At 71.2% G+C, this 56,865-nt stretch carries 53 protein-coding genes (1 of these 53 cut by a window edge); 29 read left to right on the forward strand and 24 right to left on the reverse strand.

Translation table 11 applies throughout. The features are described 5' to 3' along the window. Nucleotides 1–138 precede the first annotated feature (138 nt). The gene (locus tag ACZ6QQ_RS00595) at nt 139–732 is read right to left on the reverse strand and encodes a bacterial proteasome activator family protein (RefSeq protein ID WP_465873153.1); all 594 of its coding nucleotides are present in this window, start codon (nt 730–732) and stop codon (nt 139–141) included. A 139-nt stretch (nt 733–871) separates the two neighbouring features. On the opposite strand from ACZ6QQ_RS00595, the gene ACZ6QQ_RS00600 reads away from it, so the two are divergent. Together ACZ6QQ_RS00600 and ACZ6QQ_RS00605 are read left to right on the forward strand one after the other, a co-directional pair. Further along, the gene (locus ACZ6QQ_RS00600) at nt 872–1,666 is read left to right on the forward strand and encodes an alpha/beta hydrolase family protein (protein ID WP_465873154.1); all 795 of its coding nucleotides are present in this window, start codon (nt 872–874) and stop codon (nt 1,664–1,666) included. A gap of 108 nt (nt 1,667–1,774) precedes the next feature. Then, nucleotides 1,775–2,977, forward strand: coding sequence for an ABC transporter substrate-binding protein (locus tag ACZ6QQ_RS00605; RefSeq protein WP_465873155.1), 1,203 nt, complete (start codon nt 1,775–1,777; stop codon nt 2,975–2,977). Between the two features lie 78 nt (nt 2,978–3,055). Here ACZ6QQ_RS00605 and ddaH read toward each other — a convergent pair whose 3' ends face one another. After that, on the reverse strand, nt 3,056–3,889 hold the full coding sequence (gene ddaH, locus ACZ6QQ_RS00610) for a dimethylargininase (protein ID WP_465873156.1): 834 nt from the start codon (nt 3,887–3,889) through the stop codon (nt 3,056–3,058). A 59-nt stretch (nt 3,890–3,948) separates the two neighbouring features. On the opposite strand from ddaH, the gene ACZ6QQ_RS00615 reads away from it, so the two are divergent. Further along, entirely contained in the window at nt 3,949–4,425 is a 477-nt protein-coding gene (locus ACZ6QQ_RS00615) for an Lrp/AsnC family transcriptional regulator (protein ID WP_465873157.1), read from the forward strand. Nucleotides 4,426–4,479: 54 nt separating this feature from the next. On the opposite strand, the gene ACZ6QQ_RS00620 is transcribed toward ACZ6QQ_RS00615, so the two are convergent. Then, nucleotides 4,480–4,962, reverse strand: coding sequence for a hypothetical protein (locus ACZ6QQ_RS00620; protein WP_465873158.1), 483 nt, complete (start codon nt 4,960–4,962; stop codon nt 4,480–4,482). A 208-nt stretch (nt 4,963–5,170) separates the two neighbouring features. Here ACZ6QQ_RS00620 and ACZ6QQ_RS00625 point away from each other — a divergent pair, with 208 nt between their 5' ends. After that, nucleotides 5,171–7,207 (forward strand): beta-propeller domain-containing protein, encoded by a 2,037-nt coding sequence (locus ACZ6QQ_RS00625; protein WP_465873159.1) that lies wholly within the window; start codon nt 5,171–5,173, stop codon nt 7,205–7,207. A 10-nt stretch (nt 7,208–7,217) separates the two neighbouring features. Here ACZ6QQ_RS00625 and ACZ6QQ_RS00630 read toward each other — a convergent pair whose 3' ends face one another. The 4 genes from ACZ6QQ_RS00630 to ACZ6QQ_RS00645 all read right to left on the reverse strand — a co-directional run bounded on the left by ACZ6QQ_RS00630 (nt 7,218) and on the right by ACZ6QQ_RS00645 (nt 10,652). Next, nucleotides 7,218–8,381 carry a T3SS (YopN, CesT) and YbjN peptide-binding chaperone 1 gene (locus ACZ6QQ_RS00630; RefSeq protein WP_465873160.1) on the reverse strand — a complete coding sequence of 388 codons (1,164 nt, stop codon included), beginning with the start codon at nt 8,379–8,381 and terminating at the stop codon, nt 7,218–7,220. 173 nt (nt 8,382–8,554) lie between these two features. Continuing rightward, nucleotides 8,555–8,818 carry a DUF6457 domain-containing protein gene (locus ACZ6QQ_RS00635; RefSeq protein ID WP_465873161.1) on the reverse strand — a complete coding sequence of 88 codons (264 nt, stop codon included), beginning with the start codon at nt 8,816–8,818 and terminating at the stop codon, nt 8,555–8,557. Nucleotides 8,819–8,867: 49 nt separating this feature from the next. After that, nucleotides 8,868–9,473, reverse strand: coding sequence for a molybdenum cofactor guanylyltransferase (mobA, locus tag ACZ6QQ_RS00640; protein ID WP_465873162.1), 606 nt, complete (start codon nt 9,471–9,473; stop codon nt 8,868–8,870). Nucleotides 9,474–9,512: 39 nt separating this feature from the next. After that, nucleotides 9,513–10,652, reverse strand: a complete 1,140-nt coding sequence (locus ACZ6QQ_RS00645) for a DUF4192 domain-containing protein (RefSeq protein ID WP_465873164.1) — start codon at nt 10,650–10,652, stop codon at nt 9,513–9,515. A gap of 157 nt (nt 10,653–10,809) precedes the next feature. Here ACZ6QQ_RS00645 and ACZ6QQ_RS00650 point away from each other — a divergent pair, with 157 nt between their 5' ends. The 5 genes from ACZ6QQ_RS00650 (at nt 10,810) to ACZ6QQ_RS00670 (ending at nt 16,772) form a co-directional block, all read left to right on the forward strand. Further along, nucleotides 10,810–11,700, forward strand: coding sequence for a fructosamine kinase family protein (locus ACZ6QQ_RS00650; protein WP_465873166.1), 891 nt, complete (start codon nt 10,810–10,812; stop codon nt 11,698–11,700). Nucleotides 11,701–11,717: 17 nt separating this feature from the next. Then, complete coding sequence (gene moaA / locus ACZ6QQ_RS00655) at nt 11,718–12,791, forward strand: GTP 3',8-cyclase MoaA (RefSeq protein WP_465873168.1); 1,074 nt, start codon at nt 11,718–11,720, stop codon at nt 12,789–12,791. A 2-nt stretch (nt 12,792–12,793) separates the two neighbouring features. After that, nucleotides 12,794–13,060, forward strand: a complete 267-nt coding sequence (locus tag ACZ6QQ_RS00660) for a MoaD/ThiS family protein (RefSeq protein ID WP_465873169.1) — start codon at nt 12,794–12,796, stop codon at nt 13,058–13,060. A gap of 203 nt (nt 13,061–13,263) precedes the next feature. After that, nucleotides 13,264–13,416, forward strand: coding sequence for a hypothetical protein (locus ACZ6QQ_RS00665; RefSeq protein ID WP_465873171.1), 153 nt, complete (start codon nt 13,264–13,266; stop codon nt 13,414–13,416). A 134-nt stretch (nt 13,417–13,550) separates the two neighbouring features. Further along, nucleotides 13,551–16,772, forward strand: coding sequence for a UvrD-helicase domain-containing protein (locus tag ACZ6QQ_RS00670; RefSeq protein ID WP_465873172.1), 3,222 nt, complete (start codon nt 13,551–13,553; stop codon nt 16,770–16,772). A 55-nt stretch (nt 16,773–16,827) separates the two neighbouring features. On the opposite strand, the gene ACZ6QQ_RS00675 is transcribed toward ACZ6QQ_RS00670, so the two are convergent. Then, complete coding sequence (locus ACZ6QQ_RS00675) at nt 16,828–17,565, reverse strand: prepilin peptidase (RefSeq protein ID WP_465873173.1); 738 nt, start codon at nt 17,563–17,565, stop codon at nt 16,828–16,830. A gap of 234 nt (nt 17,566–17,799) precedes the next feature. On the opposite strand from ACZ6QQ_RS00675, the gene ACZ6QQ_RS00680 reads away from it, so the two are divergent. Together ACZ6QQ_RS00680 and ACZ6QQ_RS00685 are read left to right on the forward strand one after the other, a co-directional pair. Continuing rightward, nucleotides 17,800–18,840 (forward strand): LppU/SCO3897 family protein, encoded by a 1,041-nt coding sequence (locus ACZ6QQ_RS00680; protein WP_465873175.1) that lies wholly within the window; start codon nt 17,800–17,802, stop codon nt 18,838–18,840. A 748-nt stretch (nt 18,841–19,588) separates the two neighbouring features. After that, nucleotides 19,589–20,839 (forward strand): AAA family ATPase, encoded by a 1,251-nt coding sequence (locus ACZ6QQ_RS00685; RefSeq protein WP_465873176.1) that lies wholly within the window; start codon nt 19,589–19,591, stop codon nt 20,837–20,839. Nucleotides 20,840–20,857: 18 nt separating this feature from the next. On the opposite strand, the gene ACZ6QQ_RS00690 is transcribed toward ACZ6QQ_RS00685, so the two are convergent. Continuing rightward, nucleotides 20,858–21,397: a GNAT family N-acetyltransferase gene (locus tag ACZ6QQ_RS00690; protein ID WP_465873177.1), complete on the reverse strand. Its 540-nt coding sequence runs from the start codon at nt 21,395–21,397 to the stop codon at nt 20,858–20,860. A gap of 219 nt (nt 21,398–21,616) precedes the next feature. On the opposite strand from ACZ6QQ_RS00690, the gene ACZ6QQ_RS00695 reads away from it, so the two are divergent. Continuing rightward, a complete protein-coding gene (locus ACZ6QQ_RS00695; RefSeq protein ID WP_465873178.1) occupies nt 21,617–22,162 on the forward strand; it encodes a DoxX family protein in 546 nt (181 codons plus the stop codon). A 244-nt stretch (nt 22,163–22,406) separates the two neighbouring features. After that, a complete protein-coding gene (locus tag ACZ6QQ_RS00700; protein ID WP_465873180.1) occupies nt 22,407–23,858 on the forward strand; it encodes a glycosyltransferase 87 family protein in 1,452 nt (483 codons plus the stop codon). Nucleotides 23,859–23,886: 28 nt separating this feature from the next. Here ACZ6QQ_RS00700 and ACZ6QQ_RS00705 read toward each other — a convergent pair whose 3' ends face one another. The 4 genes from ACZ6QQ_RS00705 to moaC form a co-directional block, all read right to left on the reverse strand. Beyond that, nucleotides 23,887–24,324, reverse strand: a complete 438-nt coding sequence (locus ACZ6QQ_RS00705) for a molybdenum cofactor biosynthesis protein MoaE (RefSeq protein WP_465873181.1) — start codon at nt 24,322–24,324, stop codon at nt 23,887–23,889. A 37-nt stretch (nt 24,325–24,361) separates the two neighbouring features. Then, on the reverse strand, nt 24,362–25,618 hold the full coding sequence (locus tag ACZ6QQ_RS00710) for a molybdopterin molybdotransferase MoeA (RefSeq protein WP_465873182.1): 1,257 nt from the start codon (nt 25,616–25,618) through the stop codon (nt 24,362–24,364). Nucleotides 25,619–25,758: 140 nt separating this feature from the next. Further along, a complete protein-coding gene (locus ACZ6QQ_RS00715) occupies nt 25,759–26,241 on the reverse strand; it encodes a MogA/MoaB family molybdenum cofactor biosynthesis protein (protein ID WP_465873183.1) in 483 nt (160 codons plus the stop codon). After that, on the reverse strand, nt 26,238–26,729 hold the full coding sequence (moaC, locus tag ACZ6QQ_RS00720; protein ID WP_465873184.1) for a cyclic pyranopterin monophosphate synthase MoaC: 492 nt from the start codon (nt 26,727–26,729) through the stop codon (nt 26,238–26,240). Before moaC ends, ACZ6QQ_RS00715 begins: the two co-directional genes overlap by 4 nt. Before the next feature lie 638 nt (nt 26,730–27,367). Between moaC and ACZ6QQ_RS00725 the strand changes: the two genes are divergently transcribed. The 6 genes from ACZ6QQ_RS00725 to ACZ6QQ_RS00750 are packed head-to-tail and all read left to right on the forward strand — an operon-like array spanning nt 27,368 to nt 33,265. Next, complete coding sequence (locus tag ACZ6QQ_RS00725; RefSeq protein WP_465873186.1) at nt 27,368–29,893, forward strand: putative bifunctional diguanylate cyclase/phosphodiesterase; 2,526 nt, start codon at nt 27,368–27,370, stop codon at nt 29,891–29,893. Continuing rightward, entirely contained in the window at nt 29,890–31,257 is a 1,368-nt protein-coding gene (locus tag ACZ6QQ_RS00730) for a glycosyltransferase 87 family protein (protein ID WP_465873187.1), read from the forward strand. Before ACZ6QQ_RS00725 ends, ACZ6QQ_RS00730 begins: the two co-directional genes overlap by 4 nt. A 25-nt stretch (nt 31,258–31,282) precedes the next feature. Continuing rightward, entirely contained in the window at nt 31,283–31,762 is a 480-nt protein-coding gene (gene crcB / locus ACZ6QQ_RS00735; protein WP_465873188.1) for a fluoride efflux transporter CrcB, read from the forward strand. Beyond that, complete coding sequence (crcB, locus tag ACZ6QQ_RS00740; protein ID WP_465873190.1) at nt 31,759–32,127, forward strand: fluoride efflux transporter CrcB; 369 nt, start codon at nt 31,759–31,761, stop codon at nt 32,125–32,127. The genes crcB (ACZ6QQ_RS00735) and crcB (ACZ6QQ_RS00740) overlap by 4 nt, the downstream gene beginning before the upstream one ends. 57 nt (nt 32,128–32,184) lie before the next feature. Then, on the forward strand, nt 32,185–32,811 hold the full coding sequence (locus ACZ6QQ_RS00745; protein WP_465873191.1) for a phosphoribosyltransferase: 627 nt from the start codon (nt 32,185–32,187) through the stop codon (nt 32,809–32,811). A gap of 25 nt (nt 32,812–32,836) precedes the next feature. Further along, the gene (locus ACZ6QQ_RS00750; protein ID WP_465873193.1) at nt 32,837–33,265 is read left to right on the forward strand and encodes a TFIIB-type zinc ribbon-containing protein; all 429 of its coding nucleotides are present in this window, start codon (nt 32,837–32,839) and stop codon (nt 33,263–33,265) included. Between the two features lie 106 nt (nt 33,266–33,371). On the opposite strand, the gene dnaB is transcribed toward ACZ6QQ_RS00750, so the two are convergent. Further along, nucleotides 33,372–34,784, reverse strand: a complete 1,413-nt coding sequence (gene dnaB, locus ACZ6QQ_RS00755) for a replicative DNA helicase (protein ID WP_465873194.1) — start codon at nt 34,782–34,784, stop codon at nt 33,372–33,374. A gap of 412 nt (nt 34,785–35,196) precedes the next feature. Between dnaB and ACZ6QQ_RS00760 the strand changes: the two genes are divergently transcribed. After that, entirely contained in the window at nt 35,197–37,377 is a 2,181-nt protein-coding gene (locus ACZ6QQ_RS00760; protein WP_465873195.1) for a hypothetical protein, read from the forward strand. Between the two features lie 105 nt (nt 37,378–37,482). On the opposite strand, the gene rplI is transcribed toward ACZ6QQ_RS00760, so the two are convergent. From rplI to rpsF, 4 genes are all read right to left on the reverse strand, one after another. Beyond that, a complete protein-coding gene (rplI, locus tag ACZ6QQ_RS00765; protein ID WP_465873197.1) occupies nt 37,483–37,932 on the reverse strand; it encodes a 50S ribosomal protein L9 in 450 nt (149 codons plus the stop codon). 14 nt (nt 37,933–37,946) lie between these two features. Beyond that, a complete protein-coding gene (gene rpsR, locus ACZ6QQ_RS00770; RefSeq protein WP_007073789.1) occupies nt 37,947–38,186 on the reverse strand; it encodes a 30S ribosomal protein S18 in 240 nt (79 codons plus the stop codon). A 44-nt stretch (nt 38,187–38,230) separates the two neighbouring features. Continuing rightward, nucleotides 38,231–38,779 carry a single-stranded DNA-binding protein gene (locus ACZ6QQ_RS00775; protein WP_211349271.1) on the reverse strand — a complete coding sequence of 183 codons (549 nt, stop codon included), beginning with the start codon at nt 38,777–38,779 and terminating at the stop codon, nt 38,231–38,233. Between the two features lie 81 nt (nt 38,780–38,860). Further along, nucleotides 38,861–39,151 carry a 30S ribosomal protein S6 gene (rpsF, locus tag ACZ6QQ_RS00780; RefSeq protein WP_121157770.1) on the reverse strand — a complete coding sequence of 97 codons (291 nt, stop codon included), beginning with the start codon at nt 39,149–39,151 and terminating at the stop codon, nt 38,861–38,863. Between the two features lie 402 nt (nt 39,152–39,553). On the opposite strand from rpsF, the gene ACZ6QQ_RS00785 reads away from it, so the two are divergent. The 3 genes from ACZ6QQ_RS00785 (at nt 39,554) to ACZ6QQ_RS00795 (ending at nt 43,144) form a co-directional block, all read left to right on the forward strand. Beyond that, a complete protein-coding gene (locus tag ACZ6QQ_RS00785) occupies nt 39,554–39,934 on the forward strand; it encodes a hypothetical protein (RefSeq protein ID WP_465873198.1) in 381 nt (126 codons plus the stop codon). A gap of 85 nt (nt 39,935–40,019) precedes the next feature. Next, nucleotides 40,020–40,796, forward strand: coding sequence for a deoxyribonuclease IV (locus ACZ6QQ_RS00790; protein WP_465873200.1), 777 nt, complete (start codon nt 40,020–40,022; stop codon nt 40,794–40,796). A 14-nt stretch (nt 40,797–40,810) separates the two neighbouring features. Further along, a complete protein-coding gene (locus ACZ6QQ_RS00795; protein ID WP_465873201.1) occupies nt 40,811–43,144 on the forward strand; it encodes a hypothetical protein in 2,334 nt (777 codons plus the stop codon). Nucleotides 43,145–43,223: 79 nt separating this feature from the next. Here ACZ6QQ_RS00795 and ACZ6QQ_RS00800 read toward each other — a convergent pair whose 3' ends face one another. Beyond that, nucleotides 43,224–44,768: a glycosyltransferase family 87 protein gene (locus ACZ6QQ_RS00800; protein WP_465873202.1), complete on the reverse strand. Its 1,545-nt coding sequence runs from the start codon at nt 44,766–44,768 to the stop codon at nt 43,224–43,226. Between the two features lie 273 nt (nt 44,769–45,041). After that, nucleotides 45,042–47,309: a transglycosylase domain-containing protein gene (locus ACZ6QQ_RS00805; protein ID WP_465873204.1), complete on the reverse strand. Its 2,268-nt coding sequence runs from the start codon at nt 47,307–47,309 to the stop codon at nt 45,042–45,044. A 1-nt stretch (nt 47,310) separates the two neighbouring features. On the opposite strand from ACZ6QQ_RS00805, the gene ACZ6QQ_RS00810 reads away from it, so the two are divergent. After that, nucleotides 47,311–47,883 carry a hypothetical protein gene (locus ACZ6QQ_RS00810; RefSeq protein ID WP_465873205.1) on the forward strand — a complete coding sequence of 191 codons (573 nt, stop codon included), beginning with the start codon at nt 47,311–47,313 and terminating at the stop codon, nt 47,881–47,883. A 319-nt stretch (nt 47,884–48,202) separates the two neighbouring features. Here the strand turns inward: ACZ6QQ_RS00810 and ACZ6QQ_RS00815 are convergent, their stop codons facing one another. Continuing rightward, complete coding sequence (locus tag ACZ6QQ_RS00815) at nt 48,203–48,664, reverse strand: DUF5318 domain-containing protein (protein ID WP_465873207.1); 462 nt, start codon at nt 48,662–48,664, stop codon at nt 48,203–48,205. Nucleotides 48,665–48,840: 176 nt separating this feature from the next. Between ACZ6QQ_RS00815 and ACZ6QQ_RS00820 the strand changes: the two genes are divergently transcribed. Beyond that, a complete protein-coding gene (locus ACZ6QQ_RS00820) occupies nt 48,841–49,488 on the forward strand; it encodes a PadR family transcriptional regulator (RefSeq protein ID WP_465873208.1) in 648 nt (215 codons plus the stop codon). A 20-nt stretch (nt 49,489–49,508) separates the two neighbouring features. Then, nucleotides 49,509–50,588 carry an inositol-3-phosphate synthase gene (locus ACZ6QQ_RS00825; RefSeq protein ID WP_396807687.1) on the forward strand — a complete coding sequence of 360 codons (1,080 nt, stop codon included), beginning with the start codon at nt 49,509–49,511 and terminating at the stop codon, nt 50,586–50,588. Between the two features lie 87 nt (nt 50,589–50,675). Here the strand turns inward: ACZ6QQ_RS00825 and ACZ6QQ_RS00830 are convergent, their stop codons facing one another. Both ACZ6QQ_RS00830 and ACZ6QQ_RS00835 read right to left on the reverse strand, forming a co-directional pair. After that, nucleotides 50,676–51,206 (reverse strand): methylated-DNA--[protein]-cysteine S-methyltransferase, encoded by a 531-nt coding sequence (locus ACZ6QQ_RS00830; protein WP_465873210.1) that lies wholly within the window; start codon nt 51,204–51,206, stop codon nt 50,676–50,678. Nucleotides 51,207–51,229: 23 nt separating this feature from the next. Beyond that, nucleotides 51,230–51,898, reverse strand: a complete 669-nt coding sequence (locus ACZ6QQ_RS00835; RefSeq protein WP_465873211.1) for a hypothetical protein — start codon at nt 51,896–51,898, stop codon at nt 51,230–51,232. 351 nt (nt 51,899–52,249) lie between these two features. Between ACZ6QQ_RS00835 and ACZ6QQ_RS00840 the strand changes: the two genes are divergently transcribed. Further along, nucleotides 52,250–52,807: an NADPH-dependent FMN reductase gene (locus ACZ6QQ_RS00840; RefSeq protein ID WP_465873212.1), complete on the forward strand. Its 558-nt coding sequence runs from the start codon at nt 52,250–52,252 to the stop codon at nt 52,805–52,807. A 73-nt stretch (nt 52,808–52,880) separates the two neighbouring features. Here ACZ6QQ_RS00840 and ACZ6QQ_RS00845 read toward each other — a convergent pair whose 3' ends face one another. After that, a complete protein-coding gene (locus ACZ6QQ_RS00845) occupies nt 52,881–54,386 on the reverse strand; it encodes a CCA tRNA nucleotidyltransferase (RefSeq protein WP_465873214.1) in 1,506 nt (501 codons plus the stop codon). A gap of 153 nt (nt 54,387–54,539) precedes the next feature. On the opposite strand from ACZ6QQ_RS00845, the gene murJ reads away from it, so the two are divergent. Next, complete coding sequence (murJ, locus tag ACZ6QQ_RS00850; RefSeq protein WP_465873216.1) at nt 54,540–56,285, forward strand: murein biosynthesis integral membrane protein MurJ; 1,746 nt, start codon at nt 54,540–54,542, stop codon at nt 56,283–56,285. A gap of 375 nt (nt 56,286–56,660) precedes the next feature. Beyond that, nucleotides 56,661–56,865: the 5' portion of a protein kinase family protein gene (locus tag ACZ6QQ_RS00855; protein WP_465873218.1), read on the forward strand. 1,394 nt of this gene lie beyond the right edge of the window; 205 of the gene's 1,599 nt are visible here — the first part of the coding sequence; its start codon is at nt 56,661–56,663; its stop codon lies beyond the right edge, outside the window.

A 56,865-nucleotide genomic window follows, 5' to 3' on the forward strand; every position in this document is an offset into this window, starting at 1 on the left:
GCTGGGTGGTGTGCGGGGTCGGCGCCCCCTGGCCGTCCCCCCCCCCCCCCCCCCCCCCCCCCCCCCCCCCCCCCCAAATCCCTTCGCAGCTTGCGGTGGTCGCGTTGGTAGCGGTGTCGGCGCAAGCGGGCGGCTGGGTTAGAGGTACTGACCGGTGTTGGGGTTGTCGAGGGTTTGGCCGGGGGTGCCGGGGATGAGGTTGGCGCCCTGGGGGCCGCTGGGCAGGGCGGGGCGGCCGCCGCGCATCTGTTCCAGTTGCAGTCGGGCGGCCATCTGCTGGGCGACCAGGGCGGCCTGGATGCCGTGGAACAGCCCTTCGAGCCAGCCGACGAGTTGGGCCTGGGCGACGCGGAGTTCACCCTCGCTGGGGGTGACGCCCTCCTCGAACGGGAGGGAGAGGCGCTCCAGTTCCTCGCGGAGCTCCGGGGCGAGGCCGTCCTCCAGCTCGACGATCGAGCGCTGGTGGATCTCGCGTAGGCGCTGCCGGCTCGCCTCGTCCAGCGGGGCGGACTTGACCTCCTCCAGCAGCTGCTTGATCATGCTGCCGATCCGCATGACCTTGGCCGGTTGCTCGATCAGGCTGCCCGGATCCTCGCCCTGCGCGTCCGCGCCGACCGGCACGGCGCCAACCGGCTGGCCGTCCGGGCCGACCACCACCACGGTGCCGGGACGGCCGGCTCCCGGGCGACTCGACTCGTCATTCTCGTTCGCGGAGCGCGCGGCATCGGTCATGCCCCCATTTTCACGCAGCCGGCGGGCCGGCCGCTCGCCGGGACCGGTTTCGCGCACTCCGGGGAACGGTCGTCCGCGGGAGCCGGTTCTGTGCACTCCGGGGGATGGTCGTCCGCGGGGACCGGGATACCGTCTGGCCGTGCCCTCCGATCCCCGCGCGGTGCTCACCCGTGTCGCACCCGTACCGGATGCCACCGTTTCCTACGGCGACGGGCCGGACCAGGTGGCCGACGTACGCCTGCCCGCCGCCCTCGGTGGTCCGGCCCGGCCGCTGGTGGTGGTGATCCACGGCGGGTTCTGGCGGGCCGAGTACGACCGTGGGCACACCTCGCCGTTGGCCGCCGATCTGGCCGCTCGGGGGTATCCGGTGGCGCAGTTGGAGTACCGGCGGCTCGGGCAGGCCGGTGGCGGGTGGCCGGGGACGCTGGAGGATGTGCTGGCGGGGCTTGTCGCGCTGCCGGGGCTGGTGGCCGGGGTGCTGGCGGCGGCCGGGAGCGAGCCGGCGGTGGGGCCGCCGGTGCTGGTGGGGCACTCGGCCGGTGGGCAGCTCGCGTTGTACTGCGCGCGGACGGTACCGGAGCGGGTCGGCGGGGTGCTGGCGCTGGCGCCGGTGAGCGACCTGGCGGAGGCGTACCGGCTCGATCTCGACGCGGGCGCGGTGGTGGGGCTGTTGGGCGGGGGCCCGGAGGAGTTTCCGGAGCGGTACGCGATCGCGGATCCGTCTCGGCACGTACCGCTCGGGTTACGTACGGTGATTGTTCACGGTGGGCTCGACCAGCAGGTACCGGCGGCGATGAGCCGGTCGTACGCGGCCGCCGCCGGGCCGAATTGCCGGTTGATCGAGCTGCCTGATTGCGAGCATTTCGGTCTCATCGATCCCGAATCGGCCGCATGGACGACCGTGACCGACGCACTGCGCTCGCTCCACCGGTGACATCCCATTCCCTGAACAGATGATCGAGCGCCATTGACGCAGCGTCGTCGAGCCGGTAGAACGCGGAGGGGCTGTGGGCCGCCCATTCACGTTCGGGAGGAACGATCTGTGTCGCAAATGGACCGCAGGCAGGCACTCAAGCTCTTCGCCGCACTCGGCGGAACCGGGCTGGCCGCCGCGTGCAGTACCGACACCGGAACGGAGACGGCCGACGGCCCGGTGAGCGACCAACCGGTCAAGATCGGCCTCATCGCCCCACAGACCGGCGGCTACAAGCCCATCGGTGACGAGATCGTCAAGGGTTTCCGGCTCTTCCTCGAACTCAACGAGGGACGGCTCGGCGGGCACCCGGTGGAACTGGTCCAAGCCGACGAGGGCGAGTCCGCGCAGACCGGCAAGGCGGCCCTGGACGGCCTGCTCAAGCAGAACGTGCTCGCCCTGACCGGGGTGGTGAACTCGTCGGTCATGCTCGGCATCCGGGACGCGGTCGAGCAGGCGAAGGTGCCCCTGGTCGGCTCGAACGCCTCCCCGGCGACGCTCCAGAGCGTCGTCTACATCTGGCGCACCTCGTACGTGAACGACGAGCCCGGACGCGCACTGGCCCCGTACGTGGCGGAGCAGGTGCCGCGCGGGAAGAGGATCACCATCATCGCGCCGGACGGGCAGAGTGGCCGGGATGCGGTGGCCGGTTTCCAACAGGGATTCGGTGCCGCCGACCCGCGGATCGCCGGTGCGGTGCTCTGGACGGAGTTCTCCACCAATCCCGGTAAGGGCGCCTTTTCGGCCAAGATCGAACAACTGCGGGACCGGAACCCGGACGCGATCTTCTGCTTCTATGCCGGTGCCGCCGCAGTCGAGTTCCTCCGGCAGTTGCGCGGCTCCGGCTACCGGAAAACGATCTACGCGCCGGGCTTTCTCACCGAGGGTTCGGTGCTCAGTGAGCTGAAGCCGGAGGAGGCGGAGGGGATCGTCACCGCCCTGAACTACTCGGCGGACCTGAACAACGCGGCCAACCGCCGGTTCGCGTCCGCGTTCCGCAAGGCGCACGGCGCCTCGCCGACCACGTACGCGATGGCCTCGTACGACGCGGCGCAGGTGTTGAACAAGGCGATCCGGATCGCCGGGGTGAAACCGACGCCGCAGCAGGTCAACCTCGCGCTCGGCAACGTGGGTCAGATCGACAGCCCGCGCGGGCCGTGGCAGTTCAACCAGCCCCGTACGCCGCAGCAGAAGTGGTACCTGCGCAAGGTCCAGCGGGACGGGCAACTGCTCTCGAACGTGCTGATCAACGAGTTGGCGACCCTGGGCTAGGAGCCGGCGACGGTGGGCCGGGGATGACCGGTGGTCGGCCGTGGGCATCGGGAGCGGGTGCCCACGGCCGAGGCCGGGTCAGGGGCGCAGTTCGGCGACGCAGCACTTGACGCTGCCGCCGCCCTTCTTCAGCTCACCCAGCTCGACCGGGACCGGAAGGTAGCCGGCCGCCTCGATCTTGGCGGCCAGGCCGGTCGCCTCGCTGTTGAGCAGTACGTGCCGGCCGTCGCTGACCAGGTTCAGCCCGAAGGCCAGGGCGTCGGTCTCGGCGGCGAGCACCGCGTCCGGGAAGAGCTGGGCGAGCACCTGCTGGGCGGCGGTCGAGAACGCGCCGGGGAAGTAGGCGATGTTCCGGTCGTCGAGCGCGGCCAGCGCGGTGTCCAGGTGGTAGAACCGGGGATCGACCAGGCGCAGCGAGATCGCCGGGCGGCCCAGCACCTCCTGCGCCTGCGCGTGCGCGGCCACCTCGGTACGGAAGCCGTACCCGGCGAGGATGGTGCCGCCGTACGCCTCGGGCAGGTAGGCGAAGTCGCCCTCGCCCTCGTTCGTGACGGTCGGCGCCACGTACCGCCAGCCCCGGGCCTCGTAGAACGCCCGGTGGGCGGCGGCCTCGGCGGTCCGCTGCGGGTACCGGAAACGGGCCCCGTAGGCGGTGCCGTCGACCACGAAGGCGCCGTTGGCCGCGAAGACCATGTCCGGCAGGCCGGGCTCGGGGTCGAGCACGTGCACCGTGTGCCCCAGGCCGACCAGGGTCTCCCGTAGGCGGTCCCACTGCTTGACCGCCAACTCGACGTCGACCGGCGCGGTGGGATCCATCCACGGGTTGATCACGTACTGCACCGCGAAGTGCTCCGGTGCACACAAGAGAAATGTCCGCTTTCGCGGGATCCGCCGCTGGTTCACGGATACCAAGAGTAGGTACGCTGGAGCGACGTAAACAGCCGGATCTGTTGCTTCTCAGAGGCGGAACGTTGCAGATAGACGAGATAGATCAGCGAATCATTGCGTCCCTGGTGGCGGATGCGCGTCAGTCGTACGCGGAGATCGGTAGCCGGGTGTCACTCTCCGCACCGGCGGTCAAGCGCCGGGTGGACCGACTACGGGCCGGCGGGGTGATCCGGGCATTCACCACCGTCGTCGACCCGGCCGCAGTCGGCTGGACCACCGAGGCCTTCGTCGAGCTGTTCTGCACCGGCCGGACCACCCCGGCACAGCTCACCGTCGCCACCCGCCGGCACCCGGAGGTGGTCGGCGCGTACACCGTCTCCGGGGAGGCGGACGCGCTGGTGCACCTGCGCGCCGCCGACATCACGCACCTGGAGCAGGCGCTCGAACGGTTGCGGGCGGAACCGTTCGTGACCTCGACCCGGAGCATGATCGTGCTGTCCCGGCTGGTCGACTCGCCGACCGTGGTCCCGGCGCCGGCACCGACACCGGTGGTCGGCTGAGCGGACGCTGCGGGGCCTGCTCAGGCGCGATCGGTCAGGGCGGCGGGCCGGGGGTCAGCGTAGGCCGGGGTTGGCGTCGCTGCCGCCCCAGCTCAGACCCCCGAGGCCGGCCGCCCGGTGGAAGCCGGGATGTTCGCGTACGTCCGCGCAGACCTCCTCGTCCGGGCCGATCGCGCCACAGAAGAGCGGTTCGATGTGGTTCCAGGTGTCGGCCCGGGAGAGCAGCGGTGCGTGTACGCCCACCTCGGGCCGGAGCACGCTGAGCCCCTCGGCGTAGCTGACCGCGTGTGCACGCGCCTCGTCCAGGGTGGCCGCCGGGAAGGTGAGGTGCAGCGTGTAGCGGGTGTGCGCGGCCTGCTCGGGCCAGGTGGGGCCGGACTGCCGGGGAAACTGCGGCGGGCGCTTGAGCGCGTGCGCCACCGCCGCCCGCACGGGCTCGGAGACGTCCGCCCCGTCAAGTACGGCAAACAAGTCCGCCTCGCGCTCCGGTTGGGCATAGTGGGGCTTGTGCCAGTGTGGCGAGCGGTTGTCGATCACCAATACCTCCCGGTACGCGCGCGTTAGCGTCCTTTGTCGATATTCTTCGTGAAACACAGTGACGAAGCAGTCACGAAGAGCATGCATGGGATTTCTCTCGGATGCAACGCCGCAAATCGGGATGGACCGCTGACCCCTCGCCGACCCGGCGGCGGGTAAACGTCGGGCAGGGCGGAACGCGAGAGCCGTTCGGTGCGTCGTACCGGCCATGACCCGCAGGCGTTTCGCTCGTCCCGTCACCGTCATCGCCGGCTGCGCACTGGTCGGCACGCTCGCACTGGTCGCCGCGAGCAGTCCCACGCCCACCGCCCGTCCCGTCGTCCGGGACTCCGGAGTGCCGGCCGCCGGCTGGCAACTCGTCGCCTTCGACTCCTGCGCGGACGCGCTGGGCCGGCTCAAGACGGCCGCGAAGGCGTACGTCGGGCCGTGGGGTTTCGGGAGCGGTTACCGCTCCCTCGGCGACGCGTCGATGACCGGCGGACGGCGGGCGATAGCAGCCGACGCGGCGCTGCCGCCGGTCGCCGCCGCCGGAGCGCCCGGCATGGACTCCGCCGAGACCGCGTCCGGCTACTCCGGCACCAACACGCACGAGGTCGGTGTGGACGAACCCGATCTGGTCAAGACCGACGGCCGACGGATCGTCACGGTCTCCGGCGGGGTGCTGCACGTGATCGACCCGGCGACGCGGCAGCGGACCGGGCGGCTGGAGCTGTTCGGGGCCGACGACCCCGGTCGGTGGAACGAGAGCGACCTGCTGCTGCACGGCGACCGGGCGCTGGTGCTGGTTCGCGACGGTTGGGGCGGCGGGATACCGGCGGCGGAGATCCGGCGGCCCGGCATCGTGCCCGGCCCCGACGGCATGCCGCCGGCCTCGGACGCGATCAGCGGGCCACGGCTGATCCTGGTCGACCTGGCCGGTGCACCCCGGATCCTCACCGAGTACCGGACCGACGGCAGCCTGGTCGACGCCCGGCAGGTTGGCGCGACGGTCCGGATCGTGGTGCGGTCCGCGCCCCGGCTGGCCTTCCCGCACAAGGAATCCGGCAGCGACGCGGACCGCGTCGAGGCCAACCGCGACATCATCGACGCGGCGCCCGCGCAGTCCTGGCTACCCCGCTACGAGGTGACCACCGGCGGCACCACCCGCGCCGGACAGGTCGGCTGCGACCGGCTGGTCCGACCGGCCAGCTACTCCGGTACGTCGATGGTGAGCCTGCTCAGCTTCGACCTCGGCGCGAGCACCCTGGACGAGGGCGACCCGCTGACCGTGGTCGCCGACGGCGACACCGTCTACAGCACCGGCGACCGGCTCTACCTGACCAACGACCAGCGCTGGCAGTTCCCGATCGGACCGGCGGTCGACGGCTTCGCCCCGCAGCCCCGCGACGAGAAAACCGAGATCTACCAGTTCGACACCAGTGGTACGGGAGCACCCCGGTACCTCGCCGCCACCACCGTTCCCGGCTGGCTGATCAATCAGTACGCGCTGTCCGAGTGGGACGGTCACCTCCGCGTCGCCACCACCACCGGCCAGGCCAGGGGTGCCGACTCGCCGTCCAGTTCGGCCGTGTACGTGCTCCGCGCGGACGGCACGGAGCTGACCGAGACCGGCCGGGTGACCGGGCTGGGCAAGGGCGAACGGATCTACGCCGTACGGTTCGTCGCCGGCACCGGGTACGTCGTCACCTTCCGTCAGACCGATCCGCTGTACACGGTGGACCTGACCCGTCCGGCCGCTCCCCGGGTGGTCGGCGAGCTGAAGATCAGCGGGTATTCGGCGTACCTGCACCCGGTCGACGGGAACCGGCTGCTCGGCATCGGCCAGGAGGCCACCGAGCAGGGCCGGGTCCAGGGCACCCAGGTTTCCCTCTTCGACGTCTCCGACCTGGCCCGACCGAACCGGCTCGCCCAGCACCACATCCGGCAGAGCAACTCGGAGGCCGAGCACGACCCGCACGCCTTCCTCTACTGGCCGGCGGAACACCTGGTCGTGGTGCCGCTGAGCACGTACGAGCCGGCGACCGGGAAGATGCCGACCCGGGGCGCCCTGGCGCTGCGGGTCAGCGGGGACCGGTTCACCCCGCTCGGCGTGGTCGAACACGACCAGAAGGTCGGCTCGGAGAAGACCGGGATGATCCGGCGATCGTTGGTGGTGAACGGCCTGCTCTGGACCGTCTCGGACACCGGGCTCAAGGCCAGCCAACTGTCCACGATGGATACGGTGGGCTGGGTCGAGCTGTCGTGACCGGCATCGCTCAGAGGTACATCCCGGTACGGTGCTCGCCCGTCGCCCGGTTCGTCGGCTTGTCGCCCTCGCCGAAGAACCGCTTGCCGCCGAACTCGCCGTGCAGCCGGTCGTCGAGTTCGTCGGCGAGCCCGGTCATCACCTGTACGGCGAGCATCAGGTGGGTCGCCTGGAAGTTCCGACCGAACACCGGGATCGACGCCCACACCGTCTCGTTGGCGCAGTAGAGCCGACCGATCGGCATCCGGTTGGTCAACTCGGAGAGCTTCACGTAGAGCTGCTCGGTCGGCTCGATCTCGGTCAGGATCGGGGAGAAGACGTCGACCAGCGGCGGATTGTCCCGTACCCGAACGAAAACCATGGCCGAGCCGGCCCGGATGTTGATGTCACCGTCGGAGTCGACCTGGAGCTGTTCCGTGTTCGCCTTCATCATCGCCGAGACGACGGTACGGACCCGCTCCTCCAGCGGGATGACCTCCTCGCCGACCGCCTGGGCGGCCCGCGCGGCGGCGAGCGCCTCGTCCAGGTCCGCCTCGACATCACCGGTGGAACCGGTCTCCTCGTCGAGATCCGGGCCGATCGCGGAACGGGCCGTACCGAGCGGCTCGATCGCGATCGGCTCGTCGTCGGTGTTCTGGGCCAGGTAGACCAGGAATGCCGGGTGCGGGGCACCGTAGACGTCCCGCAGCGTACGGACCACGGTGGTGGCCAGCCGGCTCGCCTCCGCCGTACCGCTGCGCAGGCCGAAATGCGGCCCGGAGCCCTCGATCACGCCGGGCGGCGACCAGCCGAGCGCGACCATTTCCGCAACCGCGCCCCGGTTGAGCCGGAAACCCTCCGGCAGGGCCGCGTTGCCGACCGCGCGGGCACCGATCCGACCCTCGGCCCCGGCCTCGATGCTGACCGAGTAGATGGCGTCACCGGTGCCGGAGGCGGTGGGGTCGAGGGTGACCTCCACCCGGGAGCCGGCCGGCAACTCACGCAGGGCCACCGCCAGCGCGCGGGCGAACTCCTGCCAGGCCTCGGTCACCTTCGCCTGCAGGTCGGCGGTGCTGGGCTCGTCGAGCAGGATCGAGTCGTGGTGGGCCGGCCAGGCGTCACCGGCCAGGGCAGGCTCGGCCGCAGCAGGCTCGGTCGCTTCGGACCCGGTCGCCGAGGGGTGCTCCGCGTTCATGATCGCCTCCGTCCGTCAAGCCCACACCCTACCCAGCGCGACGGTTGGTGGGCATAGCGCCGACCCGGATCGGACACTCGCCGGAGCCGAGCGGGAACCACGCCGCCGGGGACCATGCTGCTTTCGTCATCCGACGGCGTCGTCGGCGGCGGCGAGGCCGGGAGCCTTCGTCCTCAGACGGCGTCGTCGGCGGCGGCCGGGCCGTCCGGCAGCGGCCACGAACGGGCCAGCACGGACAGCCGGTCGGCCGCCTCCGCCGGGTCCGCGCCGCGCCCGACCGCGATCCCCAGCAGGTACGCGGTGACCGGCGCACCCGGACGCAGCACCTGATGGGCGACATCCCGGGCCAGGTCAAGCACTACCGGAACGTCCGCCACCGTCGGCTCCAGCCCCAGTTCGGCGCAGGCCGCCCCCACCCAGTCGTCGAGCGTCCCCATCAGTTCCGCACCGCGATCCGGTCCGGCGACAGGAACTGGTCGAGCACCGTCATCGTGTCCACTCCTCGGCCCGGCGTACGTCGTCGTCAGTGTCGCAGTCGAACCACGGTGGCGGCCCCGATCCGACCCAGGAGACCTCGATCACGCTCAGTTCGGCCACCAGCCGCCGGATCGAGGCACCGGCCAGGCTCCCGCCCCGCTGCTCGGCGAGCCGGTCGAGGGCGCCGGCCAGGGCTGCCGTACGCCACACCCCGCAGAGCAGTTGCCGCCGGCCGTCGCCGTCCCGGTAGAGCACCCCGTCGGCGGTCGACCCGGCGAGTTGGTCGGCCAGCAGGGTGACCGCGTCGGCGGTGAGCAGTGGAAGGTCGGCGGCGAGCAGGGCGACGTACTCCGGAGGTGTGCCGTCGGCGAGCGCGGCGAGGCCGGCGGCGGTCGCGGCGACCGGGCCACCGCCGGGCGGATCCTCGCGGGTGAGCAGCACTCCGGGTGGCAGATCGGCGGCCGGGCCGACCATGATCCGGGGCGTCGCCGTGGCGACCGCGGCGAGCACCCGCTCACGCATCGACCGGCCGTTGACCGGCACCGCCGGTTTGTCCACCCCGCCCATCCGACGGGCCGCACCACCGGTGAGCACCACCGCCGCCAGTCCAACCATCGGCCAACGTTAACCGGCATCCGCCCGGCGACGCACCGCTCAGTCGGCGTGGCGGCGGGACGGGTGCCAGTCGCGGCGGCGGACCCTGGACCGGCGGGGGCGCACGGCTCGTTCGGCGAGCCCACCCGTGCCGGGCCGGCGAGGACCTCTGCCCCGGCGGCCGCGTCGGTCGCGGCGGGACGGCGAGGCCCAGCTTTCGTCCAGCGCGGACGGTGGCAGGCCGCCGTTGAGTACGTCGGCCATGAGCTGTGCCATCGAATAGCCCGGATCGTCGGTCAGCGCCCGCTCCACCGCCACCGAGGCGAGCGCGCCGTTGCCGAGCCGCCAGGCGGCGAAGGCGAGCAGCCCGCCCGGTGCCGCCGCCAGGCCGGGCTCGGCTCGACGCAGCACGTCGGTCCAGAGCGCCACCTGCCAGTCCTGCGCCCCGATCCGCTCCCAGGCATGGTCGCGTACCTCCAGGTGGGTGAGGAGCACGGTGAGCCAGGCCAGGTCGTCGTCCGGCAACGTGCCGCCGGCGCGGTAACGGTCCTCGGCCAGCCGCACGATCGCCGTACCGGCGGCCCGTACGGCTGCCATGCCCGTGGGGTCGGTGTCCGGGGCGGTGGCGAGCAGGTCGAGCAGCCGCTGCCGGGCGCGTACGGTGGCGCGGCTCATCGCCTCGCGGGCCGGACCCTCGACGGCGGCCAGGCGGCCGGTCAGCGCGGCGCGGTCGGGCAGGGCCACGTGGCCGGCGAAGGTGGCAGCGGCGGCGACGGCACTGGTGGTCGGGTCGAACGGGGTGCCCTCCGGCGGGCAGCACCGGGGTTCGTCGCACCGGTACGACCAGTAGCGGCCGTCGGTGACCCGGAGTGCGTCGAAGACCATCAGGCCGGCCCGCCCGACGGCGGCCTCCAACTCGTCCACGGCCGGAGTGACCCGCTGCGCCGGCCCGTACCCGATGATGGTGACCGCGTGGGCGCCCTGCCGGTGGATGACGGCGGTCAGGTAGTCGGCGGCCTGACGCAGCTCGGGGCTGCCCGGCTCGGGCAGGTCGCCTCGGGCGACGAAGACGATCCGGGTGCCACGCATGGCGAGCAGCACCAGGCTGTCGGCGGGGTGGAACCCGAGCAGGTAGGGAACCGCCGAGATCAGGTCGGCGGTCGAACGTACGGTCAACTGTGGCGGATCGGTCGAGGTCATGCCGGCAGCCTGGCCCGCGCGTCGTACTGATCGGAAGACCCCGCCGCCGGCTGTGGACGACACGCGGGTTATCCACAGGTACGCACCGTAGTCGTCCTGCTCAGCCGAATCTTCGACCCGTAGCGGTCGACCGACGGGCGGGCGGTACGTTGCGCGGATGGACCTGGCGTACCTCCGGGCGCACCCGAAGCACCTGCCCACCTTCCTGACCCACCAGCGGATCAGGGAGACGCCGGTCGCCGGAGGCGACATCTGCGACGCCCGTCGGCTCACCCTCGACGACGGTAACTCCGTCTTCGCCAAGAGTTGGCCCGAGGGCGGTGCTACGCCCGTACCGGAAGGGTTCTTCGCCGCCGAGGCGGCGGGGCTGCGCTGGTTGCGGGAGGCCGGTGCGGTGCCGATGCCGGAGGTGATCGCGGAGCTGCCGGAACTGCTCGCGCTGGAGTGGGTCGAACCCGGTCCGCCGACCCCGGCGGCAGCGACCCGGTTCGGCCGGGAGCTGGCCGCGCTACACCGGGCCGGAGCACCCGCCTTCGGTGCCGGGTGGGCCGGGTTCATCGGCGCGCTGCCGCAGTCGAACACCCCCTCGGCCGGGCCGTGGCCGGCCTGGTTCGCCGAGCACCGGCTGGCGCCGTACCTGCGCCTGTCGGTCGACAACGGGGCCCTGGGGCCGGCGGAGGTCGCGCTGGTCGAGCGGGTGATGGAAAACATCGACGGGTACGGCGGGGCCGAACCGCCCGCCCGGATCCATGGTGACCTGTGGCCGGGCAACCTGCTCTGGGGCGCGGACGGACGGGCCTGGCTGGTCGACCCGGCCGCCCACGGCGGGCACCGGGAAACCGACCTGGCCCAGCTCGCGCTCTTCGGCGGTGCCGCCGAACTGCCCCGGATCCTCGACGGTTACCAGGAGATCTGGCCGTTGGCCGACGGGTGGCGGCAACGGGTGCCGGTGCACCAACTGCACCTGCTGCTGGTGCACACCGCGCTGTTCGGTGCGAGTTACCGTACGGCGGTAAGCGCGGCGGCTGGCTCCGCACTACATGGTTGACGGTATACCGTCGAACGATGGGCATCCCGGTTATCCAATCGACCGCCACCGGGCCGGCGACCGTGTCCGTACGGCCGCCGCTCGGCACCCTCGTCGACCGGTACCAGCGGGTCGCCACCGACCTGCGTGTCTCCCTGACCGACAAGTGCAACCTGCGGTGCACCTACTGCATGCCGGAGGAAGGGCTGCCCTGGCTGCCACAGAGCCGGCTGCTGACCGATGCCGAGATCAACCGACTGGTCCGGGTCGCGGTGCAGCTGCTCGGCGTGACCGAGGTCCGGTTCACCGGCGGCGAGCCGTTGATCCGCCCCGGACTGCCGGCCATCGTCGCCGCCGCCGCCGGTCTGACGCCTCGGCCGACGCTGTCACTGACCACGAACGGCATCGGGCTGGAACGGCTCGCCGGCCCGCTGCGGGCGGCCGGGCTGGACCGGGTGAACGTGTCCCTGGACACCATCGACCCGGACCGGTTCACCACCCTGACCCGGCGTAACCGGCTGTCGGACGTACTGGCCGGGCTGGCCGCCGCGGCGACTGCCGGTCTGACGCCGGTGAAAATCAACTCGGTGCTGATGCGCGGCGTCAACGACCGGGACGCACCGGCACTGCTCCGCTTCGCCCTCGACCACGGCTACGAACTGCGGTTCATCGAACAGATGCCGCTGGACGCGCAGCACGGCTGGGACCGCTCGGAGATGGTCACCGCCGACGAGATCCTGGCCGCCCTGCGGGACGCGTTCACCCTGCTCCCCGACCCGGTGGCGCGTGGCGGCTCACCGGCGGAAACGTGGCTCGTCGACGGCTTCACCGGGCTGGACGGGCGACCGGCACGGGTCGGCGTCATCGGCAGCGTCACCCGGCCGTTCTGCGGTGACTGCGACCGGACCCGGCTCACCGCCGACGGTCAGGTACGCGCCTGCCTGTTCGCCACCGAGGAGTCCGACCTGCGTGAGGCGTTGCGGGGCGGCGCCGACGACGAGGAGATCGCCCGGCGCTGGCGTACGGCGATGTGGGGCAAACGGGCCGGACACGACATCGACGACCCGACCTTCCTGCAACCGTCCCGGCCGATGTCGGCGATCGGAGGCTGACCATGACCACACGTGACGACTCCCCGACCATCACGGTCCGCTACTTCGCGGCGGCACGGGCGGCGGCCGGGGTCAGCGAGGAGTCCGCACCGGGCGGACTCACCCTCGACGCGCTCGCCGACACGCTCGGCATCCGGCACGGCGAGCGGTTGGCCGGCGTACTGAAGGTGGCCAGTTTCCTGGTGGACGGCGTGGTGCAGCGCGACCGTCAGCAGCCGCTGCCGGCCGGCGGCACGGTCGACGTGCTGCCGCCGTTCGCGGGCGGCTGAGCGGCCCGGCCCGCGTCGGTGCCGGCCGTCGCTCGTTCGTCAGCACACAGGGGCGGGCGGGTGCGGGGGTACGGGGGTCGGACCGGGGGCGTACGTGGCGTGGCAGATCGGTCGGCCGCTGCTCATCGCGCTCGCCCTGGGCAGCCATCCACGGCGGCGGAACTCGCTCCGGATGATGCTCTGGCCCCGCCCTGGTCATCGCGGTGCTGGCGCTCTGCGCGCTGATCCCGGTGATGCTCCTCGCACCGGCACTGGTCGCGAGCATCACCGCCGCCGGGGTGCTGGCCGTGGTCTCCGCCGTCCAACTCGTACGCCGCCGGCAGGGCCGGACCGTCGAGCCGGCGCCGCCGTTCTGATCCGGTTGTCGCGACCGGACCGTCGCGACCCGACCGAGGTCCGCGACCGGGCCGAAGCGCCGGTGCCGCATCGCGGATCTCACGCTTGTGCGTGGCGCCACGCGCGGGCGGACCGGCCCATGACAGTATGCGGCGTGCTTCCGTTCAGCGCTGCACCTTCCGGCGGCCCCGCCTCGACCGCCGGTTCCTTCGTCGCGGACCTGCACATTCACTCGAAGTATTCGCGTGCCTGTAGCCGGGACCTGACCCTGCCGAACCTCGGCTGGTGGGCCAAGCGCAAGGGCATCAGCGTCCTCGGCACCGGCGACTTCACCCACCCCGCCTGGTACGACCACCTGCGCGAGACGCTGCACCCGGCCGAGCCGGGGCTCTACCGGCTGAGCCCGGAGGCGGAACGGGACATCGCCCGGCGGTTGCCGCCCCGGCTGTCCAGCGTGGCCGAGGCTAACCCGGTGCGTTACCAGCTCAGCGTCGAGATCTCGACGATCTACAAGCGGGACGACCGGACCCGCAAGGTGCACCACCTGGTCTACCTGCCCGACCTGGACGCGGTGGCGCGGTTCAACGCCGTGCTGGGCCGGATCGGCAACATCGGTTCCGACGGACGGCCGATCCTCGGGCTCGACTCCCGCGACCTGCTGGAGATCGTGCTGGAGGCTAGCCCGGACGGGTACCTGGTCCCGGCGCACATCTGGACCCCGTGGTTCTCCGCGCTCGGCTCCAAGTCCGGCTTCGACGCGATCGCCGACTGCTACGCCGACCTGGCCGAACACATCTTCGCGGTGGAGACCGGTCTCTCCTCCGACCCGGAGATGAACTGGCGGGTCTCCAGCCTCGACCGGTACCGCCTGGTCTCGAACTCGGACGCGCACTCGCCGCCCGCGCTGGCCCGCGAGGCCACCGTCTTCGCCACCGACGTCGACTACTACGCGATCCGGTCGGCGCTGCGTACGGGCGACGGGCTGGCGGGGACGATCGAGTTCTTCCCCGAGGAGGGGAAGTACCACGCGGACGGTCACCGGCTCTGCGGGGTCAACTGGGCGCCGGAGCGGACCCGGCAGGCCGGCGGGCTCTGCCCGGAGTGCGGCAAGCCGCTCACCGTCGGGGTGCTGAGCCGGGTCGAGGACCTCGCCGACCGGCCGGAGGGACACCTTCCGCCGGGCGCCCCACGGGTGAGTCACCTGGTCCAGCTCGCCGAGATCCTGGGCGAGATCAACGGGGTCGGCCCGAAGTCGAAGACGGTCGAGGGGCAGCTCAACAACCTGGTCGCCGCGCTCGGCGCCGAACTGGACATCCTCACCGCCGTACCCCTGGACGACCTGCGGCAGGCCGGTGGCGAACGGATCGCCGAGGCGGTCGGCCGGCTCCGCCGGGGCGAGGTACGCCGTACCCCCGGCTTCGACGGCGAGTACGGCGTGATCAGCCTCTTCGCCCCGGGCGAACTGCGCGGGCCGGGTGCGGCCGGCGAGCCGGAGGCGTTGTTCGACGTACCCGTGTCGGTGCCCCGGCCGCGACCGGCGGCGGAGTCGGTGCCGAAGCCTCGGGCCAAGCCCACCGCGAAGGCCGCCGCCGAGCCGAAGCGCCGACCGGCCCGGCCCGTTCCCGCCCCGGCACCGCCGATCGCCCCGCCGCCCTCGCCGCACGAGCCGTTCGAGCCGATGCTGGCCGGGATGGAGGAGGTCGGCACCGGGCTGCTCGACCGGCTCGACGCGATGCAGCGGGTGGCCGCCTCCGCGCCGGGCGGGCCGCTGCTCATCGTCGCAGGTCCCGGCACCGGCAAGACCCGTACGCTGACGCACCGGATCGCGTACCTCTGCGCGGAGCTGAACGTCTTCCCGGAGCACTGCCTGGCGATCACGTTCACCCGGCGGTCGGCGGAGGAGTTGCAGGCCCGGCTCGACGGGTTGCTCGGCCCGGTGGCCGAGGACATCACCGTGGGCACCTTCCACTCGCTCGGCCTGTCGATCCTGCGCGAGCACCCGGCCGCCGCCGGACTGCCGGAGAACTTCCGGATCGCCGACGACACCGAACGGACCGCCGCGCGGGCCGAGGCCGGTGAGGACGACTCGGCGTACGTGAAGCTGCTCCGGGGCCAGGACCTGGTCGACCTGGACGAGCTGGTGACCCTGCCGGTACGGCTGCTGCGCGACGATCCGGAGCTGGTCCGGCAGTATCGCGACCGGTGGCGGTGGATCTTCGTCGACGAGTACCAGGACGTCGACGAGGTCCAGTACGAGCTGCTCCGGCTGCTCGCCCCGCCGGACGGCAACCTCTGCGCGATCGGCGACCCGGACCAGGCGATCTACTCGTTCCGGGGCGCGGACGTGGCGTACTTCCTGCGTTTCTCCGAGGACTTCGTCGACGCCCGGCTGGTCCGGCTGACCCGCAACTACCGCTCGTCGGCACCGATCCTCGCCGCCGCCGTCCAGGCGATCGCGCCGACGTCGCTGGTCCGGGGGCGCCGGTTGGATCCGGCCCGGCTGGACCCGGAGGCACCGCTGGTCGGCCGCTATCCGGCCGCGTCGGTCGCGGACGAGGCGAGTTTTGTCGTACGCACCGTCGACGACCTGGTCGGCGGGCTCTCGCACCGGTCGCTGGACTCGGGTCGGATCGACGGTCGCAACTCGACCGTCTCCTTCTCCGACATCGCGGTCCTCTACCGCACCGACGCCCAGGCCGCCCCGATCGTGGACGCGCTGGTCCGGGCCGGGGTGCCGGTGCAGAAGCGGTCGCACAACCGGCTGCGGGACCGGCCCGGCGTGGCGGTGATCGCCCGCGAGCTGCGACACGCCGACGGGCTCGGCGGTTCACTGGCCGCACGGGTACGCCTCGCCGGTCAGGTGCTCGCCGAGCGGTTCGCGATGCCGACCCTGGACGCGCCCGGCGGCGTCGGCCCGGACGAGATCCGCAACGCGGTCGACCTGCTCACCCCGCTGGCCCAGCGCTGCGGCGACGACCTGCCGCTGTTCCTGTCGCAGCTCGCCACCGGCGCCGAGGTGGACGCGCTCGATCCGCGCGCCGAGGCGGTCACCCTGCTGACCCTGCACGCCGCCAAGGGCCTGGAGTTCCCGGTGGTCTTCCTGGTCGGCTGCGAGGACGGGCTGTTGCCGCTGCGCTTCCCCGGCCGCCCGCCGACCGACGACGACGTCGCTGAGGAACGGCGGCTGTTCTTCGTCGGGCTCACCCGCGCCCAGGACCGGCTCTACGTCAGCCACACCGCCCGGCGGGCACGCCACGGCCAGGAACGGGACTGTGCGCCGACACCGTTCCTGGACGCGATCGATCCCGGCCTGTTCGAGCGGTTCGGCGACACCGGACCCCGCCGCCCCAAGGACCGCCAGCTCCGCCTGCTCTGAGCTCTACGCCCGGGTCCCTGTCGTCACGCTCGTAGAAGGATCGCGAGTCTCGTCGTCACGCTCGCAGGAGGATCGCGAGCAGGGCGCCGGTGAGCAGGGCGGGACCGAAGGGCAGGGCGGTGTGCCGGTCGGCCCGTCGGGTCAGCAGCAGGGCCAGCGCCACCGTGCCGTTGATCAGGTGCGGCAGGACGAGGCCGAGCAGCAGCACCGGCCAGCCGAACCAGCCCAGCGGCAGGCCGAGTACGGCGGCCAGCTTCACGTCGCCGAAGCCGAGCCGGGACCCCGGCAGGAGGGCGAGCAGCAGGTAGCCCCCGGCGCTGACGAGCGCACCGAGCAGGGCGCGTACCAGCGGCTGCGGGGTGTCCAGCAGGTACGCCGCGACGGCGAGCCCGAGCAGGGCGGCCCCGGCACCGAGCGCCACCAGGGGATCGGGCAGCCGCAGGCAGGTCAGGTCGATCCAGGCCAGCGGCAGCCCGACGGCGGCCAGTGCCAGCACTGCGGGCAGCACCGGCTCGACCCCGGTGGCCGTGCTCAACCGTACGGTGAGCAGGCCGAAGACGACGGCTCCGAGGATGGCGACGGGTCCGGTACGGGGACCCAGACGCGCGCCGCAGCCCGGGCAGCGCGCGTCGGGGCGTACCCAGCCGGGTAGGCCACGTGGGAAGGTGCGGGTGCACCGCGCACAGGCCGACCTCGGCGGTGATCCGGACTCGACGGCGAGTCGATGGACCAGCCACGGTGTGCCCGCCCCGAACACCGCCCCGAGTGCGGTGGCGGCGAGCGCGGCGAACATGCGCCCGGATGTTATCGCCGGATGACCACAGCGGGCGACCCCCGAGTCGTCTGCGTGACATTCTCCGCCGCCGGGACGGATCCGGATGGTACGGATCCCGGCAAAGCCGGCCGACTCGGCGAGTTGGCGCGGTTGGGGGGCGTGAGCCGATCAGGGGGTCACGCTACGGTGACCTGAGCATCGTCGTCGCCTGCGGGTGACCAGCCTCTTTCTCTCGTGCCAGGAGGACAGTCCATGTCTAACTACGGACCGCCCGGCGGGCCGTACCCCGGCCAGCAGCCGTACCCCGGCCAGCAGCCGGAGCCATGGCCCGGTCAGCAGCAGGGGCCACGAGGCCAGCAGGGGCCGGGGCAGCCGTACCCCGGCCAGCAGGGGCCTTACCCGGGTCAGGAGCCGTACCCCGGTCAGGGGCCGTGGCCGGGGCAGCAGCAGGACGACCCGTACCGGCGACCGCAGGCCGAGCCGCACTGGCAGCCGGGTGCGGAGCCGACGGGTCCGGCGTACCCGCAGGAGCCGTACCGGCAGCCCCGCGACCCGTACGCCCAGCCGCAGGAGCCGTACCGGCAACCGCGCGACCCGTACGCGCAGCCGACCGACCCGTGGAGCGGCGGTCAGGAGCAGTGGGGTGGCGGGCCGACGTCGGTCCCGCCGGGCGGCCCCGGGTCGCCGACCGGCCATCCCGGCTACCGGGACCAGGGCTACCGCGACCAGGGTTACCGCGACCAGGGCTACCGCGACCAGGGCTACCCGCCGGGTTATCCGGCACCGGGCCCTGATCCGGAGTGGACCACCGCCGCGCCGGTGCCGCCGCCGAAGGGCAACCGGGGGATGACCGCGGTCCTGGTGACGCTGGTGGTGCTGGTCGTCCTGCTCGGTGGGGCGGGGTTCTGGTGGGTGACCCGGGACAGTGGTGGCTCGGACACCCTGCCGACCGCCGGTGCGACCACCCCCGCCGCCGACCCGAGCGCGCAGGCGCCGGCCGAGCCCGGTCCGGATCCGGAGCAGGGCAGCCCGGCACCGGAGTCGTCGACCGACGCGCGGCTGGTCAAGGAGGGCCAGTGCGTGAAGAACGAGGGCACGGACGCGTCACCCAAGCTGGTGATTACCACATGTGCACCCGAGACCTATGCAGTGATTGCTCGCGTCGAAGGTACGACCAACGGCGAAGACGACGCCAAGGCCAAGTGTTCGACAGTTCCGGACTACACAAACTATTACTACTTCAACAGTGAACTCGACACACTTGATTTCGTGCTCTGCCTGAAGAGGATCTAGCGATATTGTCCCCACTCATCGGTCGAGCACCTCGAAGGCGGTGCTCGACCGATGAGTGAAACTGCGTAAGTCGTCAGGTGTTCCGCCAGTCCACCAGGACTCGACCAGGATGTCCTTGGAGGCGCAGTCGACCGTTTACGCACCACTGCTGCCCTGGTCAACCCAGTCCCCCTCCCGGTAGCCGTTCCGAGAGCAGTTGCCCACCGCCTGGGTAGCGGTAGAACGGGTAGCCTGGGCTGTCACACCAATACGTAGCGTAGTGGTCGTTTCCCATTCCGGAGCAGCTATCTCCGGGTGGCGCGGCCGCCTGCGCCGGTGCCGCCAAGCCAAAGACGACGATCGGCGACACAAACAACGAGACCAGAACCCGCTTGACGTTCTTCCGCATGCTTCTCCCCAGCAGCCACACGAAGCCGTGCCGCGCATTACAGCACTTGGGGTTCACCCATACCAGGACTTGTCGGGCACTGACCAATCTAGCGCCTTGCTCGACAGATGTAACTGAATCAATGCTTTTGGTCACAGGGCGAGCGCGGACCTCCGGCTCACCGACACGGGCGAACACTGGCGACCGGGACACGCCCCAACCTTCGGCTCGTCCCCCACGGGAGCACGATTAGTAAAACTAGCCTTGTCTAGCAAGTTCGCTAGACAAGGCTAGTTTTATGTCGAGAGTGTCGGGACACGCCCGTAGCGGGATCTACCTGTTTCTAGCGACGACAGTAGACAAAGCGATACGGTGCAATGCGTGGATCCGGTCCGCAACCCGTACGCCCCCGGCGCCGGCCAGCGCCCGCCCGAACTCGCCGGCCGGGGGCGGGAACTCGACGTCTTCGACATCGTGCTCGAACGCGTCGCCCGAGGGCGCCCGGAACGCAGCCTGATGCTCACCGGCCTGCGCGGCGTCGGCAAGACCGTCCTGCTCAACACGCTGCGCTCACAGGCCATCGGTCGACTCTGGGGCACCGGCAAGATCGAGGCCCGACCGGACCAGTCGCTGCGCCGACCGGTGGCCGCCGCCCTGCACATGGCCGTACGCGAACTCGCCCCGCACCACCGGGCACCGGACCGGATCGACGGCTTCCTCGGCGTACTCAAAGCGTTTGCCCTGCGTGGCGGCCCGGCCGGCGGCAGCGGTCGCGGGGCCGCCGCCACCAAGCTGCGCGACCGCTGGCAACCCGGCATCGACGTGCCCGCCGCCAGTGGCCGGGCCGACTCCGGCGACATCGAGATCGACCTGGTCGAACTGCTCACCGACGCGGCCAGCGTCGCCACCGACGTCGGCACCGGCATCGCGATCTTCATCGACGAGATGCAGGACGTGAACCCCGAGGACGTCTCCGCGCTCTGCGCCGCCTGTCACGAGTTGTCGCAGCTCGGCGCACCGCTGATCGTGGTCGGCGCCGGGCTGCCGCACCTGCCGGCCGTGCTGTCGGCGGCCAAGTCCTACTCCGAACGCCTCTTCCGCTACCAGCGCATCGACCGGCTCGACCGGATCGCCGCCGACCAGGCCCTCTGCGCGCCGGCCGAACGCGAGGACGTCGAGTACGAGCAGAAGGCGCTCGACCTGCTCTACGAGAAGTCCGGCGGCTACCCCTACTTCGTCCAGGCGTACGGGAAGGCGACCTGGGACCACGCGCCCCGCTCCCCGGTCACCGCCGCCGACGTACGGGTCGCCGCCCCCGAGGCGGAGGCGGAACTGGCGGTCGGCTTCTTCGGCTCCCGGTTCGAACGGGCCACCCCGGCCGAACGCGAGTACATGCGGGCGATGGCCAGCCTGTCCCTGGTCGCCGGGGAGGAGAGCGGGGTGGAACGCGACGACATGGACGCCGCCGTGCCGACCGCCGAGATCGCCCGCGCTCTCGGCCGCAAGCCGGCGAGCCTCTCCCCGGCCCGGGACGCGCTGATCAAGAAGGGGCTGATCTACTCGGGCGAACGGGGCACGGTCGCGTTCACCGTGCCGCACTTCGGGCGCTACCTGCGTACCCAGCCGGCCTGAGCGCGGCTCACCCCGCAGTCAGACGCGGGACCAGGGCAGGGGGTAGTTGACCTCACCGCCCGGCACCGCGCCGTCACCGCTGACCGACGGCGGCAGCACCAGGGCCTGCCACGGCGCGCCCAGCCCGGACCAGGGACTGGTCAGGTCGTAGCGGGCCGCCGGCACGAACCCGAACCGGCGGTAGTAGGCCGGGTCGCCGAGCACGACCACCAGCCGCTCACCGAGCTCGGTGGCGGCGGCGAGCGCCGCCTGCACCACGTCGGTGCCGTAACCCACGCCGCGCCGCTTCGGCAGCACCGCGACCGGCCCCAACGCCAGCGCCGGCACCGCACCCGGCTGCACCAGCACGCGGGTGAGCAGCGCGTAACCGACCACCTCGCCGTCGACCTCGGCCACCATGGACAGCTCCGGCAGCCACGCGTCACTGTCCCGCAGCGCCTCGACCAGCCGTACCTCGGCCGGCACCGGCCGGTCCGGGGCGGCGAAGGCGGCGGCCACCACCCGGCGGATCGCCGGTGCGTCGGCCGTCCCCTCCGGCCGCAGCCGTACAGTCGTCACGCCTGGCGACGCTACCGGTACCCGGACCCCGTCCGCATCACGATTCGCGGACCAAATACCTGATCAGGGCGGGTGCCGGGCGGAGTATGCCGGCGGCGGGCAACGCCACCCGAGACGATCACGACGGCTGCCGGGCGCACCGGGCGAGCGGCGGCAGACGTACGGTCAGTCCGGCAGTTGCGGGGGTGAACGGGGCGCCGAACGGGTAAGACTGGTCTCATGAGACCCGTACGTACCGTCGCCCGAACCCTGCTCAGCGGCATCTTCGTGGTCAGCGGCGCGCAGTCGGCCGCCAATCCCAAGCAGTACGCGGCTCGGGCGGAACGGGTGACGGACCGGGTCGCCCCGCTCATCGCCCGCACCAGTCCCCGCCTGCCCACCGACCCGACGACACTGGTCCGGATCAACGGCACGGTCCAGCTCGTCGGTGGACTGATGCTCGCCACCGGTTACTTCCCCCGTACGGCCGCCGCCGTGCTCGCCGGCACCCTGGTACCCACGACGGTGGCCGGGCACGCCTACTGGGCCGAGGACGAGCCGGGCCGACGCCGGATGCAGCGCAACAACCTGTTGAAGAACGCCGCCCTGTTCGGCGGTCTGCTGCTCGCCGCGGTCGACACCGAGGGCCGGCCCGGTTTGCGTTGGCGAGCGGAACACGCGATCGTCGACAGCGGGCGGTCGGTACGCCGCACCGTGCGACACGCCCGGCGCGGTACACGAATCGCCGCGAGGTCCGCCCGGGCCGCACGACGGCTGCCGGGATGAGCCCACCTGACAGCCGGTTGAGCTGCGTCGATATCGGGGCGTGTCCCCTCCGGTACGGCGGAAACGACGAAACACCTGAAACAGTCGCCCTGCGTTAACGCGGTGGAAATGTCGCGAACTAGTGTGGGATCGGACACGGTCGGGTAACGCAGGAGGCATTCACGTGGTGCGCCGTTCTAGGCTCCCATCAGGACCTGGGCGGGAACTTCGGGAAGTTCGACATTGGTACGGGGGTGGCCACACCATGCCGGCGACCGTCGGGAGACGGCTGGACCGACTAGCCCCAGTCCGCCGTGTCACACGTGGGATCGACCGTCGAACGGTCGCCCAGATCGGCATCATCGTCGCCACCTGGTACGCCGCCTGGCTGGCCATCGACGCGTTCGGGCGCCCGTACAACTTCTTCGACATGAAGATCTACCACGGTGCGATCGCCTGGTGGGCCAGCGGCAACGACCTCTACGCCTTCATCGCGCCGATGACCACGCTCGGCTTCACCTATCCACCGTTCGCGGCCCTGCTCATGCTGCCGATGGCCTGGTTCCCGGTCGGTGCCGCCGGCTGGCTCAACGTCCTCGCCAGCCTCGGCGCGCTCACGGTCGTGCTGACCGCCCTGTTGCGACCGACCGTCGAACGGCTCGGCTGGTCGCTCTGGTTCGTGGTCGGTGTCGCCGTACCGCTCGCGGTGGCGATCGAACCGATCCGGGAGACGCTCGGCTTCGGCCAGGTCAACCTGCTCCTCTTCGGGCTCATCATGGCCGACCTGGTGGCCCTGCGCTGGCGGGCCCGGCGCGGTGTCCGTACCGGCTGGACGGACCGGCCGCTGCGCCGGTTCTTCTTCAGCGGTGCCTGGGCCGGCGTCGGCATCGGACTGGCCACCTCGGTCAAGCTCACCCCGGCGCTGTTCATCCTGTACTTCCTGCTGACCCGGCAGTGGCGGGCGGCGATGACCGCGATCGGCACCACCATCGGTGTGACGCTGGGGACCTTCGCTATCGCCGGCCGCGAGTCGATGAGCTACTTCACCAGCGTGATCTGGCAGACCGAGCGGGTCGGGGCGGCCGACATGACGCCGAACCAGTCGCTGGCCGGCGTACTCGCCCGGCTCTACGACTCGATCGAGACACCGGGCCTGCTCTGGCTCTCGTTCGCCCTGGTCATCCTCGCGATCGGACTGTCCCGGGCGGGCAACGCGCACGCCGACGGTGACGAGCTGACCGCGTTCACCCTGGTCGGGCTGACGACCAACGTGATCAGCCCGATCTCCTGGTCGCACCACCTCGTCTGGGTGGTGCCGGCGATCATCGTGCTCGCGGACACCGCCCTGCGCCGCCGCCGGGCCAGTCGCGGCCTGCTGCACCGGATCGGACCACCGCCGTCGGCGGCCAGCCCGATCGGTGTCGCCGGACTGCGCTCGCCGATCTGGTTCCCGACCCTGACCGGGCTCCGGCACGGGGTCGCCGCGGTCGGCCTCTACCTGCTGTTCCTGATCTCACCGATCTGGCCGTACGAGCACAAGCTGCCCGAGGTGTCGCACTACCAGGACGGCTTCTTCGGCGCGCTGATGGAAAACTCGCTCGCGTTGGCGCTGATCGTGCTGGTGGCGACCCTGCCCTGGCGCCCCGGCGCGGAGCCGGCGTTCTACACCGAGCGCCGTCGGCAGCATCCCCTCTCACTGCACCACGGCCAGCGCTGACCGGTCACCGGGGCGGCCCCGCCCCCGGTCAGGGGCAGTTGACCCACTCCTCGGTCCCGTCGGCGAACACCTGCCGCTTCCAGACCGGCAACTGTGCCTTGACCTCGTCGACCAGCCGGGCGCAGGCCGCGAACGCGGCAGCCCGGTGCGCGGTACTCACCGCCGCGACCAGGGCCACGTCGCCGATCTCCAACGGTCCGACCCGGTGGGAGACGGCAACCGCGTGTACGGCCGGGTCGGCGGCGATCTCGGCGGCCACCTTCCGGAGAACGTCGACGGCGCTGGGGTGGCTTTCGTATTCCAGCCGGGTCACCGCGCGGCCGTGATCGTGGTCGCGGACCACGCCCTGGAAGGAGACGACCGCACCGGCCCGGGGGTCGGCGACGGCGGCCTCGTGCGCGGCCAGGTCGAGCGGTTCGGTGGTGACGGCCACCTCGGTGACGCCTGCGGCAGTCGGCGCGCTCACGAAACCCACCCTCCGTTCCCGGCCGACGGGCCGGTAGTCATGGTCTCACTCCGGGCAGCAACGGCAACGGTACAACCGGAACCCGCGCCCCGGCCTCGCCGGTGCCGCCCGGTTCGATCACGGCGAAGCCGTCGGCCTGCGCCAACCCGCGCAGCATCGCCGACCCGACGTGCCGGACCGGGGTCGCGGTGCCGTGCACCGGATCGATCCGGACCAGGGCCAGGTGGGTGTAGTCCCCCCGACCGGCGACCGGTTCGGCCAACGTGACGTACGGCAGCAGCGGCTCGGGTCGCCCCTGTAGGCCGGCGAGCAGCGGTGCGACCAGCGAAACGAGGGCGACGATGGCGGACTGCGGGTTGCCGGGCAGCCCGGCGACGTACCGGTGGCGCCCGTCCGGGCCGGTGAGCCGGGCCAGCAGCATCGGGAAGCCGGGGCGGACCGCCACGGTGTTGACCACGTAGTCGGCGCCGAGCTCGGCCAGAGCCGGGTGCAGGTGGTCGACCGGCCCGTGCATGGTGCCGCCGGTGGTGCAGACCAGATCGGTGCCGGCCAGCGCCTGGCGCAGCGCGGCCACGTGGGCCGGCAGGGTGTCCGCGACCGGCCCGATCACGGCGGCCGGTGCGACCGTGGCACCGTACCGACGCAGCCAGGCGGGTACGGCCGGGCCGAGTGCGTCGCGTACCTGACCGGACCGGGGCGGGCCGGCGGTGAGCAGTTCGTCGCCGAAGACCAGCAGCGCGGCCCGGGGCGCGGGGCGTACCCGCAGCCGGTCGTAGCCGCAGGAGGCGGCCAGCCCGATCACGCCCGGTCCGACCGGGGAGCCGGCCGGCAGCAGTTCCTCCCCGGCGTACGCCTCCTCGCCCGGAACCCGCCACTCCGGCGTCGTACGCGGCGTGCCCGCCACCCGGCCGTCGGCGGTACGGGTGGACTCCTCGATCCGGAGCACCTCGGTCGCCCCGTCCGGCAGCATCGCCCCGGTCGCGATCTCCACGGTGGTGCCGTCCTCGGCCAGCGGCGGTGGCGTAGCACCGGCCAGCACCCGCCCGACCACCCGCCACGGCCCGTCGCCCCGGACGGCCCAACCATCCACGCTGGAGGTCGGGAAGGCGGGCAGGTCGGTGAGGGTGGTGAGGGGTTCGGCCAGGGTGAGCCCGTCGGCATCGGCCAACGCGACGTCGACGGGGGCCAGGGCGTCCGCCCGACCGGCCGCGTACACGAGGGCACGGGCCCCGGCCCAGTCGACCGGCGGCGCGGTCGCGCCCCGGTCGGTGGCGACGGCGGGTTCGACACTCATCGGGCCGGCCTCGACCGGCGGAATCTCGCAATCACCGATCGAGCCTATCGTCGGGCGCGGCCGGCTTGGTCCCGGTCGAGTCCCCGGCCCGATCCGGAGATGCCGCGAGCGCGGGTCACCGCCGCACTCCCGCCCCGGATTCAGGCCGGCTGTGGATGATCGCCGCCGCGCAACTGATCCACGGTGTGGGCGAGGATCGGACCGAGTACGGCGAGCCCGTCCTTGGCGCCGCCGGTGGATCCGGGCAGGTTGACCACGAGCATCCGGCCGGCCACCCCGGCCAGTCCCCGGGAGAGGGCGGCGGTCGGCACCGCCGCCCGGCTGTGTGCGCGGATCGCCTCGGCGATGCCGGGGATCTCGTAGTCGAGTACCGCGCGGGTGGCCTCCGGCGTCCGGTCGGTCGGGGTGACCCCGGTGCCGCCGCTGGTCAGCACGACGTCGATTCCGTCGGCGAGCGCCTGGCGCAGCGCCGCCCCGACCGGCTCACCGTCCGGTACGACCACCGGCTCGTCGACCTCGCAGCCGAGTTCACGCAGGCCGGTGACGAGGCGGGGGCCGCTGGTGTCGGCGTACACCCCGGCGGCGGCCCGGTTGGAGGCGACCACGACCCTGGCCCGGATCACGCCCGGTCCGCCGGTCGGTCCCAGTCCCCGGTCTTGCCGCCCTCTTTGCGCAGCACCCGTACGTGTTCGAGGGAGGCGGCGGGGTCGACGGCCTTGACCATGTCGATCAGGGCGAGGCCGGCGGTGGCGACCGCGGTCAGCGCCTCCATCTCCACTCCGGTCCGGTCGGCGGTCCGTACGGTCGCGGTGATCTCCACGGTCGAGCCGTCGAGGGTCAGGTCGACGGTGACCCCGTGCAGCGCGATCGGGTGGCAGAGCGGGATCAGGTCCGGGGTCCGCTTGGCGCCCATGATGCCCGCCAGCCGTCCGACCGCCAGGGCGTCGCCTTTGGGCAGGCCGTCCTGGCGGAGCAGCCGGACCACCTCGTCGGTGGTCTGGAGTCGGCCGGCGGCGACGGCGCGGCGACCGGTCACCGGCTTGCCGGACACGTCGACCATCCGGGCCGCGCCGGCCCGGTCGACGTGGGTGAGCTGTTCCGAGGTGGTCACGTCCGCGAGCCTATCGATCGGGGCCGTCGATCCGCGAGGACCCGACGCGGACGCGTCTCCCGGCCGGGTGGCGGGAGACGGTGGCGGGAATTGACTCGTCGGGTGATTCGAGAGAACATCCGCCGATGACACCCGAGCGGGGATGTCTGGGGGCGGTACGGCGGCCGGCCGGGGGCGGCTCGATGCCGATCGGACCGGCCCGATCGACCTGGCCACAGCGAGGTGGCCGGGCGAATGCGGGTATTGAACCCTTCAGCGCCGGCTGTCAACGGGGGCACGGAGTCACGGTTCTCCGAACCCAATCCACAAATGGGAAATATGGCGCCGTTCAGACGGGCGCATAAGCATTCAGTCTCCATATCGGGACGCAAAGTAGCAAACTAGGTGAGGATTAGCGGATACTGCGCATATCGACACCTAACGGTATATATTTGCCACGCCAGCCCATACGCTTCTCACGTCGAACACGGACGAGCGAAGCGCGGGACCCCTCCCGCCTTCACGGATACGGCGGAAGGACGGGCCCATGCGCACCCTCGACTGGACCTGAGCAAGAGGTATCCGACAACCACTACGAGTCGTAGGCTGGCGAGACATACCGTCACGAGAGAAATACCGAGTGGCGACAAAGGACTGGTATGACTCGGACTGATCAGGACGACACTGGGACCGATCGGCGGCTGGTGCTGCTTGTCGGTCTCGTCGTCGTTTGTGCGGGCATAGCCGCAGTGATCAGCATTGGCGATATCGCGAGCCACGGACTCCCGTCATTCGCGGAACTGTCCACCGCCGCCAAACTGACCTTCCTGGTCGTCGTCGGCGCGACGGTCAGCGTCCAGATCCGAATCCGCTCCACCGCACACGGCATCTCCTGGACCGAGGTCGCCTTCCTCACCGGACTCGCGACCGCCCCGACCTCCTGGGTCATCCTCTGCACCGGGCTCGGCGTCGCCATCGCCCGGGTGATCGTCCGACTCGCGCCGTTGAAGCTCACCTTCGGCGTCGCCAAGGACATGCTGCTCGCATCGGCGGCCGGGCTGGTCCTCATGCGGTTCGGGGCAACCGGCCCCACCGACCGGCCGCTCACCGAACTGATCCTGCCGCTCGCCGCCGCGTACCTCGCGGTCGTGGTGCTCGACGAACTACTCGTCCTACCGGTCGTCGCACTCGCCAGCCGGGTCAGCGTACGCAGCCTCTTCTCCGGCCACCTGGACCTGCGGCTGGCCAGCGGCATCGCCCACTTCCTGGTGATCCTGGCCATCCTGCTGATCCTCGAAGTCGACACGAACCTGCTGCTCATCGTCCCGCCCCTAGTGCTGAGCCTGCACCTGGCGTACTCGTCCCGGCTGCGCAGCCGCGCCGAACGACACGCCTGGCAGCAACTCGCCCGAGCCACCGACGCGCTCAACGACGTCGACCTCGGACAGGTGCTCCGGACCGCCGTACACAGCGCCGCCGAACTCTTCGCCGCCGACCGGGTCGAGGTCGTACGCCACGACGGCGGGCGAACCATCCGGGGCGACAGCACCACGATCACCTCCGACGGCACCGGCGGCGAGCCGCTACCCGGCAACGGCACCACCATCACCACCCCGCTCCAGGGCCACGACGGCATCGAGATCGGGCTGCTCCGACTCTGGTTCCCCGGCCCGGTCCAGTTCTCCGAACGCGAGCGGTACACCCTGCGTACCTTCGCCTCCGCGCTCTGCACCGCCATCCGCAACGCCTCGGCGTACGCCGAACTGACCCGGGTCGCCGACGAGCACGCGCACGCGGCGTCGCACGACGTACTCACCGGCCTGGCCAACCGGCGCCACCTGCTCGACCGGGGGACCGAACAACTGAGCCTGCGGCACGCCGACGGGGTCGACGCGGTGCTGCTGATCGACCTCAACCACTTCAAGGAGGTCAACGACACCCTCGGCCACCCCTCCGGCGACCGGGTACTGATCGAGGTCGCCGACCGGCTCAGCGCCGCCGCCGGCCCCGACGACCTGGTCGCCCGGCTCGGCGGCGACGAGTTCGCCGTACTGATCACCGGCCTGCCCGCTCCGGCAGTCGCCACCCACCGGGCCGAGAAGCTGCTGGCCGTACTGCACGAGCCGATCGAACTGGACGGCATGCGGATCAGCGTCGAGGCCAGCGGCGGAATCGCCGTCGCACCCAACACCGGCGGCATGTCCGAGCTGCTGCGCCGCGCGGACGTGGCGATGTACCAGGCGAAACGGAGCGGCCAGCGGCTCGCCGGCTACGTGGCCAGCCGCGACACCGCCGATCTCGGCCGGCTCACCCTCACCGGGGAACTGTCCCGCGCGGTCGCCGAGCGGGAGTTCACGGTCGAGTTCCAACCGATCGTCGACCTCGGCACCGGCGTGGTGGTCGCCGCCGAGGCACTGGCCCGCTGGCAGCACCCGACCCACGGCACCATCGACCCGCTGCGGTTCCTGGACGCGGTCGAACGCTCCGGACTGCTGCCGGCGTTCGCCGCCGCCGTACTCGACCAGTCGATCATCGCCGCCGGTGACTGGCACGCCGCCGGCTTCGACCTGCCGGTGGCGGTGAACGTCTCACCGCGCAGCCTGCTCGACGCCAGCTTCCCCGACGTCGTCCTGGCCCGGCTGCACGCGCACGACCTGCCACCCGAGCGCCTGGTCCTGGAACTCACCGAAAACCTCACCCTCAGCCAACTGGAGATCGTCGACCGGGTGCTCGGGCAACTGCGGGACGCCGGTGTCCGACTCGCCCTCGACGACTTCGGCACCGGCTACTCGTCGCTGTCGGTGCTGTCCCGGATCCCGGTGCACGAACTGAAAATCGACCGGACCTTCGTGATGGCGATGGAGACCTCCGCCGAGGCGGTCGCCGTCATCCGGTCCACCGTCGACCTGGGCCGCAGCCTCGACCTCGACGTCATCGCCGAGGGAGTGGAGAGCGAACCGCAGCGGCTGGCGCTCTGGGAACTGGGCTGCACCGCCGGGCAGGGCCACCTCTTCGCCCGGCCGATGCCGGCCGCCCGGATGCTCGCCGCGCTGCGCCGGGGAGCCGACGGCCGGCCCGGCGCGCTCGCCCCACCCCTGCACGACGAGGGCTCGGTGATCCGGCTGTCGCCCGGACGGCGCACCGGGATCCGGCAGACCGACCGTCTGCCACACTTGCCCGCGTGATCTCCCCGGACCCGCGCGGCCGCGCCCACCGGTTCTGGCGCCGGCTGGACGGTGCCGCCGGTGGCCTCGCCGCAGACCTGGGGCTCTACGCCGCCTCGGCCGTCTTCGCCGCCGTCACCGCGGCCACCTCCACCCTGCTGCCGCACCGGGCCTGGGGAACGGTGGCCGCCGCCGGTTATCTGCTGGCCGCGCTCGTCGCCACCGGTCAGCTGATCGCCCGCCGACGGGGCGCGAGCCGGCTGACCGGCACCGCCGCCCGCGCCGCGCTCACCGCAGTGACCTGGGCGACCACCGCACTGTTACCGATGGTGTGGCAGAGCGTCGAACGGGCCGCCGGACGCACCGACCGGGCACAGGAGGAGGTGGTCGTGATCGAGCACGCCGGCATCCGCCTGCTCGACCACGGCACGCCGTACCTCGGACCGGACGCGATCAGGGCCCTGCCGGCCGGCGAGCAACTGCTCGGCTACACCCCGTACCAGCCGGGCATGGCCCTGTTCGGGCTGCCCCGGGCGATCGTCGGGAACGGCTGGTGGACCGATGCCCGGATCTGGTTCGCCCTGGTCACCGCCATCGCGCTGGTCGTCGCGGTGACGACGCTGCGGCGTACCCGCGGCGATTCGACCCGGACCACCGCCGACCCGGGCCGGCCCGACCGGGCCGACGCGCGCGACTCGGCCCTGGTACGGGCACTGCAACTCGCCACCGTCCTGCCGGTCTGCGCGCTGACCCTGGCCACCGGCGGAGACGACCTGCCCGTCCTGGCCCTCTGCCTGCTCGCCCTGGCCTTCGGCGCCAACCGCCGGTTCGGTGCCGCCGGGGTGGCGATCGGGCTCGCCGGTGCGCTGAAGCTCTTCGCCTGGCCGGTCGCCCTGGTCCTGATCGGGTACGCCGCCACCAGGGGCTGGCGGACCGCCGCCCGGCTGGCCGCCGGTGCGATCGGGCTGCCCGTCGCCGCGCTCGTCCCGGTCCAGCTGGTCGACTCGTCGGCGCTGGTGGAGAACGTGCTGCGGTTCCCCCTCGGCCACGGCGTGGTAACCAGTCCGGCCCAGTCGCCGTTCCCCGGTTACCTGATCGCCTCGGCGTTGCCCGCCGGCCGGGTGATCGCCGCCGCGCTGCTCGTCGGGGCCGGGCTGCTGATCGCCGTACGACTCGTCCGCCGTCCCCCGCGCACCGCCGGATCGGCCGCCCTGATCTGCGGGTACGGCCTGCTCGCCGCGATCGCGCTGATGCCCTCCACCCGCTTCGGCTACCTGCTCTACCCGATCGCGTTCCTCGCCTGGGCGCCCGCCCTGTGGCTGCGCCAGCCGGACGTCGGTCCCGCCACCGACCGGATCCCACCCGCGGCGGCCACCGCCCGGTGAACCCCGCGTTCCGGGCCGCTGCGCCGTGACCACGACCGGACAGGGCGGCGGCGACCGGCTGCCCCTGGACGTGCTCGCCGCGGTGGCGGCCGGTGGCGCCCTCGGCGCGGCCGCCCGGTACGGCGTCGCCCTGCACTGGCCGACCCCGTCGGGCCACTTCCCCTGGACCACCCTGGCGATCAACTTGACCGGTTGCCTCCTGCTCGGTGCGCTGATGGGGTTCATCGCCACCCGGATCGCACCGCACCGGCTGGTCCGCCCGTTCCTCGGCACCGGCGTGCTCGGCGGCTACACCACCTTCTCCACCTATGCCGTCGAGACCCGTGGACTGATCGCCGCCGACCGCCCCCTGCTCGCCTGCGGGTACGTGCTCGGCACCCTGGCCGGGGCGCTGACCGCCGCCTGGCTCGGCGGCTGGCTGGTCGGCCTGGTCCGCGACCCCGAGGACACCGAGCCCGGCCGGGCCGCTCCCGGCGAAGCCGGCAGTGGTCGGGGGGCGCCGTGAACCTGGTGCTCGTACTGGTCGGTGGGGCGGTCGGGGCAGCCTGCCGGTTCCTGGTGGACCGGGTCGCCACCCGCCGGCTCGGCCAGGCCCTGCCCTGGGGCACGCTGACCGTGAACGTGGCCGGATCCCTCGTGCTCGGGCTGCTCGCCGGGCTCGGCAGCGCCCTGCCCGGCTGGATCGGCGTACTCGTCGGAACGGGCTTCTGCGGGGCGCTGACCACGTACTCGACCTTCAGCTACGAAACCGTACGGTTGGCCGCCGAGGAGGCGTACGGGCGGCTGCGGGCGCTGCTCTACGTCACCGCGACGCTGGTTGCCGGACTCGGCGCGGCAGCGCTGGGCTGGTGGCTCGGCCAACTGCCCTGAGCCCCGCTTTTGAGGCGACTGGCGGCGGGGAACGCCGACGGGGCGTACACCTGAGGCATGACCATCTACCGGGACCGGGCCGATGCCGGCCGGGCACTCGCCGACCAGTTGGCCGACCTCGCCGGCCGGACCGACATCAGCGTGCTCGGCCTGGTCCGGGGCGGGGTACCGGTCGCCGCCGCGGTCGCGAACCGGCTCGCCGCGCCGCTGGACGTGCTGGTCGTCCGCAAGCTCGGCCTGCCCCAGGCCCCCGAGGTGGCGTTCGGGGCGCTCGGACCGGGCAATGTCCAGGTGCTCAACCCGCAACTGGCGGAGAGGCTCGACCCCGAACGGAGGGCGGAGGTGGTCCACCGGGAGACGGCGGAACTGGAACGCCGGGAGCGGCTCTACCGGGCCGGACGGCCGCCGCTGTCGCTCGACGGCCGTACCGCCGTGATCGTGGACGACGGGCTGGCCACCGGCGCCACCGCGCGGGTGTCGGTGGCGGTGGCCCGCAGACTGGGCGCGGAACGGGTCGTGGTGGCGGTTCCGGTGGGTTCGAGGGAGGCGTACGCGGCCCTCGCCGTAGAGGCTGACCAGGTGATCTGCCCCCAGCGGCCGGAGGACTTCGGCGCGGTCAGCCGCTTCTACGAGGACTTCCACGAGGTGTCCGACGACGAAGTCACGGCCGCGCTCGGTGGGTGATGGTGACTTGACCCGGTACCTTCGAGTGATGCATCTGACATGTCCGAAGTGCCAGGGCGACATGCGCCAGTACGAGCGCAGCGGCGTCACCGTAGACCAGTGCAGCGAATGCCGTGGAATCTTCCTTGACCGCGGCGAGCTGGAGAAGCTTTTCGAGGCCGAGTCGAATTGGAACCAGCAGGGTGGCGCGCCGCGCCAGCCCTCCACCGCGCCGGCCGGCGGTTACGCACCACCGCCGCCTCCGCCCGGCGCCGGTTACCCGCCGCCCCCGCCCGCCCCGGGACAGCACCAGCCCGGTTACCCCGCCCCGGGCCACGCCCCGCCGCCGCCGGTTACCCACGGCTACCCGCCGGCTCCGGCGTACGGCGGACAGCACCAGGGACAGCACCAGGGCTACCACGGGCACTACCGGCAGAAGAAGCGCAAGAGCTTCCTGAACGAGCTCTTCGACTGACCGTCGGTAACGGTTCGCTCGGTTGACCTCTGAGGTGTCGGCCGGGGCCGGGGAGCAGCCCCAACGGTCCTGGCCGCCACCTCGTTTCGTTTCCGGCCGGTCTTCGTCAGACGATCGCCATGTCGACGAAGCGGGAGAGGTGCAGTTGTGCCGCGACCGTCACCGTGTCGGTCGGCCCGTTTCGATGTTTCGCCACGATGAAGTCCGCCTCGCCCGCGCGAGGTGACTCCTTGTCGTAGTAGTCGTCCCGGTGCAACAGGATGACAACGTCAGCATCTTGCTCAATTGACCCAGATTCGCGCAAATCGGACAGTTGGGGCCGCTTGTCCGTACGCTGTTCCGGGCCACGGTTGAGCTGGCTGACCGCGATGACCGGGCACTCGACCTCCTTGGCCAGCAGCTTCAGTCCCCGGGACAGCTCCGCGACCTCCTGCTGGCGGCTCTCCGTCTTCTTCGGCGAACTCATCAGCTGGAGATAGTCGACCACGATCATCTTCAGGTCGTGCCGCTGCTTGAGTCGACGGGCCTTGGCCCGGATCTCCATCAGGTTCATGTTCGGGGTGTCGTCGACGAAGAGCGGGGCCTCACTGATCTCACCCATGCAGCGGGCGAGCTTGGTCCAGTCGTCGTCGGAGAGCTGCCCGCTGCGCAGCACGTGCAGCGGCACCCGGGCCTCGGCCGAGAGCAGCCGCATGACGATCTCGACCTTGCTCATTTCGAGCGAGAAGATGGCCGCAGCCTGATTGGCTCGAATCGCTGCATTTCGGGCAAAGTCCATAGATGCGGTCGATTTGCCCAAGCCGGGTCGTCCGGCAACAATGATCAACTGTCCGGGGTGCAGGCCGTTGAGCAGGCGGTCCAGGTCGCTGAAGCCGGTGGGGACACCGGTCATCACCCCGCCCGACGCACCGACCGCCTCGATCTCGTCGAGCGTGGGTTGCAGCATGTCGGCGAGGATCGCGAAGTCCTCACTGACCCGCTTCTCGGTGACGTCGTAGATGGCCTGCTGGGCCAGGTCGACCACGTCGTCGACGTCACGCCCACCACCGGCGGCGGAGCCGTACCCGAGTTGGACGATCCGGGTGCCGGCCTCGACCAGCCGGCGCAGCACCGCGCGTTCGCCGACGATCCGGGCGTAGTAGCCGGCGTTCGCGGCCGTCGGCACGCTGGCGATGAGCGTGTGCAGGTACGGCGCGCCACCGATCCGGGCCAGGTCCCCGGAGTCGGCGAGCGCGGCGGCCACGGTGATCGAGTCCGCCGGCTCTCCCCGCCCGTAGAGGTCGAGGATGATATCGAAGATCGTGCCGTGTACGGGCCGGTAGAAGTCGCCGGTCTTGAGGATCTCGACCACGTCGGCGATGGCGTCCTTGGACAGCAGCATCCCGCCGAGCACGCACTGTTCGGCGGCGATGTCCTGCGGCGGGGTCTTGTCGAACTGACCGTCGCGCTGCGCTGGTGGCCCCGAGGGTGGTCCTCCGGCCGACCTGGCCTCCGCGCGTATGTCGTCGCTGACCGACACCGACTCCCCCTCCGCTGGATCGGCTGTCTCTGAGCGATACCGCCGAGGTACGACAAGTTTTCGGTCCGGGGCCGAGCCGCCGGCACGGCCAGGTACGTCGCGTCAGGGGCGGGGGATCCGCCGGGTAACCATACGAAATTCGAGGTCAGGACCCCAAACGTGGCGGTGGACGAGCCTCGGGACAACCTGTGGACAGCGGGCACCAGGGTGTGCGCGGCCCTGTGCACAGGCTGTGCATAACGCCTGGGGAAGGTAGCCTGTACCAGTCGTGACATGGGCGTACTCCGTCCCCACGGTGTGGAGGAAAGAAATACCCAGAAGATCCGTCCGAGCTGGCAGGATTATGCCGACATCGACAGATCCGTCTGGACGGTCGATTGCTATTCGATCTCAGAAAGGTCACGCTCCGACCGTGGACTATCGGGACTGGGGGCGCGGTGACCTCACCCGCCCCGTGCGGCGACCAGCCGACGCCTGGGTCGATGATGGCGATCCACGCCCCGGTGACCCCTACTCGCACACCGGCGAGGGTTACGAACCCACCAGCCGCCGTCGCGGCGCGCACCGCAGTGACCCGGAGCGGTACACCCCGAGTTGGGCGCTCGAATCCTCGGCCAGGGCTCGGGACGATCTCGCGCGGTATCCGGACGATCCGGAGCCCGTTCGGCCATGGGCCGACGACAACGGCAGCACCGGACGCGGCAGCACCGGGTCGCGTACGACCGACTCCGGCACGGGCAGTTCGGCCACGGACTACTGGACCGCGCCGACCGGTTGGCAGGGCACCGAGCCGACCGGCGGACGACGGCGCAGGGCCGAACCGGACGACCAGCCGGCAGCCCGCACGGTCCGCACGGGCCGGCACTCGAACGACACCGACGAGCGGGCCGAGGGCGGCCGGGTGGACCGTCCGGACACCGACGGCTACACCTCTCGGGGACGCAGTCGCTCGGAGCGTACGCAGCCGACCGCCGGCACCTGGAGCGACGCCGGGGCGGGCACCGACGACACCCGTACCGGTGGTTTCCGCGCCGCTGGCACCACGCGGTCCGATCGCCGCCGACGGGACCGGGCGGACGACGCTCCCGTCGACGGTACGGACGAAACGACCGGTACGGGCCGCTGGAGCAGCGGCGACACGACCGGCGGTGGTGGTCGGCGGCGACGGTCGGCCGGTTCCGACCGGTCCGGCCGTTCGGCGGACGCCGCCCGCTGGGAGCGGTTCGACGACACCGGAATCTGGGACCGGTCCGACCTCGGCGACCTGGATGCCGACGAGGGCACCGACCGGGCCAGCCGAACCGGGCTGACCGGTCGCGGTGGACCGTCGGCGGAGCCGTGGCGTGTGGACCGGACCGAGCGGCGAGCGGACCGGACCGAGGCTGCCGATCGGGGATCCCGCGCGGACCGGACCGAGCGGACCAGCCGGGCCGAACGCCGAGCCCAGGAGGGCCGGGAAGGCCGGGCGGGACGAGCAGGACGCGCCGACCGGACCGGACGGCCGGACCTGCGCGCGGTGCCGGGGCCGGAGGATCGGGTACGACCGCCCCGCTCCGAGCCGCGCGAAACGCGCAGGGACGAGCCCTCGACGGGTCGACGCAGCCGCGACCGTTTCACCGAGACCGGCCAGTGGAACCGGGTGACCGACACCGGTGACCGGGATCGGGTCGCCGAGTCGGGGCGCCGGCACCGGGCCGCCGACACCGGCCAGTGGGACCGGTTCGACGACACCGGCGTCTGGGACAGGTTCGACATCGACAGCCAGGGCCCGGATGCGGGCGACGGGGTCTGGAGTTCGTTCACCGACGACACCGGCCGGTGGGACGGGGCCACCGACACGGGTCAGTGGGACCGGTTCACCGACACCGGCGTCTGGGACCGTAGCGAGTTGGCCGCGCTGGACGAGCCGGACCAGCGGGAGGGCGACACGGCACCGCCGTGGCGGGACCGGGACGCCTTCTGGTCCGGCACCCGGCTCGCCGGGGACGACCCACGCTGGATGGAGACTCCCGCCTCCGCGCCCCGGTCCCCGGCGGTCGCCTACCCCCGTCCGCCCAGGACCCGGCCGCCGCTGCCGCCGGTGGCACCGACGACGGGGGCCCGGCCGGCGCCGGTGGCTCCGGTGCCACGGCGTACCGGCCGGGGTGATCGGATCGCGCCGACGGCGCAGCCCGGACTGGGCAGCCTGCCCGGCCGGAGCAGTCGTCCGCCGCGCCGGATCGAGGAGGACCTGCTCGACACGGAGCCCCGCAGTCATCTCGCGGCGGTTCTGTACACCGCCGCCTGGTACGCCGTACCGGTGCTGGTCTTCTTCGTCTGGCTGGTGACCCTGGACAACAGCGTCCCGGACGGTTGTGTGACCGATCCGGCCGGTGGTGGATGCGACTCGGAGCGGGCGCAGGCGTTGGCGTCGATCCTCGGTGCCGCGCCACGCTTCGGTGCCGCGCTGATGGGCAGCCTGGTGGTGGCACTGTTGCTGCGTTGGGTGAGCGGAGCCTGGCGACCGGCCAGCCTCGGGCTCGCCTCCGCGGTTGTCGGCGGTGGGCTCTCCACCGTGCTGTACAGCGTGGTGACGGGTCAGCCGCTCGGCTGACCGGGGCCCCGATCGGGTTCGCCGAACATCCGATGCAAGCCGAACATCCGATGCAACGAGTGAAGGCCGCACCCGAGGGTGCGGCCTTCACTCGTCAGTTCCGGACTAGCGGCTCTGCACCACGTTCAGGTCGAACTTGGCGGTGACCTCCGGGTGCAGCTTCACCCGCACCGGGTAGGCACCGACCGACTTGATGTGGCCGGGCAGTTCCAGCCGGCGCCGGTCGAGGACCGGGCCGCCGGCGGCCTTGACCGCGTCGACGACCTCGGCCGGGGTGACCGAGCCGAAGAGCCGGCCGCCCTCGCCGGCACGTGCCTTGAGGCTGACCTTGAGGCCTTCGAGCTGGCCGGCGACCTCGGTGGCGTGGCCGAGGTCGCGGATCTCACGGGCCGAGCGGGCCCGCTTGATGACCGAGACCTGCTTCTCCGCGCCCTTGGTCCAGACGATGGCGAAGCCCTGCGGGAGCAGGTAGTTACGGCCGTAGCCGTCCTTCACCTCGACGACGTCGCCCGGGGAACCGAGACCGGACACTTCCTGCGTCAGGATGACCTTCATATCGGCGTCTCCTCTCAGCGGGCCGTGGCCGTGTACGGCAGGAGCGCCATCTCACGGGCGTTCTTGACCGCACGGGCGATCTGGCGCTGCTGCTGGGAGGTAACCCCGGTCACCCGCCGAGCGCGGATCTTGCCGCGGTCGGAGATGAACTTCCGCAGCAGCGCGGTGTCCTTGTAGTCGATGTAGGTGATCCCGTCCTTGTCGAGCGGGTTCACCTTCTTCTTCGGCTTGCGCAGTGCCGCAGCCTTTGCCATTGCTCTTGCTCCTGGTTTGCGATCTCGAGCGCTCGGCGGCGCCATCAGAACGGAGGCTCTTCGTCGAAGTTTCCGCCGCCCGAACCGGAAGCCGAGGAGGACGGGGCTGCCGTGGCCCACGGGTCGTCGAAGTTGCCTCCGCCGCCCTGCTGGCCACCACCGCCACCGCCACCGCCGGAGGCGCCGAAGCCGCCACCGCCGCCACCGGAACGCGACATCTTCTGCACCTTCGCCGTGGCGTACCGCAGCGACGGGCCGATCTCGTCGACCTCCAGCTCGATGACGGTGCGCTTCTCACCCTCGCGGGTCTCGTACGACCGCTGGCGCAGCCGACCCGAGACGATCACGCGGGCACCCCGCTGCAGTGACTCGGCGACATGCTCCGCTGCCTGCCGCCATACGGTGCAGGCAAGGAAGAGCGGGTCGCCGTCCTTCCACTCGTTCGTGGCACGGTCCATGAACCGGGGCGTGGATGCGACCCGGAACTTGGCAACCGCCGCGCCAGACGGGGTGAAACGCAACTCGGGGTCATCAGTCAGGTTGCCGATGACCGTGATGGTGGTATCTCCTGCCATGACCAACTCCTCGCGCACTCATCAGACTCCGTCGTAGGCTGCCAGAGCAGTACGACAGAGCCCTGAGGCTGATCCGGGCGTGCCGGGAAAGAACGCGCGTCAGCGCGTTTCCGGCCGGATGACCTTGGTGCGCAGCACGGACTCGTTGAGTCGCAGCTGACGGTCCAGCTCAGCCACCGCAGCAGGCGAGGCCTGCAGGTCGATGACGGCGTAGATGCCCTCGGCCTTCTTGTTGATCTCGAACGAGAGGCGCCGGCGGCCCCACACGTCGAGCTTCTCCACCGAGCCACCCGCAGTGCGGATCACGTTGAGGTACGTGTCGAGCGACGGGGCGACGGTGCGCTCCTCGAGGCTTGGATCGAGGATGACCATGATCTCGTAATGACGCAAGACGTGCTCACCTCCTATGGGCTAGCGGCCACGGTCCTTCCGTGGCAGGAGGTCGTGCGTCGTTGCCTCGGCACCGGCGGGGGAACCCGTGGTGACACAGACAACCTGACCAGAATACCCGGTGGCGTACCGGGACGTTCACCGGGCGTACGAGGTGTTGACAGGGCCCCTTCCCATCGAAGATCGACAGGAAGGGGCCCTTCCCTGCAGAGCCGCGGGGCGCCCTGTCCGCATTCTTTGGGTGGGACCTGGGGAGGAACGACCACACCGATGAGGTTGGACATAAGGCGCCCCGCGGAGCCTACTTATTTGTCATCTTACGCCACAACAGTCTGTGTTGCACGTTGAGCGAGGATAGCCCGAATTGCTCCAGCACTGACGCCCACCACGCAGATCGTGGCAATGAGCGCCAGCAGGCGGGTCAACCCGGAGTTCCGGTCCGGACGAACCGGACCGGTCGGCGACTGCGCCGGTCCGGTCGAGCGGACCGACGGGAAGGTGCTCCCCTCCGCCGCGCCGGGCCGCGCGGCGGAGGGGTGCCATGGATCAACGTCGTCGGTCGTACGCCCGAAGGCCGGTGCCACCGCGATCTGGCCACCGACGACGGCGCCCGTCGCCAACGGCGGCGCGCCGGCGAACAACGCGGCGACGGCCACGGTGGCGCGGCGGTATCGGAGCAGCGACGGCACTTTCCTCGTCCCTCGGTTCGGCAGCGGTACCGCCTGGTCCGAGTGCCGGACCAGGAGTCTCACCACTGCTAACGACCGGTCCGGCGACCGGTAACGCGGCCCGCCCGGTGTCATCGTGGCGCCCCACCGGCCGGCCGCCGCGATGCCGGCCCGTGTACCAGGGACGTAGGCTCGCCCTCATGCGTATCGGAGCCCACGTCGATTCTGCGGACCCGCTGGACGAGGCCACCCTCCGCAAGGCGGACACGGTGCAGTTCTTCCTCGCCGATCCCCAGGGCTGGAAAGCACCGGAGCCACGGGCGGACGCCGACCGGTTACGCGCCGCCGAGATCGACGTCTACATCCACGCGCCGTACGTGATCAACGTAGCGACGCTGAACAACCGGATCCGGATCCCGAGTCGGAAGCTGCTCGTCGAGCACGCCAACGCGGCGGCGACCGTGGGCGCCCGGGGGCTGATCGTCCACGGCGGTCACGTGAACAAGGGCGACGACATCACGAAGGGCTTCGAGAACTGGCGGAAGACCTTCGCGTACGCGGCCGAGTCCGGCGGGTTCGCCACCCCGGTGCTGATCGAGAACACCGCCGGTGGCGACAACGCGTGTGCCCGCCGGTTCGACTCCCTCGCCCGGCTCTGGGACGCCGTCGGCGAGTACGGCGTCGGCTTCTGCCTCGACACCTGTCACGCGCACGCGGGCGGCGAGGATCTGCTCGACATCGTGGACCGGGTCAAGGCGATCACCGGTCGGATCGACCTGATCCACGCCAACAACTCGAAGGACGGATTCGACTCCGGCCGCGATCGCCACGACAATCTGGGGCAGGGGCAGATCGATCCCGACCTGGTGGTCGCCGTCATCCGCGCGGCCGGTGCCCCGGTTGTCGTGGAGACGCCCGGCGGGGTCGACGGCCAGGGCGCCGACATCGCATTCCTGCGCGACCGCGTGGGCCGGTAGGGAAAAGCAGGCTGATGACAACGGACCAGTCGAACGCCACCGACGACACCACCGACCGGGCCGACGCCAACGCCGGAACCGCCCCGAACAACAAGACCGGCCCGAGCAACAAGACCGGTCAGAACAACAAGACGGGTACGAACATCGGGCCCGTCCCGGACGGCACGGCAAAGCCGAGCGGTGGGACCGTCACCGGCGACAGGACGACTCCGGACGGCCGGACAGAACGGGACAGTGACCCCAGGTCGGACAGCAAGACAAAGCCGGACAGCAAGACAAAGCCGGACAGCAAGACAAAATCGGACGGCAAGACAGAGCCGGACGGCAGGAGCGCGGCGCGCGGCGGGTCGAATCCGAAAACCGGGGCGGACCCGAAAACCGGGAGTGCCGCCGAACCGGCGGTCATCGACCTGGGCGTCGTCGAACGGAACCTCCCGGCTTCCGGCACCGGCCCGCGCCCGCCCTGGTGGCGGCGGACCTGGCCGTTGCGCCGGGCAGCGACGGCGGGCACCGTCGGACAGCTCAAGGACCCGATCGGTACGAGCCCGACCGACCAGCCCGGCGCCGAGCCGGCCGACCGGTGGGCGGCGTTCGCACCCGCACCGGAGCCGGTGCCCGGCCGGCTGAGCCGGGTCACCCGGATCCTGTTCCACGAGTGGACCCTGGCCGGTCTGGCCAGCCTCCTGCTCGCCGTCGTGCTGACCTGGCCGACGCTGCGCTACCCGGCGCACACCATCCCGCAGGACATCTGGGACCCGACCCTCCAGGCATGGCAGATGTCCTGGTCCGGGCACATCCTGATGACCAACCCGGCGCTGCTCTGGCAGTCGAACGCGTTCTACCCGGAGTCGTGGAGTTTCGCCTTCTCCGACACCCTGCTCGGGTACGCCCCGGCCGGCATGATCGGTCACGGCCCGGTTGCCGCACTGGTCCGCTACAACATCATCTTCGTGCTGGCACACGCGCTGGCTACCGTCGGCGCGTACGCCCTGGTGCGCCAGCTCGGCGCGGGCCGGATCGGGGCGGCGGTCGCCGGGGTGGCGTTCGCGTACCCGCCGTGGCTGCTCTCCCAGGCCGGTCACCTGCACGTCATCTCCAACGGCGGCATCCCGCTGGCGCTGGCCATGCTGGCCCGGGGCCACGGCTGGTCGTTGCGGCACGGCTTCCGGCCGCAGCGCAAACACGCCGGTTGGGCGCTCGGCGGCTGGCTGGTGGCGGCCTGGCAGCTCAGTCTCGGCTTCGGCATCGGGCTGCCGTTCGCGTACCTGCTGGCCGCGATCGTGCTCGTCTCGGCGGTGACCTGGTTCGTCCGGCGTACCTGGTTCTGGCCGGAGCGCCGGCCGCTCGGCGTACGGCTGCTGCTCGCCGACTTCTGGGGAGCGGTGATCTTCGCGGGGATCGGCGTACTGCTCGCCATTCCGTACTTCCGGGTCGCCGAGCTGCACCCGAACGCCCGGCGTACGGTCGGCGACCTCGCGCTCTACTCGCCGCCGCCGAGCGGTTTCGTCATCGCGCCGCAGGAGTCGCTGATCTGGGGCAGGCTGCACGAGGCGGCGCGGGCCGGTCTGCCGTGGGCGCCGGAGAACACCCTGCTGCCCGGCTTCGTGCTCTACGCGCTGGCCCTGGCCGGTCTGCTCTTCTCGATCTGGACCATCCGGCAGCGCCTGCTGCTGCTCGCCGGGGTGCTGGTCAGCGCGATCCTCACGATGGGCACCGAGTTCTTCGGCGGTCGGTTTACCTACCTTCCGCTCTTCGAGCACCTGCCCGGTTGGGACGGGCTGCGGACCCCGGGTCGGCTGATGATCTGGACGACGCTGCTGCTGGCGATCATCGCCGCCGGCTCGGTGAGCGCCTTCGCCGAGCGGGCGCGGGACATCTCGGCGGCGGAACGGATTCCGCCCCGACCCGGCCCGTGGTTGCGGCTGGCGACCCTGCTGCCGCTGGTGCTGGTGCTGGCGGAGGGGCTGAACTCGACCCCGACGCCGATCGTGCCGGCGCAGCCGGCGGCGCTGCGTACGGTCGACGGGCCGGTCCTGGTGCTCCCCTCGGACCAGGGCACCGACCAGCACGTGATGCTCTGGTCGACCAGTCGGTTCCAGGACGTGGTGAACGGTGGCAGCGGCTTCACGCCGGAGTCGTTGGCGCAGGCGCGCGAGCGGACGAAGGCCTTCCCCGACCAGGAGAGCGTCGACTACCTGCGCGCGCTCGGGGTGAAGACGGTTGTCCTGCTCAAGGACCGGGTGGCCGGTACGCCCTGGGAGGGTGCGGCCGACCTGCCGGCGGAGCAGTTCAACATCCGGCGCGAGGACAGCGGCGACACCGTCGTGTTCCACCTCGACGGGAACTGACCCGTACGGAAAACCGGCCCGGTTCACCCCGATGATCGGGTGAACCAGGCCGGCTCGACTTCTGCTCCGGTGCCGCCCCTCAGTTCACCGGTACCGGCTGCCCGGACGACGGTGGTTCGGGTGACGTGCCGGCCCCGGCCGTCCCGCGTCCGGTTCGCCATCGGGTGAACCACGGCGCGTCCGGGGCGCCGTCGAGCACACCGCCGTCGGGGTCGTCGTCGTAGGTGGCGCGTACCGGGTCGAGTTCGGGGCGGAGGATCTCCCGGAGGATCAGTCCGCAGAGCACGGCCACGGTGACCAGCCGGAGGGTGGCCGCGAGCACGAAGACGCCCTCCGGGAAGACCTGCTTGCCGGAGGCGCCGAGCAGTTCGCCGTAGAAGGCGACGAAGTAGCCGACCTCGGCGAGTTGCCAGGCGAGGAAGGCTCCCCAGCGCGGTCGGGCGAGCACCAGCAGCGGCAGCAGCCAGAGCGTGTACTGCTGGGACCAGACCTTGCTGAAGATGAGGAACGCGGCCACCACGAGGAAGGCGAGTTGGGCCAGCCGGGGCCGACGCGGCGCGAGCAGCGCCAGCAGGGCAACGCCGACGCAGGCCAGCCCGAAGAGGACGTACGTCAGGTAGTTGAGGGTGGGGTCGACGTTGTTGCTCAGCCACTGGAACGGGCCCTGGTCACCGGGGTTGCCGCTGTTCCACTTGCCGTCCAGGTAGCGGCCGATGTACCAGAGTGTGCCCCAGTCGATCGGTCGCTCGGTGTTCAGCTCGAAGAACCGGTCCCAGCTCTCCCGGTACGGGATCGCCACCGGCAGGTTGACCGCGACGACGGTGACGATGGCGGTACCGGCGGCGATGAGTGCCTGTTTCAGCCGGTTCGCTCGGATCGCCAGGATGATCAGCGGGCCGAAGATGAACAGCGGGAAGAGTTTCGCCGCGCCCGCCAGGCCGAGCAGGATGCCGGCGGCGACCGGTTGTCGTCTGGCCCAGGCGTACATGCCGAAGGCGGCGAGGCCGATGGCGAGCAGGTCCCAGTTGACGGTGGCGGTGACCAGCAGCGCCGGTGACAGGGCGAAGAGTGCCGCGTCCCAGGGCCGGCGGCGCCGCATCGAGAGCAGCGTGGCGACGGTCGCGACCGCCAGGGCGCTGAGCACCAGGGCGTTGGCGTTGTAGAACCACTGGCCCTGGTTGATTCCGGGTCGGGATTCGCCGATCGCGTGTACGGGCAGGCCCAGGGCGCCCATGAAGTACCCGGTGACGACCGGGTACTCGACCGGGTGGTCCGCGTAGGGCACCTTGCCCTCGTTGAGGCCCTCGGCGTAGTAGAGCGCGAGCACGTCGGTGTAGCAGAGCCGGGTGTACTGGTAGTTGTTCTGCCACGCGCCGTCCTGGCAGGGCGACTTCTGCACCCAGTGCAGGGCGAGCGTGAGGCAGGTCAGGGCCAGCACGATCCGGGCGGCGCTCCAGAAGACGAGTCCGCCGCGCCCACCGCCGCGTGGCCGGCCGGTGCGCACCGCGTGGTCACCGAGGGGTCCGCCGATCGCCTCGGCCAGTCCGCGGACGAATCCGTCGGAGCGGGAGGGGTGGTCCACCTTTTCAGGCTCGTCGATGCCTGCCGTCGACTGCGCGCTCATGAACAGGCATCCTGCCGTACGCGACCGCCATCCGTCCCGCCCGGTCCGCCCGTGTCGACGGCCGGGTACGGAAATGGGCCGGGGGGGGGGGGGGGGGGGGGGGGGGGGGAGGGGGGGGGGGGGGGGGGGGGGGGGGCGGGGGGGGGGGGGGGGGGGGGGGGGGCCACACCCCCCCCCCCCCCCCCCCCTTCTTTCCACACATGCGTAGCATAAGACGGAGGGGGGGGGGGGGGGGGGGGGCCCCCCCCCCCCCCCCCGGCCCAGTCGAATCGATCAGTCCCGCGTACGTGGCGTGGGGGTCGGCACGATCCCGCCACCGCCGCCACCACCGTTGCGCCCCGGGTCGTTGGGATCGCCCGGCCCTCCGGGCTGTCCGGGCTGGTTGGGCTGACCCGGCTGGTTGGGTTGCCCCGGCTGGTTCGGCTGACCGGGCTGGTTCGGCTGACCCGGCTGGTTCGGCTGACCCGGCACGCTGCCCGGCGGGCAGAGGATCTGGATCGGGTTGTCACAGACCGGCGGCGGCGGAGGCGGAGCCACCCCGTTGCCGGCGTCCGGGTCACCGAAGTCCTTCGGCGGATCGGGGAACTTCTGCGTCTTCATGCCCCTGGACGCGGCGTTCATGAAGTCTTTCCAGATGTCGGCGGGTAGACCGTTGCCGCCGATCGCCGTCTTGTTCTTGTCCTTGATCGCCTTCAGGTCGCCCACGTTGCCGACCCAGACCGCGGTCGCGATCTGCGGGGTCGCCCCGACCATCCAGGCGTGCGCGTTGTCCTTGCTGGTCGGGCTCAGTTCCCAGGTGCCGGTCTTGCCGGTCGCGGGGCGGTTGCCGGACAGGGTGTCCTTGTTCGCCTCCGGGATCTTCTCCAGCACGGCGTTGACGCTGTCGGCGACCTCGGTACGGATCCGCTGTTCGACCTTGATCTTCTCGCCGTCGACCTTCTTCCAGGCGCCAGTCTCCGTGTCCTTCTGCTCGACCTTCATGATGAAGTGCGGCTTGCTGTACTTGCCCCGCGCGGCGAGCGTGGCCACACCGGTGGCGTGGTCGAGCACGGTGATCGCGTACTGGCCGTAGCCGACGTAGGTGTCGAACGGGGCGTCCTTGCCGGAGTTCTTTACCAGGTCGTACGGCTTGCCGTCGTCGGTCCACATGGTGGTGACGCCGGCCGCCTTGGCCATGTCGACCACCTTGTCCACGCCGATCTTCTCGGTGACGTGGTAGAAGGGCACGTTGTACGACTGGACGGTGGAGAACTCCAGCGAGCAGTTCTTGCCGCAGGTGGCGTTCCGGCCCGCGTTCTGCACGCTGGGGCCGTTGCCACCGACCTTGAACGGCGAGGCGTCCCAGTGCGATTCGACCGAGATCCCGGCTTCGAGGGCCGCCGCCAAGGTGTAGATCTTGAACGTCGAGCCCGGCGGGTGGCCACCGGTGAGGCCGCCTTCCATGTTCTTGCCGGCGTAGTCGTGACCGGTGCCGTTGTCACCACCGAAGTAGGCCAGCACCCGCCCGGTTCCCGGTTGGATCGCCACCGCCGCCGCCATCAGGTTTTCCGGCTGGTCGCTGAGTTCGGAGCCCTTGGCCTTGCGCCAGGCGGCAGCCTCCAGCTCCTTCTGCATCTTGCCGTCGATGGTGGTGGTGATCTTGTAGCCGCCGTCCCGGATCTCCTTGGCACAGTTCTCGGCGCTCGAACAGATCTTCATCTGCACCATCTCGTCGCGGACGTAGTTGACCACGTTCCCGACCGGGCTGTTGATGCCGCACTCGCTGACGCACTTGAGATTCGGCGGGTCGACCGTGGGATACTCGGTCGGCCGCTGGTCAGCCGGCAGCCACTTCTTCTCCACCATGCCGTTGAGGACGTAGGTCCACCGGTCCTTGGCGGCTTCGAGGTTGTCGTGCGGGTCGAACCCCTTGTGCCCGGTGACCTCGTCCGGCTGCGGCTGCTTGATGACGGCTGCCAGCACCGCGCCCTGGGCGGGGGTCAACTTGTCCACCGACACACCGAAGTACGCCTGCGCCGCCGCGTCGATGCCGTACGCGCCCCGGCCGAAGTAGATCGTGTTCAGGTAGAACTGCATGATCTCGGCCTTGGTGTACTCCTCGTTCAGCTTGGAGGCGAGCACCGCTTCCTTGATCTTCCGGCCGTAGCCGCCGGTCAGCTCCATCGCGTTGCGGGCGTACTGCTGGGTGATCGTGGACGCGCCCTGCTTGCTGCCACCGGTGAAGTTGTTCCACGCGGCTCGGGCGATGCCCACGTAGTCGAGACCGCCGTGGGTGTAGAAGTTGCGGTCCTCGGCCGACGCGACCGCCTTCTCGACGTAGTCGGGGATCTGGTCGATCGTGACGAAGTTCCGGTTGTACTCACCCATCTTGACCAGCTGGGTGGTGCCGTCGCTGGCGTAGATGGTGCTGGACAGCGGCAGCGGCAGGTCCTTCGGCAACGTCACCGTCGTGCTGTAGTACGTGGTCGCCACCACGCCGCCACCGGCCAGCATGATCAGTACCGCGAAACCGGCGATGAGCCAGTTGATCCGCTTACGCATCTTGGCCTTGCGCAGCGCCTCGGGGTCGTCGCCGCGTCGTCCGCGCCGCCCGGGTCCACCGGGTCCGTTCGGACCGCCCGGCCCGCCGGGGCCACCGGGCCCGGCCGGTGAGACCGGGCGGACGCTGGCCCGACCGGCCACCTGCGCACTGCCGGCCGCGCCACCGACCGGGGCCGCGCCGACGGAAGCCCGACCGACCCGGGCCCGACCCGCGGGACCGGCACCGACCGACGCCGAGCCGACGGAGGCGGAACCGACGGAAGCCGAGCCGACCGACGCCGAGCCGACCGAGGCGGAACCGACCGAGGCCGAACCTCTCGACGCCGTACCCCTGGCGCCCGGACCGACGGAGGCCGATCCCGAGGCCATCGGGGCGTTCGGGGGCGCGCTGCGCGGGCCGTGCCCGACCTGCGCGCCGCCGACGGAGGCCGAGCCGACCGAGGCACGTCCACCGGCGGCCGGGCCGACCGAGGCGGAGCCGACCGAGGCCGAGCCCCGGGGGGCGGCCGATCCGCTCGCGCCGCTGTTGGCCGACCAGCCCGAGCCCGCGCCCTGCGGGGCGGATGAACGGTAGGTCGGGGAGGCGTCCGGAGCCGGACGCCGGTACGGGTCGTCCGCCGTGGGTCCGGGTTCGCCGTTGGGCCCTGAACCATGGGCCTGCCCGCGTGCGGAACTGGGGTCGCCGTACGAGTTCATCTGTCACACCCTGCCGGTCGCGGTGGAGCGCGCCAGCGCCACCACCGGGTTGCCGTGAGCTAGGACACGCTGCAAGCCTGACCGGGATTGCCCATTGCTTGCAGCTGTTTCGGGAATAACCGGACTTATCCGGTTAGCAATCCGCCACTCGCCCTGACTGGTCAAGGTAACCGTGCTAGGGGCCGGGGGCGGTGGGTTCACCGTTGCGCCTCACGCCTTCGCCGAGCTGTTGGGGTCCGCGAGCCCGTGCCGGCCATCGCCTCGCCGACGGAGGACCCACCCTGATCCTCCGCCAGACCGTCCCGCCCGAGCAGGAACTGCTCGACCAGGTGATTCCAGTTGCAGGCCTGGCAGACCTCGACCACGTACACCTGGAATTCACGCACAGTCATGGCGAGCACGGGGAGCTCCGCCAACCTGCGGGCCTGACCGGCGGACTGCTTGAGCTCATCTCCGTAAATGTAGTGGACGTGCGTGAGATTCTCGCGCCGGCAGATCGGGCACCGCACCTCGGTCGGCTCGCCGTGGAAGTGAGCGGCGTTCTTCAGGTACGGAGACGCGTCACACACCTCGTAGGTGCCGACCCGCCCGGCGTACACCTCGCGCAGCACCGCTCGCTTCTGGAGCGAGTAGTCCACCACCCGGCGCTGCGTACGCATGCGGTGAAGGGTACGCGGTTCGGCCCGACGAGGCGACCACCGTCACAGTCTGTAACGACACGCATGCCGATCAGGGGTTTGCCCTCGCTGCCCCGGGGGTCTACGGTGCGATGTATCGGGCCGATACATCGGGCGGATTACCGGGGAACCAGCGGGGAATGGAGGGTTGGCAACAGATGCTCGAACTCGCCATCCTCGGCCTCCTTCAGGAGTCCCCCATGCACGGCTACGAGCTGCGCAAAGAGCTCGCCGCCAAGCTCGGTGCGATCCGCGCGGCGATCAGCTACGGCTCGCTCTATCCGACGCTACGCCGGCTGCAGGCCGCCGGTTGGATCGTCGAGGCGACCGAGACCTCGGTCACCAGCGAAGTGGTTCCGGCGCTGACCAGCCGCCGGGGCCGGGTGGTCTACAAAATCACCGCGGAAGGCAAGGAACGGTTTGCCGAGCTCATCGCGCAGACCGGCCCGGAGACGTACGAGGACACCGGATTCGGGGTGCACTTCGCGTTCTTCGCCCGTACCGACCAGGCAACCCGGCTACGGATCCTGGAAGGTCGCCGACGCAAGATCGAGGAGCGTCGCGAGGGCCTGCGCGACGTGCTCGGCCGAGCGGCCGAGCGTCTCGACGCGTACACACTCGAACTTCAGCGCCACGGGCTGGACGCCTGCGAACGCGAAGTCCGCTGGCTGGAGGAGCTCATCGCAAACGAGCGCTCCGGCCGGTCCCCGGCGGCACCCTCGGGTGCCGGCGGGACCCCATCAACCGAAATAAGCCCGTCTCCGCCTGGACGACAGCAGTCCAGCAATGAGCCGGAGCGGCCGTGATAAAGAAGGAGGCAAACGCGATGGGCTCCGTCCGCGTCGCCATCGTCGGTGTCGGAAACTGCGCCTCGTCCCTGGTACAGGGCGTGGAGTACTACCGCAATGCCGACCCAAACGACCGCGTGCCGGGTCTCATGCACGTTACCTTCGGCGACTACCACGTCTCCGACGTGGAGTTCGTCGCGGCGTTCGACGTGGACGCCAAAAAGGTGGGCATGGACCTGGCCGAGGCAATCGTGGCCAGCGAGAACAACACCATCAAGCTGGCTGACGTACCGCCGACCGGCGTCGTCGTACAGCGCGGCCCGACCTTCGACGGTCTCGGCCAGTACTACCGCGAGATCGTCCAGGAGTCGGACGCCGAGGCGGTGGACGTCGCCCAGGCACTGCGCGACGCCCGGGTCGACGTCGTCGTCTCCTACCTGCCGGTCGGTTCCGAGCAGGCGGACAAGTTCTACGCCCAGGCGGCGATCGACGCCGGCTGCGCGTTCGTGAACGCCCTCCCCGTGTTCATCGCCTCCGACCCGGCGTGGGCCCAGAAGTTCACCGACGCCGGCCTGCCGATCGTCGGCGACGACATCAAGAGCCAGGTCGGTGCGACCATCGTGCACCGGGCGCTGGCGAAGCTGTTCGAGGACCGCGGCGTCGAACTGCTGCGCACGTACCAGCTCAACTTCGGCGGCAACATGGACTTCATGAACATGTTGGAGCGCACCCGCCTGGTCTCCAAGAAGATCTCGAAGACCCAGTCGGTCACCTCGCAGATCCCGCACGAGATCAACAAGGGCGACGTGCACATCGGCCCGTCGGACCACGTGCCGTGGCTGGACGACCGCAAGTGGGCCTACATCCGGCTCGAGGGTCGCTCCTTCGGCGACGTGCCGCTCAACGCGGAGCTCAAGCTGGAGGTCTGGGACTCGCCGAACTCCGCGGGCGTCATCATCGACGCGGTCCGCGCGGCGAAGATCGCCCTGGACCGGGGCATCGGCGGGCCGATCCTCTCGGCCTCGTCCTACTTCATGAAGTCCCCGCCGGTGCAGTACTCCGACCACGACGCCCACCAGTCGGTCGAGGACTTCATCGCGGGCAAGGTCGAGCGCTAGTCGACCCGCGGTGACCACCGCGCGCTGACACGACGATCAGCACGTTTCGAGGGCCGGGTCCGCTGGGACCCGGCCCTCGCTGGTCGTTCAGCCCCAGGCCCGCCGCAACGCGACCCCGGCCTCGATTTCGAGCAACTGCCGCTTGCGGGGCAGGCCACCACCGAAGCCGACCAGCTTGCCGCCCGCTCCGACGATCCGGTGACACGGCACGATCACCGGGATCGGGTTGCGGTTGCAGGCAACCCCGACCGCGCGGGCCGCACCCGGATCGCCCAGCGCCGCCGCCACGTCACCGTACGTGCGCATCTCCCCGTACGGAATCGTCGACATCTCCCGCCAGACGGCTCGTTCGAAGTCGGAGCCCCGGCGGACCGAGAGCGGGACCGTGAAGTCGGTCAGCTCCCCGGCGAAGTACGACCGGAGCTGTTCGACCGCCGCCCGACGCCACCGCCCAGACGCCGGATCGTCGGCAGCGTCGCCCGCTCCGTGCTCGTCGACCGGGTCCGCTCCGGCGACCAGCGCACCGGCGACCGGGCCGAAGTGCACACCGCAGACCCCGGCGTCGTCGGCGGCCACGGAGAGTTCGCCGATCGGCGTGTCGAGCACGGTCCAGCGCATCGGCCCATTATCCAGCGCAGGGCTCAGGGCCGGTCGAGCTGCTCGGTGAGCCGGGTGGCGAGGGCCCGCGCCACGCCCTCGTCGCCGGGATCGGGCAGGTTGAGCGTGGAGACCACCGGACCCCGGCGTACGACCACGAAGTAGGAGACCGTCGCGGGCGCGTCGGCTGCGACGATCCGCCCCCGGATCAGCAGTGCCTCGTCGCCGGCGAAGTCCGAGTCGAGCAGGCTGAACGAGACCTGTCCCCCGTAGGCCGGATAGCTCCCGCAGGTCACCAGCACCCGACGTACGTCGTCCAGTGCCCGCCCGGCCCAGTCCGGCTCGTACGCCTCGACCACCTGGAGGGCGGCGGCCCGGGGTGTCGTACGCAGGTACTGGCGGGCGACGGCGGCCCGCCGGTGTCGCTGCGCCGGGAAGTCCCCGTCCCGGTATCCGGGGCAGTCCTCCTGCGCCCAGGGCCACCGGGCCCCGTCCGCCGACGTGGTGCCGACGGTCCAGTCGGCACCGAGCGCACCGGCGGCCAGCAGCGCGGGTTCCACCGCCACCGGTCGGTCGGCGGCCGGCTGTGCCCCCGGTCGGTCGGCGCAGGCCGACAGGATCGTCGCGGCCAGCGCGAGCAGTGTCAGCACGAACGCCGACACCGTCCGTGCCCGCGCGCTCGGCTTCGTCCGCTTGCCCCGGTGGTTGACCACGCCACTAGGACGTGGCCGCCTGGAGCGGGCGTTGCATCGGGCCGCCGACGATCGGGACCGGGTCGGGAAACCGCTGCCGCTCGGGGCCGGGCGGTGGCCCGGTGACCCGCCGGTGACCGGGGAGTCGAAGGGCTTGGTAGAAGTCCGGACCTGGGCCGGTCGGCCGTGCGATGCTGGCGCCAACCGGACCTTCCGCCCTACGGCAACACCAGGTCCGGTGGTTGCTCGGGTCGCCGTCCGGCAGCCCCTGAGGTGTGCGTCACGTCCGATGATCCCATCAAGGGTGACGTGTCATCCTGGCTATGGCGGTGTCTAAGGATGACACGTCACCCTAGTAAAGGAAGATCCAACATGACCAAGGTAGCCATCATCCTCGGCAGCACCCGGCCGGGTCGTAACGGCGAGGCCGTCGCGCGCTGGGTCTACGACCTGGCGAGCAAGCGCACCGACGCCGAGTTCGAGCTGGTCGACATCGCGACCTACAACCTCCCGCACCTCGACGAGGCCATCCCGCCGTCGATGGGCCAGTACGCGAACGAGCACACCAAGGAGTGGTCCGCCAAGATCGCGGAGTTCGACGCGTACATCTTCGTCACCCCGGAGTACAACCACTCCACCTCGGGCGCGCTGAAGAACGCCATCGACTACCTGTACGGCGAGTGGAACAACAAGGCCGCCGGCTTCGTCAGCTACGGCAGCCTCGGTGGTGCCCGCGCGGTCGAGCACCTCCGCCTGATCATGGCCGAGCTCCAGGTCGCGACCGTACGCGCCCAGGTCGCGCTCTCCCTGCACACCGACTTCGAGAACTACAGCGTGTTCAAGCCGGCCGCCTCGCACGACGACGCCCTGAACACCGTGCTCGACCAGACGGTCGCCTGGGGCCGCGCGCTCGAGACGCTGCGCAAGTAATCGCCACCACGCGGTACGACAAAGCGGGGCGGTGTCCGGTCGGACACCGCCCCGCCGCCGTCGATGCCGACCGTCAGCCCGCCACACCCCGGTCCCGCGCCCACCGCAGCAGCTCCGCCTCGGCCTCGTCCCGGTCCATCGGCCCGCGCTCCAGCCGCAGTTCCTTCAGGTGCCGCCACGCCTGCCCGACCAGCGGCCCCGGCGGTACGCCGAGCAACTCCATGATCGCGTTGCCATCCAGGTCGGGCCGGACTCGCGCCAGGTCCTCCTCCGACTGGATCCGGGCGATCCGCTCCTCCAGCGCGTCGTAGTCCGAGGCGAGCTGCCGCGCCTTGCGCCGGTTGCGGGTGGTGCAGTCCGACCGGGTCAGCTTGTGCAGCCGGGGCAGCAGCTCACCCGCGTCGGCGACGTACCGGCGGACCGCCGAGTCGGTCCACTCGCCCCGGCCGTACCCGTAGAACCGCAGGTGCAGCCCGACCAGCGCGACCACCTGCGAGATCACGTCCTTGGGGTAGCGCATCGCCTTCATCCGCTGCTTGGTCAGCTTGGCCCCGACCACCTCGTGGTGGTGGAAGCTGACCCGCCCGTCGGATCCGACCGCCTTCGTCGCCGGCTTGCCCACGTCGTGCATGAGCGCGGCCATCCGCAGGATGAAGTCGCAGCCCTGCTCCTCCAACCCGACCGCGTTGCTCACCACGATCAGGGTGTGCTCGTACACGTCCTTGTGCTGGGCGTGCTCGTCGATCTCCAGCTTCAGTCCGGACAGCTCCGGCAGGAACCGGTCGGCCAACCCGGTGTCGACCAGCAGCCGCAGCCCGGTGATCGGATCCGCGCCGCAGAGCAGCTTGGTGAACTCGTCCCGGATCCGCTCGGCGGTGATCCGGTCCAGGTCGGCCACCATCTCGACCATCGCGGCGTGCACCTGCGGCTGCACGGTGAAGCCCAGTTGGGCCGCGAACCGGGCCGCGCGCAGCATCCGCAACGGATCGTCACCGAAGGACTCCCGGGGCGTGCCCGGCGTACGGATCGTCCGCGCGGCCAGGTCGGCCAGCCCGCCGTACGGGTCGGTGAAGACATGTCCGGGCAGGCTGACCGCCATCGCGTTGATGGTGAAGTCGCGCCGCCGCAGATCGTCGATCAGGTTCGTGCCGTACCGCACCACCGGGTTGCGGGTGACCTGGTCGTACGACTCGGCCCGGAAGGTGGTGATCTCCAGCCGCAGGCCCTCGCGCTGGGCGCCGATGGTGCCGAACTCCCGCCCGGTCTCCCAGGTCGCCTCGGCCCAACCCCGCACGATGCGCAACGTGTCGTCCGGGTGGGCGTCGGTGCAGAAGTCCAGATCGTCGCCGAGCCGACCGAGCAGCGCGTCCCGGACCGAGCCGCCGACCAGGTGCAGCTCGTGGCCGGCGCGGGCGAATCGGCGCCCCAGCTCGTCGGCGACGGGGGAAACCCGCAGCAGCTCGGCGACGGCGTTGCGTTGGGCGGCGGTCAACCCGGCCTCGGAGGGCGGGGGCGCGGCTGGTCCGGCGGCGGGTGCGGCGGCTGGTCCAGCGGCGTCGGGAGCGGAGGTTTCGGACATGGGAACGCCAGCCTATCGGTCCGCACCCGGCCGTTCCCCGGCGGGCGGACCAGCCGGATCGGACTCGGCGCGGCAGCCGGCTGCGCCGGTTGACTAAGGTCTGAGCAGTATCGGCGGGCACACCTGCCCGCCGTACCGGTTGGGGAGGCGCTGATGGGCGACGGGCTGTACCGCAGCGCGAACGCCATGCCGCACGGGGTTCCGCCGCCGGCCGACGGGGCGACCCTGATCTCGATCGAGTCACTCGACCAGCCCATGGTCGAAACCACCGCACCGGCCCCGGAGCCGCCGGGCGAGGGGACCGCCGCGGGTAACAGCGCGGTGATGGCGATCGGCAGCCTGGTCAGCCGGGGTACCGGCTTCCTGCGTACGGTCGCGCTCGGCTCGGCGCTGGGCTCGCTCGCGGTCGGCAACGCCTACACCACCGCGCAGATCTTCCCGGGCATGGTCTACGAGTTCCTGCTCGGCGGCATCCTGACCAGCGTGCTGATCCCGGTGCTGGTCCGCCGCCGCAAGGCCGACCCGGACCAGGGCCAGGCGTACGCCCAGCGCCTGCTCACCCTGGCGGTGCTCGCCCTGGGGGTGGCGGCGGTCATCGCGGTGATCCTGGCCCCGGCGCTGACCGCGCTCTACGGCAGCGACAGGACCAGCGAGGATTTCCAACGGCTGGTCACCCTCCTGTCGTACCTGATGCTGCCGATGATCTTCTTCACCGGCCTCTCCGCGCTGATCAGCGCGGTGCTCAACGTCCGGGGTCACTTCGCCGCCCCGATGTGGACGCCGATCCTGAACAACGTGGTGGTGATCGCCACCTTCGGGCTCTACATCGCGATCTTCGGGGCGGAGGTGATCCCGGCGAACGAGATGACGCCCGGCCGGATCGCCCTGCTCGGCGGCGGCACCCTGCTCGGGGTGGTCGTCCAGGCCGCCGGCCTGGTGCCGGCCCTGCGCAAGGTCGGGTTCCGGTGGCGCTGGCGGTTCGACTTCCGCGCCCTGGGCCTGCGGGAGCTGGCCCGGCTCGGCGGCTGGATGTTCTGTTACGTCGCGGTCAGCCAGATCGGCCTGGCCGTCCTGTTCAACCTGCTGAACCGGGCCGGCGACGCCGACGAGGCCGGGCCGCTGATCTACAACAACGTCTTCCTGCTGGTGATGATGGCGCACGGCATCGTGGCGGTGTCGATCCTCACCGCGCTGATGCCTCGGATGAGCGCGGCCGCCGCCGAGGGCCGGTACGCCGATGTCGTCGCCGACCTGTCCCGGGGAACCCGGGTGGTCACCGCGGTCCTCGCGCCGATCGCGGTCTGTTACGCCGTGCTGGCCAGCCCGATAGCGGTCGTCCTGTTCCGGTACGGCGCGTTCAGCGCCAAGAGCGCCACCGCGACCTCGGTGGTGCTGCTGGTCGGTGCGCTGGCGCTGATCCCGTTCGCGATCAGCCAGCTGTTCACCTTCGCCTTCTACGCGCTGCCGGACACCAGGACCCCGGCACTGATCAACATTCCGGTGGTGGGGATCCGGGTGGTGGTGCAGATCGGGCTCTTCGCCGCGTTCAGCGCCTCGTTCGCCGCCGCCGGGCTGATGCTCGGCAACGCGGTGTCGTACCTGGCGGCAGTGGTGATCACGGCGATGCTGCTGCGCCGCCGGATCGGCCGGCTCGGCCTCGGCGAGATCATGAAGACGGTCGGCAGGGTGGTGGTCGCCGCGCTCGGCTCGGCCCTGATCGGTTGGCTCGTCCTGCAACTGCTTCCGGGCGACTCGACACCGAGTCGGCTGGAGGCGATCGTCCGGCTGGTGGTCGGCGGCGGGTTGATCGGCGCCAGTTACCTCGGGCTCGCCATGTTGCTGCGGATCCGCGAGATCAGCGAGGTCGTCCAGCTCGTACGGCGCAAGGTCGGTCGTTGATCGGCACGTCATGGCCGGGACTGGGGACGACCTGTGGATAACCGAGGCATATCCGTGGATGAGCGGCCGTCGGGCTGTGGACAACGGCAGGTCCCCACCGACGGTGGGAGCGGCGGGTGGGCCACACCGGTGACCCTCGCGCAAGTAGTTGAAATGAACCGATAGATTAGGAATTGCCGGTGCCATCAAGGCGGATGACACCGGTCGTACTTGGACTGTTCGGCATACTCCCGGCACCGGGTCGGGTACGCCCGCAAGATGACATGTCGGGGATGAGTCCATCCCAGGTAAGGTCGCTCTCGACAGGTGCGGAGAGCGCCTACGCTATGGAATGGCGCCCAGCGTCCGGTCCACCGGCGATAGAGCGGAAAACCAATGCCCAGCAGCACGGGTCCATCGATCGCGACAATCATCGAGGGAGGACGGGTGACCCAGGTCGGCGAAGGTCAGGAGGCGGACGAGGTCACTCCGCCCGTTATGGCCTTCGGTGCACCCGCCGTCGGTGAGGTCCTCGCCGAACGGTACGAGCTGGCCGAGCACATCAACGACGACAGCGCCGGCCGTCAGGTCTGGCGGGGTG

This window comes from Micromonospora sp. NPDC049529, from assembly GCF_055586685.1.

Bases quoted from the DNA above. Each gene is read 5' to 3' on its own strand.
- mobA (WP_465873162.1), bottom strand. From the start codon at position 9,473: ATGGTTGGACTGGCGGCGGTGGTGCTCACCGGTGGTGCGGCCCGTCGG.
- moaA (WP_465873168.1), top strand. From the start codon at position 11,718: ATGGGCATCCCGGTTATCCAATCGACCGCCACCGGGCCGGCGACCGTG.
- ACZ6QQ_RS00815 (WP_465873207.1), bottom strand. From the start codon at position 48,664: ATGCGTACGCAGCGCCGGGTGGTGGACTACTCGCTCCAGAAGCGAGCG.
- ACZ6QQ_RS00680 (WP_465873175.1), top strand. From the start codon at position 17,800: ATGTCTAACTACGGACCGCCCGGCGGGCCGTACCCCGGCCAGCAGCCG.
- ACZ6QQ_RS00630 (WP_465873160.1), bottom strand. From the start codon at position 8,381: ATGAACGCGGAGCACCCCTCGGCGACCGGGTCCGAAGCGACCGAGCCT.
- ACZ6QQ_RS00695 (WP_465873178.1), top strand. From the start codon at position 21,617: ATGAGACCCGTACGTACCGTCGCCCGAACCCTGCTCAGCGGCATCTTC.
- ACZ6QQ_RS00635 (WP_465873161.1), bottom strand. From the start codon at position 8,818: ATGGGGACGCTCGACGACTGGGTGGGGGCGGCCTGCGCCGAACTGGGG.
- ACZ6QQ_RS00840 (WP_465873212.1), top strand. From the start codon at position 52,250: ATGACCAAGGTAGCCATCATCCTCGGCAGCACCCGGCCGGGTCGTAAC.
- ACZ6QQ_RS00830 (WP_465873210.1), bottom strand. From the start codon at position 51,206: ATGCGCTGGACCGTGCTCGACACGCCGATCGGCGAACTCTCCGTGGCC.
- ACZ6QQ_RS00650 (WP_465873166.1), top strand. From the start codon at position 10,810: ATGGACCTGGCGTACCTCCGGGCGCACCCGAAGCACCTGCCCACCTTC.
- ACZ6QQ_RS00725 (WP_465873186.1), top strand. From the start codon at position 27,368: ATGACTCGGACTGATCAGGACGACACTGGGACCGATCGGCGGCTGGTG.
- ACZ6QQ_RS00825 (WP_396807687.1), top strand. From the start codon at position 49,509: ATGGGCTCCGTCCGCGTCGCCATCGTCGGTGTCGGAAACTGCGCCTCG.
- ACZ6QQ_RS00710 (WP_465873182.1), bottom strand. From the start codon at position 25,618: ATGAGTGTCGAACCCGCCGTCGCCACCGACCGGGGCGCGACCGCGCCG.
- ACZ6QQ_RS00805 (WP_465873204.1), bottom strand. From the start codon at position 47,309: ATGCGTAAGCGGATCAACTGGCTCATCGCCGGTTTCGCGGTACTGATC.
- rplI (WP_465873197.1), bottom strand. From the start codon at position 37,932: ATGAAGGTCATCCTGACGCAGGAAGTGTCCGGTCTCGGTTCCCCGGGC.
- ACZ6QQ_RS00790 (WP_465873200.1), top strand. From the start codon at position 40,020: ATGCGTATCGGAGCCCACGTCGATTCTGCGGACCCGCTGGACGAGGCC.
- rpsR (WP_007073789.1), bottom strand. From the start codon at position 38,186: ATGGCAAAGGCTGCGGCACTGCGCAAGCCGAAGAAGAAGGTGAACCCG.
- ACZ6QQ_RS00745 (WP_465873191.1), top strand. From the start codon at position 32,185: ATGACCATCTACCGGGACCGGGCCGATGCCGGCCGGGCACTCGCCGAC.
- ACZ6QQ_RS00820 (WP_465873208.1), top strand. From the start codon at position 48,841: ATGCTCGAACTCGCCATCCTCGGCCTCCTTCAGGAGTCCCCCATGCAC.
- ACZ6QQ_RS00625 (WP_465873159.1), top strand. From the start codon at position 5,171: ATGACCCGCAGGCGTTTCGCTCGTCCCGTCACCGTCATCGCCGGCTGC.
- ACZ6QQ_RS00595 (WP_465873153.1), bottom strand. From the start codon at position 732: ATGACCGATGCCGCGCGCTCCGCGAACGAGAATGACGAGTCGAGTCGC.
- ACZ6QQ_RS00660 (WP_465873169.1), top strand. From the start codon at position 12,794: ATGACCACACGTGACGACTCCCCGACCATCACGGTCCGCTACTTCGCG.
- ACZ6QQ_RS00795 (WP_465873201.1), top strand. From the start codon at position 40,811: ATGACAACGGACCAGTCGAACGCCACCGACGACACCACCGACCGGGCC.
- ACZ6QQ_RS00785 (WP_465873198.1), top strand. From the start codon at position 39,554: ATGAGCGCCAGCAGGCGGGTCAACCCGGAGTTCCGGTCCGGACGAACC.
- ACZ6QQ_RS00645 (WP_465873164.1), bottom strand. From the start codon at position 10,652: ATGACCTCGACCGATCCGCCACAGTTGACCGTACGTTCGACCGCCGAC.
- ACZ6QQ_RS00675 (WP_465873173.1), bottom strand. From the start codon at position 17,565: ATGTTCGCCGCGCTCGCCGCCACCGCACTCGGGGCGGTGTTCGGGGCG.
- ACZ6QQ_RS00845 (WP_465873214.1), bottom strand. From the start codon at position 54,386: ATGTCCGAAACCTCCGCTCCCGACGCCGCTGGACCAGCCGCCGCACCC.
- murJ (WP_465873216.1), top strand. From the start codon at position 54,540: ATGGGCGACGGGCTGTACCGCAGCGCGAACGCCATGCCGCACGGGGTT.
- ACZ6QQ_RS00700 (WP_465873180.1), top strand. From the start codon at position 22,407: ATGCCGGCGACCGTCGGGAGACGGCTGGACCGACTAGCCCCAGTCCGC.
- ACZ6QQ_RS00800 (WP_465873202.1), bottom strand. From the start codon at position 44,768: ATGAGCGCGCAGTCGACGGCAGGCATCGACGAGCCTGAAAAGGTGGAC.